Raw genomic sequence first — 57671 nt, forward strand, 5'->3', positions numbered from 1 at the left:
ACCTGTTGTTGAAACCACGGTTGTTACCACACCGTTAGTTGAAACAACGATCGTTGAAACGACCACGGTTGATACACCGGTAGCTGAAAAGCCAGCAGTTGAAACTACTGTTGTAGCAACAACTACGGTTGAGACAACAGTGGTTGAGACAACAGTGGTTGAAACAAGCAAAGCAGAAGTTCAACAAGATTTACCTTTTGATGAACCTCAAGTTGCAGAGCAAGAAGTTGAAACTGCAGTTGAAAAGCCAAAGCGCGTTATTTCAAGAAAACCAAGCCCTAAAGTGAGCTCAAAGGCAGGGAAAGTTTCTAGTAAAGGTAGTAAGCCAGGTAAATCATCTGCGCCAATGACTAAAACAGAATCAATTACCACCATGAATGAAGTTCCTACGGACTTCATTGCTAGTGAAGATCGTGTCAAGCATGCTTCATCGGGTAAAATGGCAAGAGTATCTAACGCAGTAAGTCGTAGTGGTGCAGGTCCAACTAAACCATAGGCCTATATAGCGTATATATTTACCACTAGGTAAAATTAAAAAAACCAGTCACTAGACTGGTTTTTTATTGTCTACGATAGAGTAAAACACCCTTTACAAAGCGGTAAAGGGTCGTTTGTTGAGATAAAAAACGCCTAAGGGAAATTTAAATTGACCTTAATGGAGATGTCTACAGCGATCATAAAATTTTAAATATCATCAAACATCACATAGTTAGCGCTAAAGTCCCTCTTACTTATAAAACAAGGTTGCAAACAAAGGGTTTTAATTCCTAAAACATATAACCCTTCCGCTGAGATACTCTAAACTTAAACTGAGCTTAATGGGGTAAGATCATCGTCTCATACCATTAATCACCGTTAGATTGGCTTATGAATAAAGGAGCATAAAGTTATTTAAGTTTCAGAGGTAATGTATATGAGTGTTATTTGGAAGAATCATGCAAGTCGACTGGTGGACTTCGTTAATAATAATAACGAAGTTCAAGCACATCTTTATCTTGAACAGCTAATGCTGTTTCCTTTAGATATTCAAGATAAAATAATCAATGACATTAGCCACTTGCCATATTGCAATTGTGAGTCCGTCTCAAACATCATCAGCCAATATATGATGTTTGAGCTTAAGTGATGACAAATCTATTTAACGAGATAGCTGCTGTTCTCTTAATTTTGCCACTTCATCACGTAAATTAGCAGCTTGTTCAAACTCTAGATTTTGAGCATGGTTAAGCATTTCACTTTCAAGCTGCTTAATTTTTTTATCAATATCTTTAATTGATAATATTTTATAATCTGAAGCTTGCTCAGCTACATTTAATAAGGTGTTACTTGAAGATACCGTACCATTATGAAGTGCATCACTAATTTTGCTAATGACTCCCCGAGGCGTAATGTTATTATCAAGGTTGTATTGATGTTGCATCTCACGTCTTCGTTCAGTTTCATCAATCGCTTTTTTCATAGAGCCAGTGATCTTCGCCGCATATAAAATAGCCCGACCATTAATATTACGGGCAGCACGTCCAATCGTTTGAATAAGTGAACGCTCTGAGCGTAAAAATCCCTCTTTATCTGCATCTAAAATCGCCACTAAGGAGACTTCTGGCATATCTAAACCTTCACGTAATAAGTTAATACCAACGAGCACATCAAACTTACCTAAACGAAAGTCACGAATAATTTCAACACGCTCGACGGTATCAATGTCAGAATGTAAATAACGGGCTTTTACATTATGTTCATCTAAGTAATCAGTAAGATCTTCTGCCATTCGCTTGGTTAGCGTTGTCGCTAAAACACGCTCTTGTATCACGACACGTTTTCGAATTTCTGATAATAAGTCATCAACTTGTGTTTCGACTGGACGAACTTCGATGATAGGATCAAGTAATCCTGTTGGACGAACTAATTGCTGAGCAATTTCATTACCTGACTTTTCAATCTCGTAATTACTCGGTGTCGCTGAAACATAAATAGTTTGTGGCGCTAACGCTTCAAACTCATCAAACTTCATTGGACGGTTATCCAATGCAGATGGCAAACGAAAGCCATAGTTCACTAGGTTTTCTTTACGAGAACGATCGCCTTTATACATAGCACCTATTTGCGGCACGGTTACATGCGATTCATCAATAATTAATAAACCATCGTCAGGTAAATAATCAAATAAAGTCGGTGGTGCTTCCCCTTCCCCACGCCCTGATAAGTAACGAGAATAATTTTCAATACCCGAGCAATAACCCAGCTCTGTCATCATTTCAATATCGAATTGAGTACGTTGCACGATGCGTTGCTCTTCAATTAAGCGGTTATTATCCTTTAAAAAAGTTGCTCGCTCTTTTAACTCGATTTTAATTTTATCTATTGCTGATAAAATTTTATCTCTTGGGGTCGCGTAATGTGTTTTAGGGTATACGGTTACTCGATCTAGCGTGCGGTCAACTTGTCCAGTCAGCGGATCGAACATCGACAAACGTTCTATTTCTTCGTCGAACAATTCAACACGTAACGCCAAACGATCTGATTCAGCAGGAAATATGTCAATAACATCACCGCGCACCCGATAAGTTGCTCGTTGAAAAGCGACATCGTTACGCTTGTACTGTAATTCAGCTAAGCGTCGTAAAATATCGCGCTGGTTGATAATATCGCCAACACTAATGTGTAGCATCATCTTTAAATACGAGTCGGGGTCACCCAAACCATAAATAGCAGACACTGAAGCGATAATGATAACATCTCTACGCTCTAGCAAGGCCTTAGTAGCCGACAAGCGCATTTGTTCGATATGTTCGTTTACAGAGGCGTCCTTCTCTATAAAAGTATCTGTTGTTGGCACGTAAGCTTCTGGTTGATAATAATCATAATAAGAAACAAAGTATTCGACCGCATTATTTGGAAAGAACTCTTTCATCTCACTATAAAGTTGTGCAGCAAGGGTTTTATTGGGGGCAATCATCATTGTCGGACGATTTAAGGTCGCAACAACATTGGCAATAGTAAAGGTTTTTCCTGAGCCAGTAACGCCTAATAGCGTTTGATGCGCTAAGCCATCTTCAATACCATCAACTAACTGTTTAATCGCTGCTGGTTGGTCACCATTAGGGGTGTAATCTGACTTTAAATCCATTGATTTCATTAAGAAAAATCCTTTGCTTGGGTAAGTTCATGCGGAAATTGTTTATCAAATAAACGGTATGAGATCATCGCCATAATAAAATTGCCAAAGACTCCACCAATGAAAAACCCTTCAAGACCATAATAAACACTGCCTAAATAGGCTAAAGGAACATAACAGACAAAAAGTCGAATAGCGCTAAGCACTAATGCCACTAACGGCTTATGAAGTGCATTAAAAGAAGAATTAGTTAAAATAATGACGCCTTGAAAACCATAACCTAAGGGAAGTATCCAAATAAAAAGTACAATAATATCTGCTACCGCTTGTTCTTTAGAGAAAACATCGGCGATAAATGGCGCAATTAACACCAGTAGCAAATAAATAAGTAATTGTAATACCATGATAAACTTTGTTGATGCTTTATAGCTTGTCTCAACCCTATGCATATTACCAGCACCAAAATTTTGGCTAATAAAAGGAGGTAAAGTCATCGACATAGCCAGCACAACTAAACAAGCTATAGATTCAATACGAGAGCCAACACCAAAGGCTGCAACAGCCGACTCACCATAATTTGCTACAATAGCGGTTAAAATAGCAGCGGCTATTGGCGTAAGCATATTAGCCCCCGCTGCTGGTAAACCGATATGTAAAATACCTCGACTCGACGCAATAAATGTTTTCAAAGGTAACAGCGTAGTGTGAATTAATTGTCGCTTGATACCAACAATATATAAAACCAATAAGAGTCCAAAAACCCAAGAGATTAGCGTCGCAATAGCCGCACCTTGTATTCCCATGGCCGGTATAGGACCTAATCCAAAAATAAAAATAGGATCTAATATCGCATTAATTAAACCGGCACTGCCCATAATTATGCTTGGCGTTTTGGTATCACCGGATGCTCTTAAAATAGCGTTACCTATCATAGGTCCAATTAAACAAATACTGCCAATAAACCAGATATCCATGTATTGATGAATAAGCGGTAATAAACTTTCACTCGCTCCCAGTAATAAAAAGGTTTCATCAATAAAATAATAACCAACACAAGATATAATACCGACAATTATTGCCGCTAAATATATCGCTGCTGTGCCTGAGTTTTTTGCAGAATCATCATTACCTTTACCTAAGGCTTTGGCAATAACAGCTGATGTGCCAATACCCAAACCTATGGTTAAACTGATCACGGTAAAGGTAATAGGAAAGGTAAAGCTGATTGCTGCGAGAGGTTGTGTACCGAGTAAACCAACGAAAAAAGTATCGACCAAGTTAAAAGTCATTAACAAAACCATACCGTATATCATAGGTATAGTCATACGTTTAATGGTTTCTGCAACAGGGTCTTCGAGTAAATTGATTTTTTTCTTTTTATTTATTTCGGTCATTTAAAGGTAGCTTTTGCTTGTCTTTGCAGGAGAATAGCAAAGTATTGTAAAAGATAGTGATAAGACTCGCTATGTATATATTTTATTTCAACTTCATTTTAATTTTTTATATAAATTTAATGTTAAAAAGAAATAAATAATAACGTTGAAATATCTTTACTTTTGTATAACTCACTGCAAATGGGTATAAAAACTGACGTTGAACAAAAATCACACTAAGATAGTAAAGTAGACAACAAAACTAACTAAGTCACTGTTATAAATATAAAAAGATAAATCATCTTTATATAGCCATTTAGCTGTAACGTGCATTCTTCACCCAAGTTACGCTTTTTTACACTTTAACTCACAAAGTTATCCACAGATTCAGTGGATAACTTTGTGTAATAGTAACTTATATAGCCCAAGTGTAAAAAAAGCACTGAACTTGAAGATAAAGCAGACTGAGTGTCGACAAAATAAGCAAACAAACAAAATAATGATTTATTTCTACATTTTGTGTTGACAGTTCCGCCACGGACATTTAATATCTCGCCCCGTTAGCCAAGACCCTTGGCAAACAAAACAATTCCTCAATAGCTCAGTTGGTAGAGCAACGGACTGTTAATCCGTTTGTCCCTGGTTCAAGTCCAGGTTGAGGAGCCAAATTAAGATGAGTGGCTTTGAATTTTAAAGCGGCTTTAGAAAAGAACAATTCCTCAATAGCTCAGTTGGTAGAGCAACGGACTGTTAATCCGTTTGTCCCTGGTTCAAGTCCAGGTTGAGGAGCCATATAAGATAAGCCTGCAATTATTTGCAGGCTTTTTTTTATTTGAATGACTACTTCAATTAATTGATAGTAGTGAATAAAAATAGTCGCTTTTCATTATTAAAGGCAACTACATAAAGAACAATTCCTCAATAGCTCAGTTGGTAGAGCAACGGACTGTTAATCCGTTTGTCCCTGGTTCAAGTCCAGGTTGAGGAGCCACATAAGATAAGCCTGCAATTATTTGCAGGCTTTTTTTTATTTGAATGACTACTTCAATTAATTGATAGTAGTGAATAAAAATAGTCGTTTTTCATTTTTAAAGGCAACTACATAAAGAACAATTCCTCAATAGCTCAGTTGGTAGAGCAACGGACTGTGCTTATATAAAGTCAGCGTTTCTCCCCGGTTCAAGTCCAGGTTGAGGAGCCACATAAGATAAGCCTGCAAATATTTGCAGGCTTTTTTTTACACTAAATTTAATGATCTAAGAAAGCTCAATAGCTTAATAGCTCAGTTGGTAGAGCAACGGACTGTGCTTATATAAAGTCAGCGTTTGTCCCTGGTTCAAGTCCATAGCTAAAGAAAGAGCTAAGGAGCCACATAAGATAAGCCTGCAATTATTTACAGACTTTTTTTTACACTAAATTTAATGATCTTAGAAAGCTCAATAGCTCAGTTGGCAGAGCAACGGACTATGCTTATATAAAGTCAGCGTTTGTCCCTGGTTCAAGTCCATAGCTAAAGAAAGAGCTAAAGAAAGAGTCAAAGAAAGAGCTAAGGAGCCACATAAGATAAGCCTGCAGTTATATGCAGGCTTTTTTTACGCTAAATTTAAGACGTTAAATATACTAATACATTTTTTGGCTATCTTAATTGTCAGACGGCTAGCAAGTTAACTTGTTAATCATCTAGACGAGCGATCAAGCTAGATGTATCCCAACGGCTACCGCCTTTGTTCTGTACCTCTTCATAATAACCGTCTAATTGTTTAGTAATGGTTAAGTCAGCGCCGATTTTTTCTGCTTCACTGAACGCCATAGCTAAATCTTTTCTCACCCAATCGACGGCAAAGCCAAAATCAAATTCTCGGGCACACATCGTTTTACCACGATTATCCATTTGCCATGAACCTGCTGCACCTTTAGAAATGGTCTCTATTAGCTTATCAGTATCAAGACCTGCCTTCTGGGCAAAGTTAAGGCCCTCTGCTAAGCCTTGTACGGTGTTTACAAAACATATTTGATTAACCATCTTAGCTAACTGACCCGAGCCTACCTGCCCCATTAATTGACTAAAGCGGGCATAAGCATCCATGACTGGCTTTACCTGTTCAAAAATAGTCAAGTCACCACCGGCCATAACCGTTAATACACCATTCTCTGCGCCGGCTTGGCCACCGGATACGGGTGCATCAATAAAGTGCTTTTTTTGCAATTTTGCTAGTGCATCAAGATCTCTTGCCAGCTCTGCTGAAGCGGTAGTGTGATCGACCAAAATAGCGCCAACAGCTAAGCCAGCGAATATACCGTCATCCCCCAAAACAACTTGCCTAACATCATTGTCATTACCAACACAGGAAAAGACGATCTCGCAACCTTGGGCGGCTTCTCTTGGACTTTGAGCTAAACAGCCACCAAACTCTTGCACCCATTGTTCTGCCTTCGCAGTCGTACGGTTATAAACGCAAACATCAAAGCCTGCCTTTTGTAAATGTCCGGCCATTGGATAGCCCATAACGCCTAAACCAACAAATGCTACTTTTTTCATATTATCTCCACGATAAATCAGCTCATAAAACCTATATTCTTCATTCATTAAATACTACGAAAAGTTGATAACAATTAATAGTAATCGTTTTATAAACATCATTTTTCTTTGTTATTGACACGATTGGAATTATTCATACTTTGTTGTAGATAACAAAAACTCCGTCATCCTGAACTGGTTTCAGGATCTGGTCATTTAGATACTGAAATAAATTCAGCATGACGACTTTAAGATCTCGTCACTTAGATACTGACATAAATATTATTCTAAACCTGATCTCTCTGACATTAACACTGAATTACTGCTTTTTTGTAGACAACAAAAACTCCGTCATGCTGAACTTGTTTCAGGATCTAGTCACTTAGATACTGAAAAAAGTTCAGCATGACGACCTTAAGATATCGTCACTTAGATACTGAAATAAATTCAGTATGACGACATTAAGATCTCGTTACTTAGATACTGACATAAATATTATTCTAAACCTGAGCTCTCTCACCTTAATACTGAAGTACTGCTTTTTTGTAGACAACAAAAACTCCGTCATCCTGAACTGGTTTCAGGATCTGGTCACTTAGATACTGAAATAAATTCAGCATGACGACCTTGGGATCTGGTCACTTAGATACTGAAATAAATTCAGCATGACGACCTTAGGATCGGGTCACTTAGATACTGAAACAAGTTCAGCATGACGACCTTGGGAACTGGTCACTTAGATGCTGAGATTCTGAGATACTAAAATAACAGGGCTTAACATAAAAAAGCCCATTATTTTCATAATGGGCTTGGTCTCTTGTAACTGGGTTTACTCTAGCTGTATATTAAATATATTCGACTGAAACAATCTCATATTCAACAACGCCACCAGGTATGGTGATTTCAACTTCAGAATCAACTTCTTTACCAATTAAACCACGAGCAATCGGTGAGTTTAATGAAATACGACCGGTTTTAAAGTCTGCTTCATCATCACCAACAATTTTATAAGTGACTTCAACTTCGGTTTCAATGTTTAATAAGGTAACTGTTGTACCAAAAAGCACTTTGCCATGATTGGGTATCTTAGTGATATCGATAACTTGAGCATTACACAGTCGACCTTCAATATCTTGAATTCGGCCTTCACAAAAGCCCTGCTCTTCTTTAGCCGCATGGTATTCTGCATTTTCTTTTAAATCACCATGTTCACGGGCAACAGCGATATCTTTAACAATACGTGGGCGTTTTTCTGTTTTTAAAACTCTAAGCTCTTCTTTCAGCTGTTCAGCACCAAGAAGTGTCATTGGATATTTTGTCATTTCTCTCTTCTTTTTAAATGATAAAGGTGGCTTACTTAAAAAGTATAACCACCCTTATATAACAATTTTTTATAAAGCATTTATCTCATAATAAATAAATGCCTTACATACTTCAATATTAATTACATTGCTTATGCAATTCTTGTATTGATGTTACCGTATTTCTATCATCAGCTGCATGAGATTGGCATGTTGCAAATGCTGCGTTCAAAGTAGTCGTGTATGCCACTTTATAGCGCAATGCTCCTCCACGCAAGACTTTAGAATCTTCAATCGCTTTACGACCTTCTGTGGTGTTAATAATATAGCTATATTCACCATTTTTGATTCTATCAAGAATATGCGGACGACCTTCTTGTACCTTATTAACTAAGCGACATGGAATATTAGCTTCACCTAGGATAATCGCTGTGCCATGAGTAGCATCGACGTCATAACCTAAAGCGACCAACTGTTTCGCTAAATCAACCACACGTACTTTATCACTGTTACGAACAGAGATTAACGCACGACCTGATTTAGGCACAGATACACCGGCACCTAAACAAGCTTTTGCGTATGCTTCTTCAAATGTCTTGCCAACGCCCATCACTTCACCCGTAGAGCGCATTTCAGGACCAACCAAAGGATCACTACCGTGAAACTTGTTAAACGGAATAACCACTTCTTTCACTGAAAAGTATGGAGGAATAATTTCTTTCGTTATCCCTTGTTCTCTTAGTGACTTGCCAGCCATGACACGTGCGCCAATTTTAGCTAGTGGCACAGATGTCGCTTTAGAAACAAACGGTATGGTACGTGCAGCACGAGGGTTTACTTCAATAATGTAAACTTCGTTATCTTTAACCGCCATTTGTGTGTTCATTAAGCCAATAACGCCTAACTCAAATGCTAAGTCGGTAACCTGCTTACGCATAACATCTTGGACTTCTTGGCTTAAGCTATAAGCTGGCAATGAACATGCTGAGTCACCTGAGTGAACACCCGCTTGTTCAATGTGTTGCATAATGCCGCCAACAACAACGTCAGTTCCATCACAAACAACGTCGATATCGACTTCAATCGCATCATCAAGAAAATGATCAAGCAAGACTGGTGAATCATTTGAAACACTAACAGCTTCTGTCATGTATCGACGTAAATCATCTAGGTCATAAACAATTTCCATCGCACGACCACCTAAAACATAAGATGGACGAACAACTAACGGAAAGCCAATACCTTCAGCTTTAGCCATTGCTTCTTCTAATGAAGTCACCGTCGCATTTTCTGGTTGTAATAAACCTAAGCGTTCAACGGCTTGTTGAAAACGCTCTCTATCTTCTGCTCTATCGATTGCATCAGGAGAGGTACCAATAATAGGCACTCCGGCTGCTTCTAAAGCACGCGCTAATTTAAGCGGTGTTTGACCACCGTATTGCACAATAACGCCTTTAGGTTTTTCGATACGAACAATTTCAAGAACATCTTCAAAAGTGATAGATTCAAAATATAAACGGTCTGATGTGTCGTAATCAGTTGAAACAGTTTCAGGGTTACAATTGACCATGATAGTTTCATAACCGTCTTCGCGTAACGCTAATGCCGCATGTACACAACAGTAATCAAATTCAATACCTTGACCGATACGGTTTGGACCGCCACCTAAAATCATAATTGATTCTTTATCGGTTGGGTTTGCTTCACACTCTTCATCGTAGGTTGAATACATGTAAGCTGTATCTGAACTAAATTCAGCCGCACAGGTATCAACACGTTTGTATACTGGGAAAATATTAGCTTTATGACGTTTTTTACGCACTTCAGCTTCGGCTATACCAATTAAATCGGCAAGGCGAGAATCAGCAAAACCTTTACGTTTAAGTTTACGCAAATAGTCGGCGGTTAATATTTTTAAACCGCCGGCAGCAACTTTAGCTTCTTCTAAAACGATATCTTCGATTTGAATAAGGAACCAACGGTCGACCATAGTTAAGCGATAAATATCGTCAACTGATAAACCTAAGCGAAACGCATCAGCGATATACCAAATACGGTCAGCGCCAGCTTCTTGAAGTTCGTGCATAATTTTAGTTTTAGCGCCCGGCTGAGTAACATCAACCATAGAGTCAAAACCATTTACGCCAACTTCTAAGCCACGTAACGCTTTTTGTAATGATTCTTGTTGGTTACGGCCAATGGCCATTACTTCGCCAACTGATTTCATTTGCGTGGTTAGACGGTCTTCACAGCCAGCAAATTTTTCAAAATTAAAACGTGGAATCTTAGTAACAACATAATCAATAGTCGGTTCAAATGACGCTGGAGTTGCGCCGCCGGTAATATCGTTAGTTAATTCGTCAAGCGTATAACCGACCGCTAATTTTGCAGCAATCTTAGCTATTGGGAAACCTGTTGCTTTTGAAGCAAGTGCTGATGAACGTGAAACACGTGGGTTCATCTCGATAATAACCATGCGGCCAGTGTTAGGACAAATACCAAACTGTACGTTAGATCCGCCTGTTTCTACGCCAATTTCACGTAAAACCGCAATCGATGCATTACGCATGATTTGGTATTCTTTATCAGTTAACGTCTGTGCTGGAGCAACCGTAATAGAATCACCGGTATGAATACCCATAGGGTCAAAGTTTTCAATCGAACAAATAATAATACAGTTATCATTTTTGTCGCGAACCACTTCCATCTCATACTCTTTCCAACCAATTAATGATTCATCAATCAATAATTCAGAGGTTGGCGAGAGATCTAATCCACGAGTACAAATTTCATGGAACTCTTCGCGGTTATAAGCGATACCACCACCGGTACCCCCCATAGTAAATGAAGGTCGAATGATACAAGGAAAGCCTAAGATTTTACTAGCGGCGTGCGCTTCTTCAATCGTATGAACAATTTCAGCATTTGGCGTATCTAAGCCGATTGCTTTCATGGCTTTATCGAAACGAGAACGATCTTCAGCTTTATCAATCGCATCAGCTGTTGCGCCGATCATTTCAACATTAAATTCTTTTAATACGCCTTTTGCTTCAAGTTCTAAAGCACAGTTTAAAGCCGTTTGACCACCCATAGTCGGTAAAACCGCACAAGGACGTTCTTTTTCAATGATCTTGCGCACAACTTCCCAGTGAATAGGCTCAATGTAAGTTGCGTCGGCCATTTCAGGGTCTGTCATGATAGTTGCAGGGTTTGAGTTAACTAAAATAACTCGGTAGCCTTCTTCACGAAGTGCTTTACAGGCTTGTGCGCCTGAATAATCGAATTCACATGCTTGACCAATAACAATTGGGCCAGCGCCTAAGATCAAGATACTTTTTAAATCGGTACGTTTTGGCATTTTTCAGTTCTCTCTATATCTTGTTTAAGGGCTAAGCTTTGGCTTCGTTCATTAAATCGATAAAATGATCAAATAATGGTGCCGCATCTGCAGGACCAGGACTTGCTTCAGGATGACCTTGAAAACTAAATGCAGGCTTATCGGTGCGATGTACACCTTGAATTGATTGGTCAAATAATGACACATGCGTTACTTTCAAATTCGCGGGCATTTTATTTTCATCAATCGCAAAACCATGGTTCTGCGCAGTTATCATCACGACATTACGTTCAAAGTCTTTCACGGGGTGATTGCCACCGTGATGACCAAATTTCATTTTAATGGTACCCGCTCCACTGGCTAAGCCAAGAAGTTGATGACCTAAACAAATACCAAAGATTGGCGTTTGTGTTTCTAAAAATGATTGAATAGCAGAAATCGCATAATCACAAGGCTCTGGATCGCCTGGGCCATTTGATAAGAATATGCCATCTGGATTCATTGCTAAAACATCAGCGGGTGGTGTTTGTGCTGGCACTACTGTTACCTTACAACCACGGTCGACTAACATACGCAAAATATTGCGTTTGGCACCAAAATCGTAAGCAACTACATGAAACTTCGAGTTTTCAGGGGTAATATGACCTTTTCCTAATTCCCAGCTACCTTCTGTCCATTGATATTGTTCTTTGGTTGAAACAACTTTGGCTAAATCCATGCCTTTAAGACCTGGAAATGCTTTTGCTTGAGCTAAAGCGTCTGTTTCTGCAGCCTCAGACATTGTATCTAGGGTCATGATACAACCGTTTTGAGCGCCTTTCTCCCGAAGAATACGTGTTAGTTTACGCGTATCAATATCAGCAATACCTAAAACATTACGTGCCTTTAGGTAGTCGCTTAAATTCTGTTCATTTCGAAAATTACTCGCTAATAGCGGTAAGTCACGAATAACTAAACCTTTTGCCCAAATAGTGTTTGATTCTTCATCTTCACTGTTGGTACCTGTATTACCTATATGCGGGTAAGTTAGGGTAATAATTTGCTCTGCATATGATGGGTCGGTAAGAATTTCTTGGTAACCGGTCATTGAAGTATTGAATACTACTTCACCAACAGCCGCTCCGTCTGCACCAATAGCGGTGCCTTTAAATACAGTGCCGTCTTCAAGCACTAAAATGGCAGATTTAGTCAATTTAACCTCCGTAAAGAAGAAAGAAGCTTAACGATGCAACTAAAAAACATCATTAAGTACAAATTACGTGTCGGCTGTTTCCTAATGAAACACCCATAAAAAATGCCAAAAATTTCGTTATTACTAACAGAACTACTAAATTTTTGACAAAATCCACTTATTTTACGCTTGTATCACATGTTCGTCTAGCGATAATTGTAAAAACTAAGCGTTTAATTGAATATTCAGTTAAAACAGCCAAAAGTAACTGTTTTCTCTAAAAATAAATTACTTCAAGCCTAAAACATCTTGCATATCATAAAAACCATTATCTGCTTCACTTAACCAGAATGCGGCTCTCATAGCACCTAATGCGAAAGTCATTCTTGAACTTGCGCGATGGGTGATTTCTAACCGTTCACCAATATCAGCAAAAAAAGCGGTGTGCTCTCCAACGATATCTCCAGCTCTTACTGTCGCAAAACCTATGGTTTCTTTATCACGTTCTCCTGTGATACCTTCGCGACCATAAACAGCCACTTTATTTAAGTCTCTACCTAAAGTGTCTGCTATAACTTGCCCCATTTTTACTGCTGTACCTGATGGAGCATCTTTCTTAAATCTGTGGTGTGCTTCAAATATTTCTATATCAGTATAGTCACCAATTGCTTTTGCGGTAACTTCTAGTAGCTTAAACATTAAATTAACACCGACACTAGTATTTGGCGCTAAAATCACCGGCATAAGTTCGCCTGCTTTTTCAATAATACTCACTTGCTCGTCACTGAAGCCCGTGGTACCAATAACGAGAGCTTTATGATGTTGTTGACACCATTTTAGGTTGTCTAAAGTGGTTTGAATAGCCGTAAAGTCAATAAAAACATCAGCATCGAGTAAGTCGTTTAAGTTAGTTGCTGTTTTTTGGCCAATAGCACCAATACCGGCGAGTTCGCCTAAGTCAAAATTAACAAACGATGAAGACGCTCGAACCGTACCACCAACAAGTTCAATAGACTTATGCTCAACGGCTGCTTGAATTAAGTTACGGCCCATACGGCCGCTGCATCCTAAAATGGCTACTTTTACTTTCATTTTAATCTCTATAAAATTATTTTATCTACTAGATTACTTTAGCGTACTAACGCTAATGGCAATGCTAATTCAATACTATTGGATAAGTCGTGTGAAACCACACTCATTATTTTAAACTGCTCATCTATCTTAACTACATGGAAAAATGCGGTAAAATCAGCAAAAACTTGATCTTTGTCATCAAAGAAAGCCCAATCAACACATATATCGATAGACGAATTATCTGCATAATTATAACTTGCTGTAGTTGGTATTATCTTTCGGGTTTTTGCATGCGTTAAAACAGTAAAAATATCTTTAAACTCTTGATTGAAACTTTCACTATTCACTAAATAAGCAATTTTATCTGGGGTATGTAATGTACAAGGTAAATGATAACAAGCGCGGGCTGCCTCTAAATCACAATGTTCAAAGGCAGTAATATAATCTTTAAATAATTTGATCAGTGCTTGCTCTAACATACATCCCTACTTGATTGCTTTGTTATGGTTAATCACTATGGGTTTATATTTTATTATTTTAGCGTATTCGTCGTTCTTTGCCATCTATGGCATCACGACATACAGGCATAAAAAAGCCCTCAACGGAGGGCTTTAAAAACTAATTAGCTAACAATTGCTAATAATTCAACGTCAAATACTAACGTTGAATAAGGTGGTATAGCACCTTGTGAGCCTTGCTCACCGTATGCCAAATGGTAAGGAACGTATAAACGCCACTTAGAACCTTCGGTCATTAACTGTAATGCTTCAGTCCAACCTGGGATAACACCACCAATTGGGAATTCAGCAGGTTGACCGCGATCTACAGAACTATCAAAAATGTCGCCATTGATGAAAGTACCATGATAATGAGTACGAACTGTGCTTGCTGCTGTTGGCTTCTCGCCATCGCCTGTTGCTAAAACTTCATATTGAAGGCCAGATTCAGTAACAGTTACTTCATCACGCTTAGCATTTTCAGCTAAGAATTTTTCGCCTTCAGCTGACATTTCTTTAGCTGCGGCTTGCTCTAACTCTTGCATTTTTTTAGAAACAACAGAAAACGCGGCATTTAAATCTTCGTCTGATACTTGGCTTGCTGAATTAGCAATAGCATCGGCCAAACCTGCTTGTACAGCAGATACGTCAAACTCTTTAAAAGGGTTATTACGTAATTGATCACCTAATTGACGACCTACGCCGTAACTTACACGTTGCTCAATTGTTTCAAATGTATTCTCTGACATGATATTCCTTATGTTTTCGCCGACACAGTTATTGTGTAAAAATGGCAATTAGATAAAAATTCGCGATAGGATAACATAAACAGCTACTGGTCTGTAGCTTGAACTTAAGACATTTGGTTATTTTATATAATTTCCGGTTATGGCTATGCTTTCGTTATTATTTTGCTATCGATTTAGTTTACGATAGACTAGCGTTAACTTAATGTTAAAGATAAATTTTATGAATAAAGATATCGTTATTTCTTCTCCAGAGAAGCGTTTACTTAGCCTGTTACCTTTTGGGGTTTTTCTTGGTTTATTTCTGGGCACCGGTATTGTCCTTACCCTACAAGGCGTTGAGTTTGCTTTTTATCAACTCCCCGCCAGCATCGCTATTATTCCAGCCATCTTAGTGGCTATATATTTAGGTAAAGACAGTATTAATGATCAAGTAAGCCAATTTATTTCTGGAGCTGGCCATGCAAACATTATTACTATGTGTGTTATTTATCTACTCGCCGGTGCTTTTGCAACAGTTGCCAAAACAACTGGGAGTGTTGATGCGAGCGTTCAGCTAGGTTTATCTTTTTTCCCTGATTACTTATTACTGCCAGGCTTATTTTTAGTTGCGGCTTTTATTGCTACCGCCATGGGTACTTCAATGGGCACCATCGCTGCGATTGCGCCGGTGGCATTAGGCTTTATAGAGTCTGCTGATTTAGACGCTTCAATTGTTGCTGGCTGTATTATTTCAGGCGCTATTTTTGGCGATAATTTATCAATAATATCTGACACCACCATAGCATCGACGCGCAGTCAGGGTGCGCACATGAAAGACAAATTTAAAGTCAATTTTAAATTTGCCGTACCTGCGGCAATTTTATGTCTCATTATTTATGCTTCAATGGGAATTAGTATTCCGCATGAACAAACCCAAGATATTAACGTACTTGGCTTATTACCCTATTTGGTCATACTAACGTTAGCGTTAATGGGTCTTAATGTGTTTGTCGTATTAATTGTTGGTATTATCCTCGCGGCTGCAATAGGCATGTACGACAATGGCTATCAATTATCGGCATGGGTCAGTGATATCAATGCTGGCTTTGCTAGTATGCAAGACATTTTCATTCTTTCGCTGTTTATTGGTGGTTTAAGCGAACTGATCAAACGCCAAGGAGGCTTAGCCGCGCTAACCCATGCAATTGAGCACTTTGCGCGAAAGCTCAACCCCAACAATAAAAAACGTGCCGCCGGTTTAGGTATCGCTTCGTTAGCATTTACTTGTAACTTTTTTACCGCAAATAATACCGTATCAATTATTGTTACTGGTGAAACAGCGAAAGAGTTAGCAGAAGATGGACAAGTCAGCCCAGCACACTCGGCAAGTTTATTAGATATTTACGCTTGTATTAACCAAGGTTTACTGCCTTATGGTGCGCAAGCTTTACTGCTAGGAGCAACCTTGAAAATATCACCTATTGAAGTGGTATCAAGTGCTTTTTATCCGATGATCTTGCTAGTTGTCGCCAGCATAGCTTTTTGGCGCATCACTAAGTAGCTTACCAATATTAGGCTTTCGTTACTCTATTCTAGATTCTTGCGTGATTGACTCGTTTAGGAGGTGATGAATTTACCATTATATTAAAAGACGTTGTTTGTATTAGTGAAATTAATGAGGTAACCGAGCGTATTTTAGCTAAAATGAACGAACCCTATATTATTGATAAGTTATCTTTATATTGCCACGCAAGTGTTGGAATGGCATGGAATAAAGATAAAACTAGCTCACCGGAATTACTGATGCAACAAGCTGATTCGGCTATGTACCAAGCGAAGGAAAAAGGTAAGCAGAGTTGTCATACTTTTAATTACACAACTCACTAAATATTAGCTAACTGCTAATATAACAGCCCTTTAAGCATTACGGGTTATTGAGCAATAATTCAAGTTTGTTGGCAACAATAAAAATGCCAAGTTAACGACATAGCGCTATCGGCACTAAACAACAGTAAATAAGACGTTATAACGTGATTATCGATAAGTGAAACACCAAAGTAGCGAAGTGCTCTACATGCCGCTAGACAGCGATTTATCTGCCTTGATGATCAACATGGAAATTCTGAAACTAACGCTTCAAATAATACCTCTTTCAAAGATTTCGTCTGTAAGTCATCTATTTTCATCGACTTGGCTACTTTAGAGACCACTTTCCTTCGGTCTTCTTCAAGAGGAATGCAAAACTCATGTTCACCGCCTTTCTCTGTCAATGATGACCTCGCTGTAACACGAGTATTGTAGGCTCTTTTGACAAAATCACTGACTGGCGCTCGAGGATTATCAATTAACGCCTCTGGTTTTACTACCGCACTTTCTGAAAGTAAAGATGAATCGATAAACCCATCGATATAAAGTTTGCATGGATTAATTTCACTACGGTCTATACCCTGTTGGTATGCTTTACACGATTTAATAATATCAGACTTAAAGTCGGCAAATACTGAGCCACTTGCTAATAAAAAACCAACGAAAATAAATTTAGCTATAAAATTTTTAGTGAACTTCATTGTTAAAATCCCTTAATTCAATTAATTTTCCAGATAACCACTCGTATTAATATTCTGCAAGTAATGGCAAAAACTACAATAATAGCCAACTTTAGTGCTTAACCATCCTAACCTAAGCAGTTTTATCTTTCTAGATATTTTACAATCCGAAAGTAAAACAATAAAAGCTGTTTGTTGTTACTTCTTTATTAGAAAAAAGTTGACAAAAAATCTAAGGATTATTATTTTTAATAGCTATAGGTAAATCATTAAGAGAACATTATGGCCAAACTAAACTATCACCACCTACAGTATTTTAATGCGATAGTAAAACATGGCAGTATTGCCCAAGCATCAAAAATTATTCATATAACTCCGCAAACGTTGAGTGCCCAACTCAGTACTTTTGAAGATCAATTAGGCTACCTGTTATTTGAACGAAAAGGGAAACGTTTAGTGCTGAACGAAATGGGACGCTTGACATATAGTTATAGCGAAGAAATCTTTAGTTTAGGAGACGAATTACTTTATTCACTTAAAAATCACTCAGCAGATTTTGCTTCCCGCTTTTCAATAGGTGTTACAGATGTGATAGCAAAAGTATTTTCTTTTCATTTCCTAAAGCAAATTTATACCATGGATAGTTCGATAAAATTAATCTGTAAGGAAACGAGTTTAGAGGTATTACTTGGAGAGTTGGCGATAAATAAATTAGACGCGATATTAACTGATACTCCCCTGCCTACGACTTCCCCGTTAAAGGCATATAGCCATGCTATCGGAAAAAGCGGTTTTAGCTTTTTTGCTCACCATAATTTGGCTGATAAATTACAGGCTAACTTTCCTTACTCACTCGATGGACAATCATTTTTCATTGCTGGTGAAGGTACAAATCAACGTTTAAGTGTACTTTCTTGGTTTAATCAATTGAGTATCTCGCCATTAATTATTGGAGAGTTTGATGATTCGATATTAACTAAGTATTTTGGTCAGGCGGGTTATGGTGTTTTTTGTGCCCCAACAATTATTGAAGATCACGTTATGGAACAGTTTAACGTGAGCATTATCGGAAAAACCAATGATATAACCGAACATTACTACTTGATCTCACCCGAACGTAAAGTCAAACATCCAGCGGTTCAACATTTATTAACCGAAGGCAAAAAACTATTTAAACAACCAATGGCTTAAACTTATTAAATAGTTAGCAAAATAAAGCCCCTAGATGGGGCCTGGGTAAACGTCTTTATTTTTCAATATTTATACTATGCTAAAGCCGTCATTCATTTAGTTAATTATTATTCAGCAGTTTTTGGAAAATTAAGGGTTAATTTAGCACCACCAGTATAGGTTTTATCTAGAGAGAGATAACCTTGCTGCTTGCGGGCAAAATCACCACATAAACTTAATCCTAAGCCATGACCTGATTCACCTTGAGTACCGCACTGACTAGCAACACAATCACTAAATAGTTGGTCTTGTATATTTTGAGGAACACCTTCACCAGTATCTGTTATAACCAGTTTAACCTGGCCATCACTAGATTTAGCTTCAATGTCGATACTGCCATGCTCTGGCGTATATTTAATGGCGTTTGCTAATAAATTACGAATAATAGTTTTTGTTAAATTAACGTCCGCCATCACAGTAGTATTTTCATTGATGTTGTGTTTAATACTGATTTTTTTTAAATTGAAACTTTCTGTCATCAAGTCGAGCGTTTCTATTAACAGTGGCTTTAAAGCTATCGTTTTTAATTCCGCATGAACGGCGCCTAATTGATTACGCGACCATTGCAAAATTTCGTCTAGTAGCTGATAAAAAGTCAGTGACGACTCTAAAATTCCATCGGCCATTTCAGCAATAAGCTCAGGCTCAAGAGTGTCTGCATTTTCATGCAAAATTTTTGATAACCCTAAAATACCATTAAAAGGAGAGCGTAAATCATGAGACAAAATAGCAAATATTTTTTCTTGATCTGCTTGCATCCGCTCTAACTGACGGTTACGTAGTCTTAGTTCTAATTGGCTAACCACTTGTTTTGCTAAAGTGTTTAATGCTAGTTGTTGTTTTTCATCCAGTTTATGGGGAACTGTATCAATAACACATAAGGTGCCGATAGGCATGCCGTTTGTACTGACCAGTGGTGCTCCCGCATAAAAACGAATATCTGGAGCACCTGTTACCAATGGATTATCGACAAAGCGTTCATCCGCTAAGGTATCAGGTACTTCAAAAACGTCATCTTGTAAAATAGCATGTGAACAAAAAGCGATATTCCTTGGCGTTTCCTGAGCATTAAGACCTACTCGAGATTTAAACCACTGGCGGTCTTTGTCGACAAGAGAGATCAGAGAAATAGAAGTACCACAAATGGCGCTAGCCAACTGAGTAAGTTCATCGAGCATCTTTTCATCTTCAGTGTCTAATACTTCGTATCTGAGTAATTCATCAATACGTTGTAATTCTTCGGGGTGCAGCTCAGCACTTATCATAATACGCAAATCCTTAGGTTGCATTAACTACGTTTATAGGAAAAACAGAAGATTACATTAAACTATATTCCAATGACTATAGCGTATTTTACCATGTTAAGTTCTGATATTTAACTGTTTAAACAAAAATCAATAACATTTGTAGCAGTGTTACTAAAGCCAGCCATCAATATAATTATAATACGTTTCTCAATTAGAGGTAAAAGAATCAATTACTGCTGTATTTGAGCGTAAAGACTCTATATAAGTCTTTAAATATTCTTTGGCTTTTTACAACTGGGTGCGTTACTGGCCTTATAATAAGCTTGGGATTTCGGCAAATGTTCTGTTAACTGAGTAATACGGGTTTCATTTGATGGATGTGTTGACATAAATTCTGGTGGTGAACCATTTGAAAGTTTAGCCATGTTCTGCCACAAACTAATAGCTGCCGATGGTTCAAATCCTGATTTTGCCATTAAGTCTTGCCCAACTATATCAGCTTCACTTTCATGGGTACGTCCATAGGGCATTAATATACCGTATTGTAACCCTAAGCCTAAACCAGACATCCACAAGTTGCGGTTTTCAACATTTCCAACTGATAGGGCCGTATCGACAACAGCCATACCTGTTTGAGAAATTTTACTAGATGACATCCTCTCATTAGAGTGACTTTCAATAACATGCCCTACTTCATGACCAATAATTGCCCCAAGTTGATTTTGATTTTCGGCAACTTTTAAAATACCCGTATAAACGCCAATTTTCCCGCCGGGTAAAGCGAATGCATTGACTTGTTCAGAGTCAAAAACAACAACTTCCCACTCTCCTTTATGAGCAGATTTAGGCACGTTTTTAGTGATGGCTTTCGCGACACATTGTACGTAATTATTTACTGCAATATCGGTACTGATTTTTTCTTTTTCTTTCATTTGTTCAAACGAACTGGCACCCATTTTATTGAGATCTGAACTTGAGAAAAGCGTTATTTGATTACGTCCAGTCGAAGATTTTGCACAACTTGCTAAAACGATAAGCGCAGCAAGTGTTAATAAGAGGGTAGCTTTGTTATTCACGATATTTCCTTAGGTGAAATTTTTTAAATGAAATCCTAATAGGTATTCTAAGGAATGTTGCCAAACAATTCGACTGTTAAAATTCAATTTATAACGAAACTTTACTTAAATTAATAGAAAATGTTGTCCCTTCGCCTAACGTACTCGTTACTTTTATATCAGATTTTAATAATTCCAATAGTTTTTTAGTGATAGCAAGCCCAAGTCCAGTATGCTTCTGCTTGTCTTGCACTGCATTACTTGCACGATAACGCGTATCAAAAATATAGGGCAGCTCATCTTCTTTAATACCTGTGCCCGTATCCGTAATATTTAATTGACAGTGGTTTTTATCCACCTCAGAAATAGATAAGGTGATTTTTCCTAACTCAGCAGTATGACGAATAGCATTTTCTAGTAAATTACTTAATACCCGCTCTAATTTTCCAATATCACTATGAACTTGGGTGTAAGAACACTCAGGTACGATATTAATTTCTATATGCTTTGCTGAGGTTTGCAAACTAAATTTAGCAACAACATCATATAAAAGTTCAGCTAAATTAAACGCTTCAAGATTCAAAGAAACTTGACCACTTTCAAGATGGGCTAACTCAAATATTTGATCAATAAGCCCTTTCAATTGTTGAGCGTTTTTCAATGCTATTTCGATATATTTTTGTCGTTGTTCTTTAGTGACCTGATCATTTTTTAATTCAAGGGTTTCAATATAACCTTGCAGAGACGACAGTGGTGTTCGTAAATCATGAGATATATCAGCCAACAGCTCTCGTCGATGCTCATCATTTTTTTGTAACATGCCAAACTGTTGATTAATTTGTTTAACCATTTGCTCAAACGCTTCGCCCAGTTGGTGTACTTCATTACGACTGTTAGGCATCCATTTAGCGAGATTCACTTTACTTTTGTCAAAACCAACCGCTCTTAGTGCTTTAATATCTCTACTCAAGCGTCTTAATGGGCGAGTAAAATAAGCAAATATTCCTAACATTACTACAAAAAAGAATAGCATAGCACCAAACATTGCCAGAATAGAAAGTTCGGCTTGCCTGCTTGGCTGCAATCGCTTAAAAGCAGATTCATAACGTTCTCCTGTAACAATGACATATAAGTAACCTTGCAAACTACTGCCATTAAAAACAGGCGCGGCAGAAAATATTTTTTTACGAGAAATGTGTTGCGGATCATCGCCATAAATAGGTAACGAAGCTTGATTTTGTGTTAATTGAATAAGTGGGAGTAAATCAATTTTTGTACGTTTAATTAATGTTGGAGTAATCGAATGGGTTATAATTTTACCTGCGGGGTCAACAAAATAAAATTCAAAGGCGGGGCCTAAAACCATTAAGGTATGAAATAAATTTTTCAACGCTTGGTGATCATAAACACCTTGTTGTAATAATGGGTTGTCTCTGGCTAGATTAGCCGCTAAAGATAAGTGTAAATTTTGCTCTGATTCATATCTTGTTTTTTGCTCAAGCTGTTGCGCCCAAATATAAAAAACACTAATAATTGCAATAAATACCACCAATAAAGAAAGAGACAAACGGTGATATAAAGACAGTTTCATGCGGCAACACCTTTTTTATTAAATTTATAACCCACCCCCCAAACTGTTTGCACAATTTCAGGTTTAGTGGCATTTCTTTCAACTTTGTTACGTAAGCGATTGATATGAGAATTTACAGTATGCTCATAACCGCTATGGTGGTATCCCCAGACATTACTAAGTAGCTGTTCTCGAGAAAACACTTGCTCAGGATGAGAAGCCAAAAATAAGAGTAAGTCAAATTCAGTGGAGGTTAGCTCTAGTTCTTTTCCAGCCAATAGCGTTCGATGAGTGGTATTATTAATTTGCAATTCACCTATTGTTAAATGCTGTTCTGGTTGCTGTTGTTGTGAGTGTTGTTGCTCTCTCTGAGCCGCTAAGTGTAACCGTCGCAGCTGACTTCTTACCCTAGCTTGTAATTCACGCACACTAAAAGGCTTACTCATATAATCGTCTGCGCCCAATTCAAGCCCTAATACACGATCAATTTCACTATCACGAGAGGTTATCATTAAGATCACTTGTTCTGGTTTTTGTTCACGTAGTTGTCGGCACACATCTAAACCTGAAATTCCTGGTAGCATCACATCCAGTAAAACGAGAGCATAGTTATTATCAACAAGTTTCTGCAACGCTAGCTCTCCGGTTAAGCAGTGTTCAACCGTTAATGACAGTTCTTGTAAATTTAAAATCATTAAATCTGCAATATCTTGATCATCTTCAACCACTAAAATAGTGTCCATGCTTTGCTCCGTTTTATTCTATTTATTATTAAGAATTACAGCACAAAGAAAAAAAGTTCATCAACTATTGATTGAATATACTTTATTGGACAATTTTAATGCTCATCAATATTATTAGGTAGCCAAGCAGGAGTTATAAACCTCATCGATTCAAGTTAAGCTATTATTAAGCTAACTCTCCATCGATACACCTAAGCCAATACCAACAACATCAATATGTTCTGCATTATTTTTCTTTATGCCTGAGCATAAGAACTTGCTCGGGCATAAATACTTTCGAAACATTTATTATTTTATTTTTTATCAACTCTTTGACTTTATTATCTATCACTAGCAATGTAGAAATAGCGACGCCTGTAAGGACGCCAGCCAATTTATCGAGTTCGAGTTACTATGATACGTGACGTTGGATTATCCCAGCGATCCGCTTCTGTTAATACCGACGTGCTTAAACCTTCCTTACTCTCGTCATTAGCATTGGCATTAGTGACAACACCGCGATGGAAATGAACTAAGTCAAAAAGATCATCACGTGCTGCATCAAAACCAGCACTTGCTCCACCGCCACCTGCAGCACCTGCTGCTGGACCAGGCATAGTCGTTGCCGTTTCAGTATTAGCTTCAGTGCCAGAGTCCCATGTAGGAGCCATAAAGCTCATTGATTGTCCGACTGTCATATTACTTATGTCTGCCGCATTAAGACCGGTAAACGCATCATTAGTGTCAACTAACATTGTTGTGAAACTAAGTCTTAAATCATCTACGTCAAGTAATGGAACAACGAGTGTCGACATTGTACCAACAGAGCGAGGTCCCGTTGCACCATCTGTAGTGGTAGCATCTAAATACTGCGTTGCAGCTAAAGCTTCAGCAAGAAGTTCAGTAGGGTCACCACCTTCAGCGAGCTGCTCTAAACCAAGGCTGGCGGCTTCACCATCGATAAAGGCATGGTAGCCAGGTTCATGTAGAATAATCGCCGCAGGTGAAAATGGCTGACTGTAGGTTAAATTAGTTAACTGAACAGTGAAAACAGCTAGATTACCATTAGTACCATCAGCACCGTTAGTACCATCAGTTCCATCAGCTCCATCAACACCCGCAGTACCGGCAGCACCGGCTTGACCAGCTGTACCATTACTTCCATCATCTCCGCCACAACCCGTTGCTAATACAGTAATAAGAGGCAATAACACTAAACTTATTTTATTAATATTCATGTTCTATTCTCCCTAAATTAAGATGCTGGGATAGTAATGGTTACTCGGGCAACAGGGTTCAACCAACGATGCTCTGTCGATTGCAAATCACTTGCTCCATCGGTAAGACTGGTATCACCTAGAATATTTCTATGAATATGTACGGGACCATCGGTACCATCAACAACTTCATTAGCACCAATTGCACTACCATCTTCAGCAAAACCAACTTTTACTGCAACACCTGTTCCGCCAACACCTAATGGCACTGGAGAAGCACCTGCACCTGCAACACCTGGAACACCGTAACCACCAAGTGCAGCACCACCTTGTTCAACAATATCAGTACGCATACTGTTTAATTCATCATTTAATTCTGTACCTGCATCATATGCGTGCAACATATAAGTATAAGTACCTGGCGTAGTTGGAATTTTAATACTGTCTAAGCCAACAAATGCATCATTCGTTGGGATCAACATAGATAAAATTGAAAGATAAGGCTTATCCATCGTATCAAAGGCATAGCTTAAAGATGTTGATGGCGCGACTAAACCATCAAAACGGTGCCATGTATTCGTTGTATTATCGGTATCTGTAGGGCCTAAAAGTGCTTCAAAGTTTTGACCTGCTGATGCAGCATTTTGCGCATCATCAATGACACCCGCTTCTGCAAGCCATGCTAATGCTGATGTAGCTTCAACACCGGGTTCAAAAGCATCAACAGAATTATCATGGGCTATAACTAAGCGTGGCGTAAAATGTTGTGCATGGGTGAGGTTAGTAATTTGAATATCAATGGTTTGTGCCATTAATGCTGAACTTGAACAAGCTAATGCGATAGCTGATGCGACTTTAAAAAATTTCATAACTTTCCTTTGATGACTAAATGATTTCACATTCAGTATGCGCAGCAAATATTACGAAGGTTTCACGAAGTTATCACGAATTCATCACAAGAGTTAATTATAAAAGTAATGAAATTTATTTAGATAAAGAGGTTCTATGTATTGATAATATTTATTAAATCTTGCAAGTCCCGCAGCAAGCGTGACAAAATTATTAATCATTATCATCTTTTAGAATTTATATGAAATATCGGTTAACACCAGCACTATTCAATAATATCGCCATTACTTGTTCTTCATATCGCTGGAAACTATTAGCGTGGAGCTGTTTCTCGTTTGCACTATTTTTTATGTTAAGTAAGCAAATTGAACAAAGCACCCCTATTGTCTTGGTGTGGTTCGCTATATTTATTTTATTTGCGGCTTTACAGACCTTAGTGGTAGCAAGTTTTATTTTCTTCTTTGTGACTTTACAATCAAATAAACAAGAGAATAAACCGTGGCGAAAGTTTTATTCAACAATCGAATGGTGTGAGGCCATTATTTTTACCGTTATATTACCTTTACCTATGCTTTTGTTTGTTTACGCACTGATCGTTATTTAACCGGTTGTTTATTGTTTAACCGGCTATTTATTATTTAACACCTAGGGATCAGTAATAACCTTATTTATGTTTTGCAAGTAAGGTTACCAGCTCATCTTCGGTCAATATATCTACCCCTAGGTCTTGCGCTTTTGTTAGCTTTGACCCAGCCTTTTCACCAGCGACCAAAAAGTCAGTTTTTACTGAGATACTGCCTGAGACTTTAGCGCCCAGTGCTTGTAATTCTGCTTTAGCTTCGTTGCGCCCCATTTGTGTCAAGGTGCCTGTTAAGACAAATATTTTATCTTTTAAGGGCTGTTGTTCTGCAGATTTCACTTCAATATCTGACCACGACATTATGCTTTCAAGCTCACTGACCACTTCAATGTTATGGTCTTGCTGAAAAAATTGTATAATATTTTTAGCAACAACCGCCCCAACATCAGGCACTTTTTGCAAAGTCTCTTCATTCGCTACTTTGATTGCAGGGAAGTTAAGAAAATAATTGGCTAAATTGGTTGCCGTGGTTTCACCTACTTCGCGAATACCGAGTGCATAAATAAATTTAGGCAATGTAGTACTTCTTGCTTTTACTAGACCTGAAATTAAATTATCTGCCGATTTTTTACCCATACGAGCCATGGTACTCACGTCTAGTTCTGTTAACTTAAATAAGTCAGCAGGGGTTTTAATCAAGTTTTCGTCGACTAATTGCTCAACTAATTTATCGCCTAAACCATCTATATCGAGGGCTTTTCGTGACGAAAAATGTTTAATCGCTTCTTTACGTTGTGCGCCACAATATAAGCCCCCCGTACAACGTAGCACGGCTTCGCCTTCAGCCTTAACCACAGCAGAATCACATACTGGACAAGTTGTCGGAAAAACGATGTCACGAGAATTTTCAGGACGCTTTTGCAATTGAACACTGACAATTTGTGGAATGACATCACCCGCTCTTCTTATCGTAACAAAATCATTAATTTTGATACCTAAACGCTCAATCTCATCCTGATTATGTAAGGTCGCATTGCTGACGGTTACACCACCAACAAAAATAGGATTTAAACGCGCAACCGGAGTAATAGCCCCTGTTCGGCCAACTTGAAAATCAACATCAAGTAATTGTGTTGTCTCTTCCTGTGCCGGAAATTTATAAGCGGTTGCCCAGCGCGGCGCTCGAGCAACAAAGCCTAATTTTTTTTGCAGGGCTATATCATCAACTTTAAAAACCGTGCCATCTATTTCATAGCTTAAATTGTCACGTTCTTGCATGATATATTGATAAAAACTGGCGACTTCTGACGAATCACTCAGCAACTTAACTTCTGGGCACATAGGTAAACCCAATGTTTTTAACTGACAAAGACGTTGATAGTGTGAATTTTCTAACCACTCTTCACCTAATGTTTGACTTGATGCTTGTTCAACATAACCAATACCATAGACATAAAAAGCTAAGTTGCGTTTAGCGGCTATTTTTGAGTCTAATTGGCGTAAACTACCTGCAGCTGCATTTCTTGGGTTTGCGAAAATCTTTTCCCCTTTTTTTAGCGCACTAGCATTTAACGCATTAAAGCTGGCTTTGGGCATAAAAACTTCGCCGCGAACCTCTAATATGTCAGGGTAGTTATCACCGGTTAATTTTAAAGGTATCGATTTGATCGTGCGAACATTTACCGTGATATTTTCACCAACAGCCCCATCCCCGCGCGTAGCTGCTTGTACTAAAACACCATTTTCGTAGCGTAAACTCACCGCTAAACCATCAAGTTTTGGCTCAGCACAGTATTTAATAGTTTCTTTTGAAAGCAAACGGTCTTTTACACGCTTAGCAAAAGCTTGCCATTCATCCCCAGAAAACACGTTATCAAGCGATAACATCGGTACTTGGTGTGTCACTTGACTGAAAGATTTTAACGCTTGCCCACCGACTTTTTGACTCGGTGAATCAAGTAATTTTAATTCTGGCTCTGCTGTTTCAATTGAAATAAGTTCTCGCATTAAGCGATCATATTCTGCATCAGGAACACTGGGTTCATCTAGGTCGTAATATTGATGATTTAATTGATTGATAAGTTGATGAAGCTCTTGTACTCGAGTCGCATTAGCAGGTGATGACATAAGAATGAATTACTTTTGAAAGAGTTTAAATTACAGGTTAATCAATAAATTAACCTGTCAGAGTTTGCTTGATTTTAAGATGAGGCGATTAAATTTCTTCGCGTAAATTCGCGAATTTTACCCACATAATGTTGTTCTGTTTGTTTGGTCATAACATTACGTTTGTCATCTAATAATTGACCATTAAATTCTAAAGCGAGTTGCTTTGCTGCGTTGAGCATTTGCTCAAAGACGACGGAAGCATCACCCGCATTAGGTAACATCATAAAAAGGCTAATACCTTGTGTAGTAAAGCTTTCCATATTGTCGAGGTCAAATGTTCCTGGTTTCATGATGTTTGCTAAACTAAAGGTAACTTTACCATTTCCAGCATTATCTTGATGGCGGTGAAAGATGTTCATCTCTCCGTATTTCATACCCAAGGTTAATAATGTCGGTAAAAGTGCGGCACCTGACATTTGCTGTTTTTCAGGCATAACCACTGAAATAACCAGTACTTCAGGTTCAACTTCCACTTTTTTATGCTGAGGGATTATCGATTCTTTTTTGGCCGCGCTTTTACTTTCCTTGCTTTCGCTGCCAAAATTTATCTCTATTTGGTCTCGCTTAACAGGCGCTTTTTCAGTAAAACGCGCCGACGTTTTCAATGGTTGTTTAGCTGATGTTATCGGTGTTTGATAGACAGGTGTTTCAATTCTCTCAATAACAGCCGCTTCTTTGGCGGTAACCGAGCCAAATAATGATGCATCATGATCACGTAAATCAGCACTGTTGTTATCTTTTTTAGCAGAAGTTTCATCAAAAGAAGACATGTCCCCCAAACTTGGTTCATCATCTTCGGCACTAAATTCGCGATATGAGGTAGCTTGTTCTTCATATTCAGCTGTCGATGGCATAGGCATCTCTTCATCATATGATTGAGCACCAAGTGAGTTTTCAACGACTCTTGGTTTACTAACACCATCTTGATCAAAGCCTGAGCCATCAAAACCTCGGTTATTAGGCTCAACTTTTTCAGCTTTTGCTTTAAGCTTATAAGGGTTTTTATTTTTTCTTATGGTCCAAAAACCATGAACAAATATTGCCGTGATAACCACAGCACTGATAACAATCAATGCAGTTCTGAAATTATATTCCATCGGATAGCCTTTTATTATTCTATTTTCAGCTTTGTTTAGCTTTACTTAATTTTGTACTTATTCTAATTCAGCCATAGCGATTGCTTCATCAATATCTACAGCTACCATTTTTGATACGCCCGGTTCAAACATAGTAACACCGGTTAACTGACTCGCCATTTCCATCGCTATTTTATTATGGCTGATATAAATAAACTGTACAGTTTGCGACATCTCTCGCACCAAGTTACAAAAACGACTAACGTTAGCATCATCAAGAGGCGCATCGACTTCATCAAGCATACAAAATGGTGCAGGATTTAACCTAAAAATTGCGAACACTAATGATAATGCGGTCAGCGCTTTTTCGCCACCAGATAATAAGTGAATAGTGCTATTTTTTTTACCTGGCGGTCTAGCCATAATAGTAACACCCGTTTCAAGCATATCATCATCTGTTAAGGCTAAATAGGCACTACCACCACCAAAAACCTTAGGAAATAATGCTTTAAGATCACTATTAATTTTTTCAAAGGTATTTTTAAATTTGTGACGGCTTTCTTTATCTATCTTAGCAATGGCTAATTCTAACGTATTAATCGCTTGGGTTAAATCTTCATCTTGTTGATCAAGATAGGTCTTTCGCTCAAATTGTATTTGATATTCATTAATAGCTGCAAGATTTATTGCCCCTAAACGATTAATATCTTTACCTAAGTTAACAATATGAGCCTGCCATAAAGGCTCTTTTGCTTGATCTGGCATAGCGGTTTGCACCGCCAATAAACTCTGTTGCATTTCATTAAGTTGCTCGAGTGCCGCATCAGCACGTAAACGATAACTTTCTGCGGTTAAATGAACAGCATTAATTTGCTCTTTCTTACTATTAATATTTCTAGTTAGTTGCTGAACTTTTAATTCTGCATCACTAATCAGTGTTTTAGAGTCTGTTGTATCATGCTGTATCTTTGCTATTTTTCCATCAAGTTCCGCAACGTCTATTAACCATGCTTGTAACTTTTGTTCATCAACTTGCAACGGCGATGCACACTCTTCAACGATTTCTTGATGCATGCGTTGTTGTTTGGTGAGTTGTTGAATACTTTCTTGCGCACGAACTAAGGATAATTGGCCTTGAGTTTGCTCATGATTCAATTTTTCAATAATTAACGCTTGCTGATGTTTTTGTTGATGGAACCTTTGGCTACTTTCTTGACTGTCTTGAATTTTTCTTTGTAAACTCTCTTGTGCACTGCTGATATGCATAAGCTGTTCGGCATCATGCTTTGGTAATTTTGTAAGCGCATCTTCTTGTACTGATAATAATTTTTTGTTTTGGCTCAGTAAACTTTCTAGCGTTGTTAGCTCTTGTTGATAAAGGGTACTTTGTTTATCGCGTTGCTCTGCCGCTTGTTTAGCCAAAGCAATTTTTTGCTGTAAAGCCTGAACTTGATAAGTAGATTGTTCGATTGCCGTTTTAAGTGCCTTAGCGTCACTAACAAATTGTTCTTTGCTTTTTATCAGCTGACTTTCTTTATCTTGGCATTCTTGAATACTGAGTGTTAGCTCAGTCACTTTTTTTGAGGTCTGGCTAATATTATCCGTTAACTGTAGCAAGGCATCAAAATTTTCAGCGCTTCCTTTTCGCAGAAAATATCGACTTAACCAAGTACCATCTTTACAAATAACTGACTGATGATCAGCAAGCGTTAACATTATCTGTTGTGCTTGTTGGTAATCTTGGGCAATAAAAATATTATTTAGCAAGGCCGTTATTGCCGGTAAGCCTTTAACTTGTTCGGCCAATGTGCCGCTTGTTACTTTCACTGAACGAGTCGCGCTAGTCTTGTTTATTTGTTGATCAAGTACTAAAAATAGTGGTTCAATGGTGACTTCTGTGGGGAAATATTCAACCAACTCGCCTTGTAACCAATGATGTAGCACTAATTCGACACTTGCCTGCCAGGCTGTTTCTACGGTTAATAATTGAAAAACAGCGCCAAGAACTTTTTGCCCGCGCACACTTAACCATTCTTTTTGCTTAATGCGCCAACCTGCTTGTTGATTTTGTTGTGTCAGTAACTGCTGTAAATAAAGCTTTAATGCTGCTATTTCACCACTGTACTGTGCTTGCTGCTTCGAGGCTAGGCTGATTTGGGTAACGAGTACGAGTTGGTTTGATTCATTATCTTTATATTGTTTTAGTAAAGATTGCTGGTGTTTTTCTTGCTTAAGTAGCTTATTTCCAAGCTCAGCAGTACTCTCGACATTTTCGCTGAAGCTCTCTTTGGTTAAATTCGCTAATAAATGTGTTAATGATTGTTGGCGCTGCTGCTGCTGACTTATCTGCTCGCTTAACTGAGAGATTCGCTGATTAACACTCAGCTGTTGATCATTTGTATCTTGATGTTGGCGTTGTAAAGCTTGCCATTGCTGATGCTCATTTCGCTGCTGTTCAATATAGCCTTCTAACTGAATTTGACTCTCAAGCAGTTGCTGCTCTATGAGTTCAAGTTCAGGTACGTGTTCGGTAATTTTTAAAGTGCTTTTTTGGAGCTGTTCTTGCTCGGCTAGCACCAATTGTTGCGCATTAATCAGCTGTTGCTGGGTAACACTGTTATCGTGTTGGGCTTTCTGTTTTTGTTGCTTTAAATGTTTGATGTTTTGTTCTGCACGAGCAATATCATTACTTAATAGTAATTTTTGTTGATGTAGCTCACCGCTAGACTCTCCGCCTATGGTCACTTTTTGTTTAGCATCAAACAACTGGATATCGATTTTTTTCTGTTCAACAATCAAAGCTTCTATTTCTGTTTGATATTGACTTACTTGTTGTTTTTGCTCGTTAGCTTGCTGATCAAATTTTTGCCATTTTAAAACAGTCAACTCAGCTCTATATTTACGCTCTCTAGTTTTTAACGTTTTAAAACGCTTAGCGGCTTCTGCCTGTTGATGCAGTTTGTCGATTTGTAAACCAAGCTCAACACGTATATCGTTTAAACGTTCAAGGTTTTCTCGCGTATGTCTGATTCTATTTTCAGTGTCTCTGCGGCGTTCTTTATATTTAGAAATACCCGCGGCTTCTTCAATAAAAACACGTAACTCTTGCGGCTTAGATTCAATAAGTTTTGAGATAGTACCTTGCTCAATAATCGCATAACTGCGAGGACCAAGACCGGTACCCAGGAAAATATCGGTGATATCTCGACGGCGGCATTTACTACCGTTTAAATAATATGTATTTTGACTATCTCGATTTATAACGCGTCGAATAGAAACTTGATTACGATCGGCCATATTGCCTTGTATGCGACCATCAATATTATCGAATAACAATTCAACAGATGCTTGTCCGACCGGCTTGCGTGTTGCTGCGCCATTAAAAATCACATCGGTCATGGCATCACCACGCAAATTTTTCGCTGAACTTTCACCAAGTACCCAACGAACAGCGTCAATGATATTCGATTTTCCACAACCGTTTGGCCCAACAATAGCTGTCATTCTTTGTTCAAATGGCACTTTAGTCGGGTCAACAAATGATTTAAAACCAGCAAGTTTTATATGCTTTAAACGCATAAAACACAGAAACCTTTTATTGTTATACTTTGATAATACTCAGCAATAAAATTTTACCAGAGTTATCTATATTTTGTAACATGAAACATCTGTTCAATTTATCAATTTATTTTATAATCACAGTTAAAGAAAGCATGTAAGGATAAAAATCAGCCAATGAATACAATTATTAATCAACCGTTAGCTAACAGTGGTGCCGGATATTTTATTAAGGGCTTTGAATTAATCAGAGAAAAAGGTATTCGCCGTTTTGTGTTTATACCCCTACTGGTTAATTTAGTATTATTTAGTGTCGCCTTTTATGGTCTATTTTTAGAACTTGATACCTATATGACTATGCTCGATAACTGGCTTCCTGATTGGCTATCTTGGTTAAGTGCTTTCTTATGGCCAGTCGCTTTATTATTTTTGTTAGTGATGTTTTCTTTTATATTTAGCTCAGTCGCCAACTGGATTGCCGCACCTTTTAATGGTTTGCTATCAGAAAAGATGGAATTATTGCTCTGTGGTAAAACAATACCACCCGCTTCGACCCTCGATGTTATAAAAGATGTACCACGAACGTTATCAAGAGAATGGTGTAAATTACGTTACTATTTACCGCGCGCTATTGGTTTTTTTATTCTTTATTGGATACTGCCGGTTATAGGACAAATATTTTGGTTTTTATTTTTAGCTTGGATGATGGCCGTTCAATATAAAGACTATCCTTTTGATAATCATAAAATTGACTTTAATGAAATGCGTTACGCACTCAAACAAAAGCAAGGATTAAGTTATAGCTTTGGTATCACAACGGCTATATTTTCAATGATCCCTATTATTAATCTAGTGGTCATGCCTGTCGCTATATGTGGTGCAACCGCGCTATGGGTTGATCATTACAGAAATGACTTTGTTGATACCGAATGAACTTTCGAGATGATTTTGTTGACCGTTCATGTTAATTAATTATTAATCAGTTAGTTAGCGTTATTTATACGATTAGGTACTTATTACCGCTATTATTATTTGTTATTTAAACAATGCCTTATATAGCGGTAATGATTAGATTATTAACAATATTCTTGATAATTACCTAGCAACACACTAGATTTAGCTAAGCCCGTTAAAGGATCAAATATTATGTTTAACCTAAGTACCGTAAATTTATCAAGTCGATTAACTTGTTCCTTGAAAACACTATTAGTCGCTTTTATGTTGATAAACGTCAACCTTGCTATCGCAGAAGAAACAGCAATGGTGACCATACCGGCCATGAGTGATGCGCGAGTTTTTGCTGAATTTACCGATGAGACACCTGCGGTTATAAACTATTTTACAAAAAGTACCGAAGAGGAAGTTATCCAGTTTTATCAAAAAGAATATGGGCAAGCGTTAAACCAAGAAAGGAAACGTGGCCGTTTAACGCTAAACTTTAACCAAAAACAACATAGCATCCGAGTTGTTATTTCACAGCAAAACAAGCTACGACAAGTTGATGTGATCGTTGAAGAAAACAGCAATAATTAATATATACATCACAAAATCACATAAAAAAACGCCACGTTAATAAATGTTAACGTGGCGTTTTTATTTTATCATTTTAGTTGAATGTTATTTAGCTTTTAAGACACCGTCAATAGTGCCTTGCGCTAAACCATGATAACCAGGGCGCGCTTTTTTATAGACATTAAGTGCCCAAGCTTTACCTGCAGGTGTCTCAGCTAACGCTTTATAAAGCGGTACAATTAACTTACGACGACCGATAGCAATTAGATATTTTGACATCGCAGGGTAAACAGTATCGTAACCGGTTCTTAATGCTAATAAGTACCAAGCATGTGCAATTTCAGCATTAGTACTGGCGGTAAGGTTAAACGCTTTATCGAGTGCACTCATCCGCTCAGTCGGTAATGTTACCGGTAGGTTATTAATAAAATGCAGCCATTCATGCAAGGTCCATGCTTTAGTTGGTAATTGCGCTAACGTTATTTTATCACTTAACAGACTATTAATTTGACCGTCGATAGTGGTAAATGCACTTGATGTAGGCTGCGGCGCATAACTAGGTAGTCCTTGTTCATAAATCCATTCATTAACTTCTTTATCGCTGACAATATTTGGATATTTATCAGTAAGATTTTTTTTCAAATAAATAACAAAATTGGCAGTACCTAAACTTTCAAAGGCATGGCTGTTGAAGTAATCTAAAATAAAAGTATCAAATTTATCTCGACCAAATTTAGCCTCTAAAAACATTAAAAACAACTGACCTTTCACATACGGAACACCTGAGAATGCGTCATCAGGATCACGTCCTTTAAGGTCGATATAAAGTTGAGTATCACCCGGCGCTAATTCAGCAATTTCATAATTTAAACTTTGTGCACCAAGCGCTTGTTCCATAACAGCTCGGTCTTCACCAAATACCGCTTCCATAATACGATTTTCAACATAACTGGTAAAACCTTCGTTTAACCATAAGTCACGCCAACTTTCATTAGTCACTAAGTTACCCGACCAAGAATGAGCGAGTTCATGAGCAATTAAATTGACTAAGCTTTTATCACCAGCAATAACTGTTGGGGTAATAAAAGACAAACGTGGGTTTTCCATACCACCAAAAGGAAAACTAGGCGGTAATATCAGTAAGTCATAACGTCCCCAACGATAAGGACCAAAGATTTTTTCTGACTCATCAATCATAGCTTGTGTATCGTCAAACTCACTAACCGCTGCATCTAAAATGCTGGCTTCAGCATAAATACCCGTTTGCTTGCTCATCGCTTTAAATTCTAAATCGCCGACACTAATTGCAATTAAATATGGAGGGATTGCTTGCGGCATACTAAAAAAGTAATCGCCGTCACGAGCGGTATTAGGTTCGTTATTTGCACTCATTACCGCTAATAAATTATCAGGCGTAGTAATACGAGCGGTATAAGTTACGCGAACACTAGGTGTGTCTTGCACAGGTATCCATGAACGTGCGTGAATCGCTTGATTTTGACTAAATAGGAAAGGATACTTTTTCCCTGCCGTTTGTTCAGCTGACAACCATTGCAAACCTGATGCTTTTTCAGTTGATTGGTAATAAACACGAATTTTTTGTGCTTTAAAAGTATTGTTTATGGTGAGTTTTGAACCTAACACGTTATCACGATTAGCCAGTGTGAAACTTACCCCACGCCATTGTCCTGCTTCAGTTTGAGCCATTACACGGTCAATGATTAAATCTCGGGTATCGAGAATAATCGGCTGCGAAGTTTTACTTAACCACTCTAACGATAATTCTGCAAAACCAGCGAGTGATTTTTCATCAAAATTAACCGCTAGATCTAAATAGATGTGGGTTGTTTTTACTTGGTCGTAATTAGCATAGGTGTATGCGTCATTGGTTTTTGCCAAACTTGTAAAGCTCGATAAAACCAATAGTGCAAATAAAGACTTAAACAATGGTCGCATTATGGAAGATCCAATAAAAAAATAGGCTGATAGATTAAGATAACCTACCAGCCTATTCAACTGATTCTTTATAAAATAATTTTTTTGCAGTACATTCGTCTTTACGGTTGTTCCATTCTAATAACAACACGTCTGTTTTGTGCACGACCAATAACGGTATTGTTAGCAGCAATGTGGCGCTTTTCGCCATAACCTTTTGCTTCAATTCGACTAGGGTCAATACCACTCTTAACAAAATGCTCTCGAATCGTGTTTGCTCGGCGGTTTGATATTTTCAAGTTATCGTTTCTGCCACCATAACTGTCAGTATAACCGTCAATAAGCACCAACTCTAAGTTTTGATCTAAAGAAAGGTACTCTGCGATCATCGTTAAACGCTTTTTAGATGATTTGGTTAAACTATCACCACCAAATTGATAATTTAATACCGTATAAGAAATATCATCAAAATTGTAATTAAGTAAGTTACTGACACAACCAATAAATTCTTGGTAGGCACGGTTAAACTTAGCCGTTGATATACCAACAGAAATAAGATCGTTGTCGCTATACCAATCGTTATAGTAAAACGTGGGGTTCATGCCCTGCTCTAATTCATTAAGCATATTCCAAGCAACCTTTTTCGGTAGACTTGGCGCAAACTGCTTATGAAGTTTCATATTGGCAAGAGTTCGACCATTTTTTCCAGGGCGCCAATTAGGGGCAACAGAACGAACTTCTGCTAATGAATAAGTATCAGGTAAACGCATCATATCGAGTTCAAATTCCATATTCATTTTACGGTTTGCCGTACTGTAGAATTTTGCTTCACCATAATTAGGTATTTGGTGTGATAAGGTGCACTCTAGCCTTGAGTTATTAGTTAACTGCCAATTAGCGTGTTCTAAGTCAGCACCATACTGACGAATACCAGCATTAGCTTGGCTAACAAATACGCATAATAATAATGTGATGATAGTTTTTTTCATAAAATATTTATCTTTTATCCTGCCACGTATCTGTTATCGACCCAATATTCTATAACTTTAGCAGTTATCAGCAATATTTTCATAACTTTAAAGCTTCATCATAGCGTTCGCATAGAGTTTACATTTTTTTTCTGCGATAATTTACTCCTTGAAATTGAATGCTAACTTAAAAAAGATGTAAACATGAGTATAAATCCTGATACTAAAAATAAGAGTTCTGCTGATAAAAATATTAAAAGTGCTTTTGCACAGCGCTTTAGAGGTTATTTCCCAGTAGTCATCGATGTTGAAACAGCAGGTTTCAATTCACAAACTGATGCTTTACTGGAAATAGCAGCGACAACTTTATCGCTAGATGAAAGTACAGGTCAATTCTCTCTTGATGAAACAATTCACTTTAACGTAGAACCTTTTGAAGGCGCCAATTTAGAGCAAGCAGCATTAGAGTTCACCGGCATAGACCCAACAAACCCATTACGTGGTGCTGTTGATGAACACAAAGCGTTAACAGAGATTTTTAAGTTAATTAGAAAAAAGATGAAAATTGCCGGCTGTCAGCGTGCCGTTATGGTTGCTCATAATTCCGCTTTTGATTTGGGATTTGTCAATGCAGCCGTAGAACGTTGTTTGATAAAGCGATCACCCTTTCATCCTTTTGTTAGCTTTGATACCACAACATTATCTGGTTTAGCGCTTGGACAAACTGTTCTTGCAAAAGCGTGTTTAGCGGCAGGGTTAGACTTCAATAATAGTGAAGCTCATTCGGCATTATACGATACCGAAAAAACCGCTGAACTTTTTTGTTTTATCGTTAATAAATGGCAAAAAATGGGTGGTTGGCCCCTAGCAATAGTCGATGAAGAACAACAAGAGAGTGATACACCGGCAAGCGATTAAAATAATTTAGCTGAGCTACTGCGGTTATTATGTCGGCACAATAGATTTCTAACCGCTAAAACTATCAAAGTGAATGCAAAAAATTGAAAGAGTGAATTTTTGGTGACCATCAGAGTAAATACCCCAATAGCGTTGTAAATATAGGGTAAATATTCATAGAAGAGTTCAGGTATTTTATTTTTTATACCGAGTTTTTTTTGTTTATCGAGTCTTCGACAAGCCGAACGAGTAACTAATGTAACACAAGCAGCACTATAAAATAGCGCCGCAGAAATAAGCATAGGCCATGTCATATTAAAGGTAAGTAAATAACCACTTACAATAAAATACGCGAACGGTAAGTTCTCATAAAGCGTCTTAGGTACAAACAAAACGATTCCAGAAATCAATAAGGTGATAAATTAAGTGTAGGTTGATTTTCAACTTTTGATTGGCTTAATTTTAAACACTGTCACTTTCTATTATTTACCCTCTCAATGAAGCCACCGTTAGCCTGATATTGAAATAAACTCGAAGAGACACCCTCGGCTTTATACTGAAATACAACACGAAGAGACGCCGTCATCCTGATACTGAAATAAATTTGCAAAATAAGCCGTCATCCTGAACTTGTTTCAGGATCTCGTTGTTGACAAAACAAAAAACAGATACTGAAATAAATTCAGCATGACGAACTTAAGAGCCAATATCTATATATTTATATACAACTAACAAAAGACACCGTCATCCTGAACTTGTTTCAGGATCTAGTGCTTTAGATACTGAAATAAATTCAGCATGACGAACTCAAGAGCCAGTACTTATATACGTAAATACTGAAATACTTAAATACAACTCACAAAGACACCGTCATCCTGAACTTGTTTCAGGATCTCGTTCTTTAGATACTGAAATAAATTCAGCATGACGACCTCAAGAGCCAGTACTTTATATACCTAAATACTGAAATACTTAAATACAACTCACAAAGACACCGTCATCCTGAACTTGTTTCAGGATCTAGTGCTTTAGATACTGAAATAAATTCAGCATGACGACCTCAAGAGTCAGTACTTATATACTTAAATACAACTCGCAAAGACACTGTCATCCTGAACTTGTTTCAGGATCTCGTTGTTGACAAAACAAAAAGAGATACTGAAATAAATTCAGCATGACGATCTTAAGAGCCAGTACTTTATATACCTAAATACTGAAATACTGAAATACTTAAATACAACTCACAAAGACACCGTCATCCTGAACTTGTTTCAGGATCTCGTCGTTGTTGACAAAACAAAAACAGATACTGAAATAAATTCAGCATGACGACCTCAAGAGTCAGTACTTATATACTTAAATACAACTCGCAAAGACACTGTCATCCTGAACTTGTTTCAGGATCTCGTTGTTGACAAAACAAAAACAGATACTGAAATAAATTCAGTATGACGATCTTAAGGGCCAGTACTTTATATACCTAAATACTGAAATACTTAAATACAACTCACAAAGATACCGTCATCCTGAACTTGTTTCAGGATCTCGTTGTTGACAAACAAAAACAGATACTGAAATACAACTCGCAAATACACTGTCATCCTGAACTTGTTTCAGGATCTCGTTGTTGACAAAACAAAAACAGATACTGAAATAAATTCAGCATGACGGGATTGAACATCGTCACTCTTTGTCATCCTTGGCACCGTGACATACCGTTCTTCCTGAACATCGTCACTCTTTGCCATCCTTGGCACCGTGACATACCGTTCTTCCTGAACATCGTCACTCTTTGCCATCCTTGGCACCGTGACATACCGTTCTTCCTGAACATAAAAAAACCGCAATTAAGCGGTTTTTTATTACTTTTAATAATTACATCGGCTAACTAAAGCCTAAGTTATTATCTTAAAGCTTGTCAGCATTGTTAGCTAAGTAAGATGCAACGCCTTCAGGAGAAGCAGTCATACCTTTATCACCTTTGTTCCAGCCAGCTGGACAAACTTCGCCGTGCTCTTGGTGGAATTGTAATGCGTCAACCATACGGATCATTTCGTCAACGTCACGACCTAATGGTAAATCATTAATTACTTGATGACGTACATTGCCTTCTTCATCAATTAAGAAAGAACCACGAAATGCAACACCCGCTTCAGGATGTTCAACGTCGTACGCTTTACAGATTTCATGCTTTGTATCAGCAACTAAAGTATATTGTACTGGGCCAATACCGCCTTCGTTTACTGGAGTGTTACGCCATGCGTTATGAGAAAATTGTGAATCGATAGAAACACCAATAACTTCAACACCACGGCTTTTGAATTCTTCCATACGGTGATCAAAAGCTAATAACTCAGACGGACAAACAAAAGTAAAATCTAGAGGGTAGAAAAACACTACGGCTTTTTTACCTTTAATTGCTGTCGATAACGTAAAGCTATCAACAATTTCGCCACTACCTAAAACTGCTGCTGCAGTAAAATCTGGTGCTGCACGGCCAACTAATACACTCATTCTATTCTCCAATATTTTTATTAAATTGATTTAAATCATAAAACTGACGTACATCTATTATTGAGACGATAAGGTGATTTTCAACTTATTTTCATCTTTTTTAATAAAAAATTTAACTAACGTCAGTTTCAAAAATGATACTAAGCTTTTTCTTCAGAATTATTTTTTTCTGCAGCTTCTTTGATCAAGGTTTGTAATTCACCTTGTTGGAACATTTCCATAATAATGTCACAACCACCGACTAATTCACCGTCAACCCATAATTGTGGGAATGTTGGCCAATCAGCATACTTTGGTAATTCGGCACGAATATCAGGATTTTGTAAAATATCAACATAAGCAAATTTTTCACCACACTGCATTAGTGCTTGTGATGCTTGTGAAGAAAAGCCACAGCTAGGCAATTTAGGAGAACCTTTCATATAAAGCAAAATAGTGTTTTCAGAAAGTTGTTCTTTGATACGTTCAATAGTTTCCATGGGATACCTCTAATTACGACCGAAAAAACCTCGATCTTTACAATATAAAATTTAATGTTTATTACTTTGATTAATGGAGTCTGACACTAAAATAATCAAGGTAATAAAGACTAAAAAGCACTTATTTAGTAGAATAAACAATAACAGGCTTGATATTTACACTGGCAAAACCTATATAAATGGGTACACTAGTCAGGCTTTAATAATACTTGACTAGTTTACTAGGTTTTAACTGGTTTTTAAATAAAAGCACACAACTTCTTTATTTTTGCGCAAAAATAAATTTGTATAACCCATTTCTGGAGAAACTAATGGCTATTGAATTACCCGCATTACCCTATGCACAAGATGCACTTGTACCACATATTTCAGCTGAAACACTTGAGTTTCACTACGGTAAGCATCACAACACTTATGTTGTAAAGCTTAATGGATTAATTGAAGGTACTGATTTTGAAGGCAAGTCTTTAGAAGACATCGTGAAGACTTCATCAGCAGGCATTTTCAATAATGCAGCACAAATTTGGAATCACACATTCTACTGGAACAGCTTAAGCCCTAACGGCGGCGGTGAACCAACAGGCGCTTTAGCTGATGCGATCAATGCAAGCTTTGGTTCTTTCGCTGAATTTAAAACAAAATTTACTGAAAGTGCAATCAACAACTTTGGTTCAAGCTGGACATGGTTAGTGAAAAAAGCAGATGGTAGCCTTGCTATCGTTAACACTTCAAATGCTGCAACACCATTAACTGATGAGAGCGTTACACCGTTATTAACAGTAGATTTATGGGAACATGCTTACTACATTGATTACCGTAATCTTCGTCCAAGCTACATGGCTGGTTTTTGGGCATTAGCTAACTGGGATTTTGCTGCGGCAAACTTCGCTTAATTTATATTCATTAAAGATTAATTTATTAACCTTTAAGTAAGAATTTTATTGAAAACCAGAGTACCTACTCTGGTTTTTTTATGCTTAAAATTCAATAAAAGTGTCCTTTTTCTTTTTAATTCAATATAAAAGATTTTTATATTTTCCTCTTTGCTTACAAAAAAAATCTCTAATTATTCTCAACCTTAAAAAATACCGTCTAGACTTAATGGTAGACATACTCGTTTCAATGCAAAGTTTAGTGTCTTGTTGGGGCGAATATCGATAGTTTCTCGGTCTTATTTGAATGAGTTAAACAATATCGACTTTGTACTACGGTAAGTTTTTACTCATCTGCAAATTTTTTCCTTATGGAGGCAGTTATGAGTATTTTTCAGCATTATCAATCACGTTACGATGAAGCTAAAGAAGAGAACTTTAGTATTCAAGCATTTTTAGCTATTTGTCAAAAAGACAAACTTGCTTACGCCACCGCTTCTGAGCGCTTATTGAAGGCCATTGGCGAGCCTGAAATGATAGACACCTCAAATGAACCTACCTTAAGCCGTATATTTTCTAATCGGGTAATTGCTCGCTATCCTGCCTTTAAGGAATTTTATGGCATGGAAGAAGCTATAGAGCAGATTGTTGCCTACCTTAAGCATGCTTCACAAGGACTGGAAGAACAGAAACAAATACTCTATTTATTAGGGCCTGTGGGTGGAGGAAAATCATCATTAGCTGAAAAATTAAAAGCATTGATGCAGCAAGAGCCTATCTATGTGCTCAGTGCTAATGGCATAAGAAGCCCGGTAAATGACCACCCTTTTTGTTTATTCGACGCAAATGCAGATGGTAAGATATTAAAAAAAGAATATAAAATACCAGAACGTTATTTAAAGACCATTATGTCGCCTTGGGTGGCTAAAAGGCTGCATGAATATCAAGGTGATATTGCAAAATTTGAGGTGGTTAAGTTATATCCTTCAATTCTTGATCAAATAGCCATTGCAAAAACAGAGCCTGGCGACGATAACAATCAAGATATTTCAGCCCTGGTTGGTAAAGTTGATATTCGACAGTTAGAGCACTTTTCACAAAATGATCCTGATGCCTATAGCTATTCAGGCGCATTGTGTCGAGCGAATCAAGGCATGATGGAATTTGTCGAAATGTTCAAAGCCCCCATTAAAGTATTGCATCCGTTGTTAACAGCAACACAAGAAGGTAACTATAATCCAACAGAAGGATTATCAGCCCTGCCCTTTAATGGCATATTGCTTGCGCATTCTAATGAGTCAGAATGGCAAACCTTTAGAAATAACAAAAACAACGAAGCCTTTTTGGACCGCGTTTATATGGTCAAAGTCCCTTACTGTATGCGTATTTCTGAAGAAGTAAAAATTTATAAAAAATTACTCGAAAACAGTGAATTAAAAAATGCACATTGTGCGCCAGATACGTTAGAAACCTTAGCGCAGTTTTCTGTACTATCACGTTTAAAAGATCCCGAGAACTCTAGTATTTATTCTAAAATGCGCGTTTATGACGGCGAAAGCTTAAAAGACACCGACCCAAAAGCTAAGTCGTATCAAGAATACCGTGATTATGCGGGCATGGATGAAGGTATGTCTGGGCTATCAACACGTTTTGCTTTTAAAATATTATCACGCGTTTTTAATTTTGATCATTTAGAAGTTGCCGCAAATCCAGTACATTTATTTTATGTACTCGAGCAACAAATTGAACGAGAGCAATTACCCCAAGAAACAGCCGAGCGATATTTAGAGTTCATTAAAGGTTACTTGTCAGCTCAATACATAGAATTTATTGGCAAGGAAATTCAAACGGCTTATTTAGAGTCTTATTCTGAATATGGACAAAACATCTTTGATCGCTATGTCACTTATGCTGATTTTTGGATACAAGACCAAGAGTATCGCGATGCTGAAACTGGACAGCTTTTCGACCGAGAAGCCTTAAATAATGAATTAGAAAAAGTAGAAAAGCCTGCTGGCATTAGTAACCCTAAAGATTTTCGTAATGAAATTGTCAATTTTGTATTACGTGCTAAAGCCAATAACAACGGTAAGAACCCCAACTGGACAAGTTACGAAAAACTGCGCACGGTTATTGAGAAAAAAATGTTCTCGAATACTGAAGATTTATTACCCGTTATTTCCTTTAACACTAAAACATCAAATGACGACCAGCAAAAACATGACGATTTTATAGAACGCATGATGAGTAAAGGTTATACAAAAAAACAAGTGCGGTTACTGTCAGAGTGGTATTTACGGGTAAGAAAGTCTTCTTAACTTGTACTTTATTGTTTTAAAAAGCCAATAAAGTAGGAGGATAATATGGCGAATTTTATTGATAGACGCTTAAATAGCAAAAACAAAAGCACGGTTAATCGCCAGCGCTTTATTAAACGCTATAAAAGCCAAATAAAGAAATCCGTTGAACAAGCGATTAATAAACGCAGTGTTACTGATGTTGATCGTGGTGAGGACATTACCATCACCAAAAAAGATTTATCTGAACCTGTTTTTCATCAGGGCAAAGGGGGTGTTAAAGATAGAGTTCACCCGGGTAATGACCAATTTTCAACCGGCGATCAAATCAAACGCCCTCCACAACAGCAAGGACAAGGTAGCGGTAAAGGTGATGCCAGTAACACTGGTGAGGGAGATGATGATTTTATTTTTTCTATTTCTAAAGATGAATATTTGAACTTACTTTTTGAAGATCTTGAATTGCCAAATTTAGAAAAGAACCAATTAGATACGTTAATTGATTATAAAACTGTTCGATCGGGTTATTGTGCTGAAGGCGTCCCCTCAAATATAGATATTGTAAAATCCCTACAGGGATCAATAGCAAGACGTATTGCCATGACATCAACCAAGCGTAAAGAGTTAAAAGTCCTTGAACTCGCCTTAGCGGCATTAATGGCTGATAAACATGATCATGTCCAAAAAATTAAAGACCTAAACAATCAGATCGACATGCTTAAAGGTAAAATCAGTAAAGTCCCTTTTATTGACACCTTTGATTTACGTTTTAGAAACTATGCAAAACAAGCCCTACCTACATCAAAGGCGGTGATGTTCTGTTTAATGGATGTTTCAGGCTCTATGGACCAAGCCACTAAAGATATTGCCAAACGATTTTATCTCTTATTGTATTTGTTTCTCACCCGCACCTATAAAACGATTGATGTGGTCTATATTCGACACCACACGCAAGCAAAAGAGGTTGATGAAGAAGAGTTTTTTTATTCGCAAGAAACTGGCGGCACTATTGCTTCAAGTGCATTAGATTTAATGATTAAAATAATGGATGAGCGTTATAAGGAAAGCGAATGGAATATTTACGCCGCGCAGGCCTCTGATGGAGATAACTGGGCCGATGACTCTCCTCGTTGTCAAAAATTACTCACTGAGCATATTCTACCTAAAGCACGCTACTTTAGTTACATTGAAATATCACAACGACCTCATCAAACACTTTGGCAGCAATATCAAGAAATTGCAGCATATACAGAACATTTTGCAATACAACATATTAAAAGCGTTGAAGATATTTATCCTGTTTTTAGAAAGCTTTTCAAGAAAAATCACAGTAAAGCAGCCTAAGTTAATAATGGCAAAGGAGGCAAATAATGGACAAACGTAACCCCTTAAGTGACCAGTGTGACTGGAACTTTGATTTACTTGATCAATATCAAACTGAAATTGCACGGGTTGCAAAGCATTATCGATTGGAGACTTACGCCAACCAAATTGAAGTGATCACCGCAGAGCAAATGATGGATGCATACGCTAGTGTCGGTATGCCTATTGGATATAACCATTGGACATTTGGTAAAAAATTTATTCAAACAGAGCAAAACTATAAACGTGGTCAAATGGGATTAGCCTACGAAATTGTTATCAATTCTGATCCTTGTATTTCATATTTAATGGAAGAGAATTCTATGACCATGCAAGCACTCGTTATGGCACATGCTTGTTACGGACATAATTCTTTTTTTAAAGGTAATTATTTATTCCAAACCTGGACTGATGCGAGCTCAATAATTGACTACTTATTGTTTGCTAAAAACTACATTAGCGAATGTGAACAAAAATTTGGCATTAGTGAGGTTGAATCATGCTTAGATGCTTGTCATGCATTAATGAATCACGGTGTTGACCGCTATAAACGTCCACAAAAGATATCATTAGAGGAAGAGTTACAACGTCAAAAGGACCGTGAAGCATATTTACAATCGCAGGTGAATACATTATGGCGAACATTACCCAAAAACAAAGATAATGCTAAAGATAAGAAACCGACATTTCCAAATGAACCGCAAGAAAACATTTTATATTTCATTGAAAAATATGCGCCCTTACTAAAACCATGGCAAAGAGAAATTGTACGCATTGTTCGAAAAATCTCGCAATACTTTTATCCGCAAAAACAAACACAAGTCATGAACGAGGGCTGGGCCTGCTTTTGGCATTACACACTGCTAAACCATTTATATGATGAAGGCTTAGTTACCGATAAGTTCATGATGGAATTTTTACATAACCATACCAATGTTGTCGCTCAACCCAATTACAACAGTCCTCATTATTCTGGTATTAATCCTTATGCGTTAGGCTTTAATATGTTTATAGATATTAGAAGAATATGTGAACACCCAACAGAAGAAGATAAACGATGGTTTCCAGAAATAGCCAATAGTAATTGGTTAGATACTTTACATTTTGCCATGAAAAATTTCAAAGATGAAAGCTTTATTAGTCAATATTTATCACCAAAACTAATGCGCGATTTCAAGTTATTTTATTTACACGATGATGAAAAAGAAAATTTTATTGACGTGGCGGCTATTCACAATGAAAGTGGCTACAAAAAAGTAAGAAGCGCGTTATCTGAACAGTATAATTTGAGTAATCTGGAGGTTAATATTCAGGTAACAAATGCTGATGTTGATGGTGACCGATCGCTAACATTGAAATATACACCACACCAAAATGTTCCGCTAGACGATTCAAAAGATGAAGTGATGAAACATTTATATACCTTATGGCAATTTGACGTGCGGTTAGTACAGAACAATGAAGAGGGGGATGAAGAAGTTATTGCACAATATCCAGAATGAGAGAGCAGTGAAGATAATTAAAAGGCAAGTTAACTCTTGCCTTTTAATCACTATAGATAATTTATTCAGATAGCTCTTTTAATACGTCATCTTTAAGTTCTAGCCAAAGCTTACCTGACTCGATACCATATTTACGTACGGCAAATATAGATTCATCAAACTTATCTTCGCTAGCTAATTCAATTAATTTCTTATAATAGACTCGAGATATCTCACGACCTTTAGGATGAGAAAAATATAAAGTACCTAGACGAGAATATAAGCCTCTAAAGCCATTTAAGATTAATAAATAGATAGAATTTCCAGAGGCAACCACCAACTCTTTATTTAATCGATAATCAAACTCGGCAAAGGCTTCTCCGTTATCTTCTACATCTTCATAAGCTTTAATGAGCTCAATCACTTTTTCAGCATTATTTTTAATCGCGCCACGAATATAAATGGCGCTAATATTTGTCCGAGCTGACATTAAATTGTCAACCAGATCAGGTATGCCTTCTTGATCGAGTTGAGCCAAGGTTTCAAGAATATTTAAACTAGAGGTTTCCCAAAAGTTATTCACTTTGGTGGGTTTACCGTGCTTAATAGTCAACCAGCCATCTCGTGCTAAGCGCTGTAAAACTTCACGTAATGTTGTACGCGTAACGCCAATGAGTTCAGATAACTCTCGTTCAGCCGGAAGTATAGAACCGGGGGGGAAACCACCGTTCCAAATAGACTCAACAATATATTGCTCTGCAAACCCTGCTGGGCTATGTGCTTTGATAACCATACTGCTCCACACAATATCTTAATCTTAAAATTTTAACTGATTGTACCAGAACATCTATTTGGCACAAGCGGATAAATTCGACGTTACTGTCAACGTTGGTCACTTATGTGGATACTCAGTGGCAACCTCACACTATATTTTGTGAAAAACAACAGAGTTAACCCCTGTTTATTAGCGGCTGTAGAGAGATAAGCCTTTAATTTATGAATAATAAATAATTTTATGTGTAGATAAAGTCAGTAAGTCAAAATGAAATTTACTATTTTATTTTTAAGTCAATACTGAACTAGCGTCTAAAAAACTATTAATATTTAAAGCTAATGCCTGATAAGAAGCGATGAGTTAAGTCACGAAAGCACCCCCTAATAAATTTTTATCTTATTAAAGTACTTATTATGCATAAACATCGATTAACTCAATAATTTAGCAATATTAACATGCTATATTCTGCGAAATAGCATGACAAATCTAGAATTAGCTTACTCATTGTGAATTTATAGCTCAATCGATGGTGTTTAACGCGGGGCTAAAGTGTGTATTTATAAAGGCAATATTTAATTTAATACTGCAGAGTCGAAGCATTTCAAGCAAAACGGCAATTCAATAAATATCACTGCGGCTAAGTTATTAAATAATATAAAGGACTCATGCCTGATATTCTCAGAAGAAAAGGCCACGATTACGCTATAAAGATAGATTATTTACAAGCTTTTCAATGGTACTTAAACTACTATGCATTTTTTATCAAAATAACAGAAACAAGATCCATTCAAGGCGAGACACAATTCGTCATATACTTAAAATAAACAGGTCAATTATGCAACAACCCTTCATGAGTGCATTTTATAAAAACTTTCTTGGCAACTCGCCTGAGTGGTACAAGCTGGCAATTATCTCATTCTTAGTGATTAACCCTATCCTCTTTTTCTATGTTGACCCCTATATTGCAGGTTGGGCATTAGTCATAGAGTTTATATTCACTTTAGCAATGGCATTAAAATGTTACCCGCTGCAACCCGGCGGTTTATTAACGATTGAAGCTATTGCCATAGGGATGACTTCACCCGCTCATGTAAAACATGAATTAATGATTAACTTCGAAGTACTTCTGCTGCTGATTTTTATGGTTGCTGGAATATATTTCATGAAGAGTTTGTTGCTCTTTTTGTTCACGAAAATAGTCACTAAGATCCGTTCAAAAATAGTGGTGTCATTATTATTCTGTTTTTCAGGGGCATTTTTATCAGCCTTTTTAGATGCATTAACCGTCATTGCGGTAATAATCAGCGTTGGCTTAGGTTTTTATTCTGTCTATCATAAAGCTGCCTCTATAGGTGAAGACCATCCCCATGACAATCCCGATGATGATGATATAAAAAGCGATTTACAAAGCTTTAGAGGATATTTACGTAACCTATTGATGCACGCGGGTGTTGGTACAGCTTTAGGTGGTGTATGTACTATCGTGGGCGAACCACAAAATTTGATTATTGGTCAGCAAGCCGGTTGGGATTTCATTGAATTCACCATTCGGATGTCACCCGTTACTATTCCTGTATTTGTTTCAGGTTTAATCACATGTGCTTTATTAGAAAAGTTCAAATGGTTTGGTTATGGTTTTGCCCTGCCAGAAAATGTTTATCAAATATTACGTGACTTCGACATTGAAGAAAGTAAAAAACGCAATAAAAGTGATAATGTAAAATTAGTCGTGCAAGGATTAATCGCCGTTTGGTTGATTGTTGGTTTAGCATTACATTTAGCGCCAGTTGGCTTAATTGGTTTATCCGTTATTATACTTGCAACCGTTTTCACAGGTGTAACTGAAGAACATCAAATTGGTCATGCTTTTGAAGAAGCATTACCTTTTACCGCGCTATTAGTGGTGTTTTTGTCCATCGTTGCCGTTATTGTTGACCAACAATTATTTACGCCCGTCATCACTTGGGTATTAACTTTTGAAGGTAACATGCAATTAGTCATGTTTTATTTAGCTAATGGCCTATTATCTATGGTCAGTGACAACGTATTTGTTGGCACGGTATACATTACTGAAATTGAAAAAGCACTTTCTTCAGGAATAATAAGCCGTGACCAATTTGATTTACTTGCTGTTGCTATTAACACAGGAACTAACTTGCCGAGTGTTGCTACGCCAAATGGCCAAGCTGCGTTTTTATTCCTATTAACTTCAGCGCTTGCTCCATTAGTTAGATTGTCATATGGCCGTATGGTTATTATGGCTTTCCCTTATACTATCGTATTGACCATTATTGGTTTACTTGCTATTTCTTCAGGTCATTTGGAGCAATCGACACAAGATTTTTATGACTCGGGTTTAATTCAGCATCACATGACTGAAGGTGGGGTTTCATCTTCACAAGAACACTAAAGTTAACATATAGTAGTTTTACTGTTAACTTGTATCAATAAAGCGCCCTTATGGCGCTTTATTGATACTAATGATAAAAGTCATTTTTGTGCAAAAAACTAAGTGCTAGCAACTATCACGCTAATGTCACTATCACATCAATTTAAGTGTCAATATGTGATGATGCCTATAGTTAACTAGATAACAATCTAAAATAACAATCTAAAATAACAACATTGAACATGATTAAGGAAAACTTTTGAAATTTTTAAGTGATTTATCAGTAAACACTCGCGCTTGGCAATTACTTAGCCTAACCATCTTTGGTTTAGAATTATCGGCTCTTTATTTTCAATACGTAATGGGCTTAGCTCCTTGCATTATGTGTATTTACCAACGTACAGCACTATGGGGAATATTCTTTGCTGGCATAGTTGGCAGCATGGGCAATAAAAATACTCTCTTACGCTCAGTCGCATTGACACTCTGGGGTGTTAGCGCTATATGGGGGTTATTGATTGCCATTGAGCACGTTGAAATTCAATCAGCTACATTATCATTTCTCTATAGTTGTGAGTTTGTACCTAACTTCCCAAGTTGGGCCCCTTTACACAAATGGTTACCTTCTTTGTTTGAAGCAACAGGAGATTGTGGTGACATAAATTGGCAATTCTTCGGTTATACTATGCCACAAATGATGATTGTTGTTTTTGGTGGTTTTACTGCTGCGCTAGTGGTAATTGTATTAGCTCAACTGATCAATAAAAAATCACTGTGATCATTTAAAATGTCGATTTACTCGCTGCTTTTAATAAAGGGTCACAGAACACAGTAGTCAAATTATAAGGCCTTTAATGGCCTAACTAATATCATTGTATTAAACAATAGCCTCACAATGGGGCACTTACTGCTTAAGTGATAAAATCATGTCTATATTACTCACTGTTATCGTATCAACATTTCTTGCTGGTTTGGCTATGCCACTTGGTGCTGCCCTTGCCTGCTTCGAAAAAATTGGCAATGACTGGCTTGAACAAGAGCTCAGACATAGCGTTATGGCTTTTGGTGGCGGAGCGCTGTTGTCGGCAGTTGCCTTAGTATTAGTACCTGAAGGAATGGGAAATCTTGATATATTACCCGCATGCATTTGGTTTATTGTTGGCGGGCTTAGCTTTATGGCACTAGATATTTATCTTAAAAAAATAGATACACCTGCCAGTCAACTAGCAGCAATGCTTGCTGATTTCATTCCAGAATCAATAGCACTTGGAGCAGCATTCGCAACAGGAAGTAGTAGTGCATATTTGCTAGCTGGTTTAATTGCCTTACAAAACTTACCTGAAGGATTTAGCGCTTATCGTGAGTTAAGTGCATCTTCAAGTTATAAACCGCAAAAAATTATCATGGTCTTTGCTTTAATGGCAATACTTGGGCCTATCGCCGCAGTTTCTGGCTATTTATGGCTATCTGAGTCCCCCAAGATTATTGGCGCGGTTATGCTTTTCGCTTCAGGCGGAATTCTTTATTCAATATTTCAAGATTTGGCACCACAAGTAAAATTAGAAAATCATTGGGCTCCACCGATGGGCGCTGTGTTAGGCTTTACTCTTGGCATGTTGGGGCTAATGTTAACGGCAGCATAAATCATAATGGCGTTATAATAGAAGCATAATTTGCCATTACATTTATGCTAGGTAATTAAGATAAAGGGGCTAAAATTTAGCCCCTTATTTTTGTTATAACAAAAATAAATAGCAAACAATTGCTATTAAACAAGACAAGATAAAACTTAATATTGCCCCTTCTTTCACCATATCTTTAATTTCAAGTTCACCAGTACCATAAGCAATTGCATTAGGCGCAGTAGCAACAGGCAGCATAAAAGCGCAACTCGCGCACATAGCGGCGGGCACCATTAATACCATAGGATCGTAACCAGCAGAGGTGGCAACGACAGCCAAAATAGGCATAAGTAAGGTTGCTGTCGCGGTGTTACTGGTAATTTCTGTGAGGTAAGTAACCACTAAACAAATTGTCAGTATCATCACAATTACCGGTAAATTAGCCAACGAAGACAGCCATTCGCCTAGTATCTGGCTTAAACCTGATTCAACAAACCCTTTAGCAATGGCAATACCGCCAGCAAATAACAGCAACATTCCCCAGGGTATTGATTTAGCAGTGTCCCAATCAAGCAGGCGCGAGCCCTTACCATTAGGGATTAAAAACATTAACACCACGGCAAATAAAGCGACGGTGCTGTCACCCGCAATTTGAACATTTAATAGGTCACTCCAGCCACCAAAGGGCTCTGAGCGAGTGATCCATGCGAGTGCTGTAAGGCCAAAAACCCACAGTGTTCTTTTTTCTTCACTTCGCCATTCGCCTTGCGCGGGTAACTTTATTTCATGGTCGAGTTTTACCTTTCTTGTTAGCCAGAATGCCATAATAGGTAAAGCGATTAACACTATCGGGACGCCTATTTTCATCCATGATAAAAACCCAAATTCTCGGCCAGTATTTTCTTCATATATGCCCATAAAAATAACATTGGGTGGTGTACCAATAGGGGTACCAATACCGCCAACCGACGCAGCATAGGCAATACCTAAAATTAAAGCGACTTTAAGTTCTTTGTTATCTACATGAGTAAGTATAGCTAATGCAATCGGCAGCATAATTAAAGTCGTTGCGGTATTTGAAATCCACATACTTAATAAAGCAGACGCTAACATAATACCAAAGACTAATCGCCGCCCACTTGATACGCCAACTAACTTAACCATGTAAACAGCAAGTCTTTGGTGTGCTCCACTTTTCTCTATCGCTTTAGAGAGCATAAATGCCCCCATTAACAATAAAATAACGTGACTACCTAATGATGAAGCTACTGTTTTATGATCAACAACCCCCAGTAGTGGCAGCAAAGCAAAAGGGACTAAAGATGTTGCAGGAATGGGGATCGCTTCACTAACCCACCAAATAACGGTGAGTAATGTTATTGCCGCCGCAGTTGCGGGTTTTTCTGCTAAGCCTAACCAAAGTAGCAAAAAGTAAAAACCAAAGGCTAGTGCGGGTGCTAAGACAATAAAACTTTGTTTAGTTAACTTCATTTAACTCTCTATTTTTATTATTTTTAAGAGGACGATAAAATTATTTTATAAGTATTCGGCTAATGCTTGTCGAGCATGTTGCCAATGAGTATTCGCCTTTAACTCACTGAGCCCACTCGTAGACGTTTTCAATAAACGTAATAAGCGCTGATTACTTTTTTCATCAATAGTGATATTGGCATGGTCAATGACATCTATACAGCTATCTCGGTTATTACACAGTAATAGCATGTCGCAACCTGCTTGTTGAGCTGCTTCAGCACGTTCAACATAACCACCAACACATGCAGCACCTTCCATCGATAAATCATCACTGAAAATAACGCCACTAAAACCAAGTTGCTTACGCAAAATATCTTTGAGCCAGTAAGGAGAAAAACCGACAGCTTCGCGGTCAACGTCAGGGAAAATAACGTGGGCAGGCATTAATGCATCGACCTTATTGCTATTAATTAACGTTTTAAAAGGTAACATATCAACAGCGAATATTTCATCACGTGAACGAGAGTCAATAGGTAAAGCAAGGTGAGAATCAGCTTCAACACTGCCATGACCAGGAAAATGCTTACCCGTAGCTTTCATACCAACCAAATGTAAGCCATCGACAAAAGCACTAGCGAGTTGACAAACAATTTCTGGATTTTTATGAAAAGCTCTATCGCCAATAACAGCACTAATATCGTTAATATCAAGAATAGGTGCAAAACTGATATCAATACCGACGGCTTGAACTTCTAATGCCATTAATATTGCACTTTGTTTAGCCAACTCTTGCGCCACACTAATATTTTCTTCGGCAAAGTGCCAAATCTTACCCATTGCCGGAATAAGAGAGAAGCCATCACGAAATCGCTGAACTCGACCACCTTCATGGTCAACGGCAATAATCAATGGCTTTTTAGCGGCACGGCGGATATCAGCAGTCAATTCTGCTATTTGTTCAGGGGATTCATAATTACGAGTAAATAAAATTAACCCGCCAACAAGAGGATGTTGCAGAAGCTCTTTGTCTTCTGCCGTTAAAGATGTGCCAAGCACATCTAGCATAATAGGACCCATATACACACTTTGAAGATGATAAGTTTTTGATGTTGCTACTTTACCTAAATCAATAGTAATTACAAAGGCTGATATTGATATATAACGGTGATACCTGAAAATTATCGCTGACAGATCGAAGTATCACGGATATATCATATCAAAATGATAAAAGAGTAAGATTAAAGTAAAGGAGCAGCAACACCTGCGGCGACATAAGGGATAACTTGTTTAATCACGCCGGCAATGTCCATATTACGATCAAAATCACTTTTAGCGATATCAATTAAAGCATCACTCGAAGACATGGTAAAAACCACTGTGCCCATAGTGAAGTGCAAACGCCAAAACATTTCTTCAGCAGTAAGCTCTGGATAAGCTTTTTGCACCGCTTTAACAAAGTTATTAATAACGCCGGGGTATTGTGTAGTTAAGAACCAACGCAAAAAGCCTTGGCTATCGCTATAACCCCGTCCTAATAATTGTAAAAAATTACTGGTACCATTTTCTTTAAATTCATTTAATGATAACAAGGGTTCAATAAAAGCTGAAAACACTTCAAGTAAGGTTAAATCATCTTGTTCGCATATATTCACTAGCGATAATTCTAAACGAGGTGAAAGCTCGTTCATATAACGAGACATTACTGATTTTATTAACTCTTTTTTAGAGCCAAAATGGTAATTTACTGCGGCTAAATTAACTTCTGCTTGGCTAGTAATTTCTCTTAATGATGTACCATTAAAACCTTGCGTTGCGAATAATTTTTCTGCTGCATCTAAAATTTTGTTTTTTGTACTCATGTGCCAACGGTACCTCTTACCTGCGCCCTAAATGAAAATATTCATCATTAATTAAGACTAGTTTAAACAAGCGTTTGAAATAACGCAACAATGAATATACAAATCAATAAATTTACATTGAAATTCAACAAGATAACCTTTGTTTTGGTATAACCACCTCCTCTATTACCTATTCACAGCCAGATGAATATGGCAACGATCACAATACAGACCAAACGTTGTTATATTCGTAAAAAACGCAACGTAGACCTTTACGTTTTATTGAAGAGGATATTGAAGCGTACAAAGTACTGGAGATGACGATCAGTTCAGTCCAAGAATAAAAGTTAAGCCCTAGCATTAAATTCTACGTTTATAAGCCTAATTTAACCTTAATCACATTCGCTAAGGTTAAGTTTTACACACTGAAACTAAAGAGCATAATATGGCGATATAAAGCACTCAACGTAAAAGTGTTTAGTGCTTTTTATCGAAACAACTAAAACGTTTAGATACGTTGATACTTCCCTACTGGTTTATCTTATTTAATCTACATAGGTTATCTTTAATCTCGACTTTTATTTAACGTTAATCGCGTTAACGTTTGCCCGTTAATTACCTAGTAAGATAATGGTCAAACTTACTTAATCACAGAGTATTGTAAAAGTTTGATCAGTTTTTGCGGTCAAAGCTTTAAGCTGACTAGACAATTTTATATACTGGCGATTCATTATCTATTAATAATAAAAATATAAGACTGTTATGATAAAACTATTCAAACAAACAAGCGTAGCCTTGTGTGTATTGGCCTCACTTACTGCATGTAATGATGAAAATTCTACACAAACTGAACAAGCACAAACGCAAGTAGCTCCAGCATTAACAGCAAAAGATGCGAATGTATTTCTTAACGCTACCGAAAAAGAATTAATCGCTCTAGGTATTGAGGGGAGCCGCGCCGAATGGATTTATTCAAATTTTATTACCGATGATACAGCCGCCCTATCTGCGGCAGCAAACCAAAAATCAACAGAAGCTGGCGTTCGTTTCGCTATGGCAGCGGCTAAATTTGACGATGTCGATGTTACAGAGACACAACGTAGAAAATTAAATACCTTAAAACAAAGCTTAGTTATGCCAGCGCCACAAGATTCTGAAAAGTCAGCTGAACTGGCAAAAATTGGCTCTGAACTTGGCGGCATGTACGGTAAAGGAACATACACGACCCAAGCTGGAAAAAAATTAAGCTTGGGTGAAATGACTTCGACGATGGCAACATCACGTGATTACGACGAATTGCTAGAAATGTGGCAAGGCTGGCGAACAATTAGTCCAGAGATGAAACCTTTATTTGTTCGTCAATCTGAATTAGGCAATGAGGGTGCACAAGGGCTAGGCTACAAAGACTTAGGCGCCATGTGGCGTTCAAACTACGATATGCCTGCTGACGATTTCGCTAAAGAACTTGACCGTTTATGGGGACAAGTAAAGCCCTTGTACGATGACCTTCACTGCTATGTTCGCAGCGAACTAGGCAAAACCTATGGAGAAGATAAGGTAGCACAAGACCAACCTATTCCCGCTCATTTGTTGGGTAATATGTGGGCACAATCATGGGGGAATATCTATGAGTTAGTTGCTCCTGAAAATGCAGATCCAGGTTATGATGTTACCGAGCAGTTAGCTGCAAATAACTATGACGAAATTAAAATGGTTGCAGGGGCTGAAACCTTTTTTACATCTTTAGGGTTCGAAGCATTACCTGAAACATTCTGGACGCGATCATTATTTACTAAACCAGCAGACCGCGATGTTGTTTGTCATGCTTCCGCTTGGGATCTTGATGCAAAAGATGATATTCGCATTAAAATGTGTATTCAAAAAACCGGCGAAGAGTTCAACGTTATTCACCACGAACTTGGTCATAATTTCTATCAGCGCGCTTACCAAGATCAACCCGTTTATTTTCAAAATAGTGCCAACGATGGTTTTCATGAAGCGATTGGTGACACCATTGCACTTTCAGTAACACCTAAATACTTGAAAGAAATTGGCTTAATCGACACTATCCCTGACGAATCAAAAGATATTGGTTTATTAATGAAAATGGCGTTAGAGAAAATAGCCTTTATCCCCTTTGGCTTAATGGTTGATCAATGGCGTTGGAAAGTCTATTCAGGAGAAATTACACCAGAGAATTACAATACAGCTTGGTGGGAATTACGTCAAAAGTATCAAGGTATTGCTGCACCCGTAGCTCGTGAAGTTGATGCATTTGACCCCGGTGCGAAATACCATGTGCCTGGTGGCGTACCTTACAGTCG

43 protein-coding genes, 4 tRNA genes and 1 pseudogene (1 of these 48 running past the window's edge) are annotated in these 57671 nt (G+C 37.6%); 20 read left to right on the forward strand and 28 right to left on the reverse strand.

Annotated elements, in window-relative coordinates:
- Positions 1-496, forward strand: a pseudogene (locus tag H4J75_RS12730) (hypothetical protein); the annotation flags it as partial.
- A 642-nt stretch (positions 497-1138) separates the two neighbouring features.
- Here the strand turns inward: H4J75_RS12730 and uvrB are convergent.
- Complete coding sequence (gene uvrB, locus H4J75_RS12735; RefSeq protein ID WP_182222351.1) at positions 1139-3136, reverse strand: excinuclease ABC subunit UvrB; 1998 nt, start codon at positions 3134-3136, stop codon at positions 1139-1141.
- Positions 3136-4509 (reverse strand): MATE family efflux transporter, encoded by a 1374-nt coding sequence (locus H4J75_RS12740; protein ID WP_182222352.1) that lies wholly within the window; start codon positions 4507-4509, stop codon positions 3136-3138. The genes uvrB and H4J75_RS12740 overlap by 1 nt, the downstream gene beginning before the upstream one ends.
- A 569-nt stretch (positions 4510-5078) precedes the next feature.
- On the opposite strand from H4J75_RS12740, the gene H4J75_RS12745 reads away from it, so the two are divergent.
- From H4J75_RS12745 to H4J75_RS12760, 4 genes are all read left to right on the forward strand, one after another.
- Positions 5079-5154, forward strand: a tRNA-Asn gene (locus H4J75_RS12745).
- Positions 5155-5204: 50 nt separating this feature from the next.
- Positions 5205-5280, forward strand: a tRNA-Asn gene (locus tag H4J75_RS12750).
- A 123-nt stretch (positions 5281-5403) separates the two neighbouring features.
- A tRNA-Asn gene (locus H4J75_RS12755) sits at positions 5404-5479 on the forward strand.
- 123 nt (positions 5480-5602) lie between these two features.
- Positions 5603-5689: transfer RNA gene (locus H4J75_RS12760), tRNA-Ile, on the forward strand.
- 471 nt (positions 5690-6160) lie between these two features.
- On the opposite strand, the gene H4J75_RS12765 is transcribed toward H4J75_RS12760, so the two are convergent.
- From H4J75_RS12765 to H4J75_RS12795, 7 genes are all read right to left on the reverse strand, one after another.
- On the reverse strand, positions 6161-7027 hold the full coding sequence (locus tag H4J75_RS12765) for an NAD(P)-dependent oxidoreductase (RefSeq protein ID WP_182216280.1): 867 nt from the start codon (positions 7025-7027) through the stop codon (positions 6161-6163).
- An 824-nt stretch (positions 7028-7851) separates the two neighbouring features.
- The gene (gene greA / locus H4J75_RS12770) at positions 7852-8328 is read right to left on the reverse strand and encodes a transcription elongation factor GreA (RefSeq protein ID WP_070376488.1); all 477 of its coding nucleotides are present in this window, start codon (positions 8326-8328) and stop codon (positions 7852-7854) included.
- 118 nt (positions 8329-8446) lie between these two features.
- Positions 8447-11665 carry a carbamoyl-phosphate synthase large subunit gene (gene carB / locus H4J75_RS12775; RefSeq protein ID WP_070376487.1) on the reverse strand — a complete coding sequence of 1073 codons (3219 nt, stop codon included), beginning with the start codon at positions 11663-11665 and terminating at the stop codon, positions 8447-8449.
- Between the two features lie 31 nt (positions 11666-11696).
- A complete protein-coding gene (carA, locus tag H4J75_RS12780; RefSeq protein WP_182222353.1) occupies positions 11697-12836 on the reverse strand; it encodes a glutamine-hydrolyzing carbamoyl-phosphate synthase small subunit in 1140 nt (379 codons plus the stop codon).
- A 267-nt stretch (positions 12837-13103) separates the two neighbouring features.
- The gene (gene dapB / locus H4J75_RS12785) at positions 13104-13907 is read right to left on the reverse strand and encodes a 4-hydroxy-tetrahydrodipicolinate reductase (RefSeq protein WP_182216282.1); all 804 of its coding nucleotides are present in this window, start codon (positions 13905-13907) and stop codon (positions 13104-13106) included.
- 38 nt (positions 13908-13945) lie between these two features.
- A complete protein-coding gene (locus H4J75_RS12790; protein WP_182222354.1) occupies positions 13946-14368 on the reverse strand; it encodes a hypothetical protein in 423 nt (140 codons plus the stop codon).
- A gap of 143 nt (positions 14369-14511) precedes the next feature.
- Complete coding sequence (locus H4J75_RS12795; protein WP_182216286.1) at positions 14512-15135, reverse strand: FKBP-type peptidyl-prolyl cis-trans isomerase; 624 nt, start codon at positions 15133-15135, stop codon at positions 14512-14514.
- A gap of 220 nt (positions 15136-15355) precedes the next feature.
- On the opposite strand from H4J75_RS12795, the gene H4J75_RS12800 reads away from it, so the two are divergent.
- Both H4J75_RS12800 and H4J75_RS12805 read left to right on the forward strand, forming a co-directional pair.
- Positions 15356-16675, forward strand: coding sequence for a Na+/H+ antiporter NhaC family protein (locus H4J75_RS12800; protein ID WP_182222355.1), 1320 nt, complete (start codon positions 15356-15358; stop codon positions 16673-16675).
- Between the two features lie 47 nt (positions 16676-16722).
- On the forward strand, positions 16723-17001 hold the full coding sequence (locus H4J75_RS12805; RefSeq protein ID WP_182222356.1) for a diguanylate cyclase domain-containing protein: 279 nt from the start codon (positions 16723-16725) through the stop codon (positions 16999-17001).
- A gap of 221 nt (positions 17002-17222) precedes the next feature.
- Here the strand turns inward: H4J75_RS12805 and H4J75_RS12810 are convergent, their stop codons facing one another.
- The gene (locus tag H4J75_RS12810; protein ID WP_182216292.1) at positions 17223-17681 is read right to left on the reverse strand and encodes a Rap1a/Tai family immunity protein; all 459 of its coding nucleotides are present in this window, start codon (positions 17679-17681) and stop codon (positions 17223-17225) included.
- A gap of 261 nt (positions 17682-17942) precedes the next feature.
- On the opposite strand from H4J75_RS12810, the gene nhaR reads away from it, so the two are divergent.
- Positions 17943-18851 (forward strand): transcriptional activator NhaR, encoded by a 909-nt coding sequence (gene nhaR / locus H4J75_RS12815; RefSeq protein ID WP_182216294.1) that lies wholly within the window; start codon positions 17943-17945, stop codon positions 18849-18851.
- Between the two features lie 107 nt (positions 18852-18958).
- On the opposite strand, the gene H4J75_RS12820 is transcribed toward nhaR, so the two are convergent.
- The 6 genes from H4J75_RS12820 to H4J75_RS12845 all read right to left on the reverse strand — a co-directional run bounded on the left by H4J75_RS12820 (position 18959) and on the right by H4J75_RS12845 (position 25570).
- Positions 18959-20155, reverse strand: a complete 1197-nt coding sequence (locus H4J75_RS12820) for a GAF domain-containing sensor histidine kinase (RefSeq protein WP_182222357.1) — start codon at positions 20153-20155, stop codon at positions 18959-18961.
- Between the two features lie 251 nt (positions 20156-20406).
- Positions 20407-21213, reverse strand: coding sequence for a M48 family metallopeptidase (locus H4J75_RS12825; RefSeq protein ID WP_310733599.1), 807 nt, complete (start codon positions 21211-21213; stop codon positions 20407-20409).
- Positions 21214-21301: 88 nt separating this feature from the next.
- The gene (locus H4J75_RS12830; RefSeq protein WP_182222358.1) at positions 21302-22783 is read right to left on the reverse strand and encodes a cell wall metabolism sensor histidine kinase WalK; all 1482 of its coding nucleotides are present in this window, start codon (positions 22781-22783) and stop codon (positions 21302-21304) included.
- Entirely contained in the window at positions 22780-23505 is a 726-nt protein-coding gene (locus H4J75_RS12835; RefSeq protein ID WP_182216299.1) for a response regulator transcription factor, read from the reverse strand. Before H4J75_RS12835 ends, H4J75_RS12830 begins: the two co-directional genes overlap by 4 nt.
- A gap of 374 nt (positions 23506-23879) precedes the next feature.
- Positions 23880-24722, reverse strand: a complete 843-nt coding sequence (locus tag H4J75_RS12840; protein WP_182222359.1) for a spondin domain-containing protein — start codon at positions 24720-24722, stop codon at positions 23880-23882.
- 17 nt (positions 24723-24739) lie between these two features.
- Positions 24740-25570: a spondin domain-containing protein gene (locus H4J75_RS12845; RefSeq protein WP_182222360.1), complete on the reverse strand. Its 831-nt coding sequence runs from the start codon at positions 25568-25570 to the stop codon at positions 24740-24742.
- A gap of 221 nt (positions 25571-25791) precedes the next feature.
- Between H4J75_RS12845 and H4J75_RS12850 the strand changes: the two genes are divergently transcribed.
- Positions 25792-26154, forward strand: coding sequence for a hypothetical protein (locus H4J75_RS12850; RefSeq protein WP_182222361.1), 363 nt, complete (start codon positions 25792-25794; stop codon positions 26152-26154).
- 60 nt (positions 26155-26214) lie between these two features.
- Here H4J75_RS12850 and ligA read toward each other — a convergent pair whose 3' ends face one another.
- The 3 genes from ligA to smc form a co-directional block, all read right to left on the reverse strand.
- Positions 26215-28257 (reverse strand): NAD-dependent DNA ligase LigA, encoded by a 2043-nt coding sequence (gene ligA, locus H4J75_RS12855; protein ID WP_182222362.1) that lies wholly within the window; start codon positions 28255-28257, stop codon positions 26215-26217.
- A gap of 74 nt (positions 28258-28331) precedes the next feature.
- A complete protein-coding gene (gene zipA / locus H4J75_RS12860; RefSeq protein ID WP_182216306.1) occupies positions 28332-29396 on the reverse strand; it encodes a cell division protein ZipA in 1065 nt (354 codons plus the stop codon).
- Positions 29397-29453: 57 nt separating this feature from the next.
- Positions 29454-32954, reverse strand: coding sequence for a chromosome segregation protein SMC (gene smc / locus H4J75_RS12865; RefSeq protein WP_182222363.1), 3501 nt, complete (start codon positions 32952-32954; stop codon positions 29454-29456).
- A gap of 156 nt (positions 32955-33110) precedes the next feature.
- Between smc and cysZ the strand changes: the two genes are divergently transcribed.
- Positions 33111-33866, forward strand: a complete 756-nt coding sequence (cysZ, locus tag H4J75_RS12870; RefSeq protein WP_182222364.1) for a sulfate transporter CysZ — start codon at positions 33111-33113, stop codon at positions 33864-33866.
- Positions 33867-34079: 213 nt separating this feature from the next.
- Complete coding sequence (locus H4J75_RS12875; protein ID WP_182222365.1) at positions 34080-34466, forward strand: hypothetical protein; 387 nt, start codon at positions 34080-34082, stop codon at positions 34464-34466.
- Positions 34467-34550: 84 nt separating this feature from the next.
- Here the strand turns inward: H4J75_RS12875 and H4J75_RS12880 are convergent, their stop codons facing one another.
- Both H4J75_RS12880 and H4J75_RS12885 read right to left on the reverse strand, forming a co-directional pair.
- Positions 34551-36401, reverse strand: coding sequence for a M1 family metallopeptidase (locus H4J75_RS12880; RefSeq protein ID WP_182222366.1), 1851 nt, complete (start codon positions 36399-36401; stop codon positions 34551-34553).
- 101 nt (positions 36402-36502) lie between these two features.
- Complete coding sequence (locus H4J75_RS12885; RefSeq protein WP_182222367.1) at positions 36503-37369, reverse strand: OmpA family protein; 867 nt, start codon at positions 37367-37369, stop codon at positions 36503-36505.
- Positions 37370-37552: 183 nt separating this feature from the next.
- Between H4J75_RS12885 and rnt the strand changes: the two genes are divergently transcribed.
- On the forward strand, positions 37553-38266 hold the full coding sequence (gene rnt / locus H4J75_RS12890) for a ribonuclease T (RefSeq protein WP_182216316.1): 714 nt from the start codon (positions 37553-37555) through the stop codon (positions 38264-38266).
- Here the strand turns inward: rnt and H4J75_RS12895 are convergent.
- From H4J75_RS12895 to H4J75_RS12905, 3 genes are all read right to left on the reverse strand, one after another.
- The gene (locus H4J75_RS12895; protein ID WP_070376461.1) at positions 38263-38637 is read right to left on the reverse strand and encodes a hypothetical protein; all 375 of its coding nucleotides are present in this window, start codon (positions 38635-38637) and stop codon (positions 38263-38265) included. The genes rnt and H4J75_RS12895 overlap by 4 nt on opposite strands.
- Positions 38638-40153: 1516 nt before the next feature.
- Positions 40154-40759, reverse strand: a complete 606-nt coding sequence (locus H4J75_RS12900) for a peroxiredoxin (RefSeq protein WP_070376460.1) — start codon at positions 40757-40759, stop codon at positions 40154-40156.
- Between the two features lie 140 nt (positions 40760-40899).
- The gene (locus H4J75_RS12905) at positions 40900-41238 is read right to left on the reverse strand and encodes a Grx4 family monothiol glutaredoxin (RefSeq protein WP_070376459.1); all 339 of its coding nucleotides are present in this window, start codon (positions 41236-41238) and stop codon (positions 40900-40902) included.
- 311 nt (positions 41239-41549) lie between these two features.
- Between H4J75_RS12905 and sodB the strand changes: the two genes are divergently transcribed.
- The 4 genes from sodB to H4J75_RS12925 all read left to right on the forward strand — a co-directional run bounded on the left by sodB (position 41550) and on the right by H4J75_RS12925 (position 47271).
- Positions 41550-42131, forward strand: a complete 582-nt coding sequence (gene sodB, locus H4J75_RS12910) for a superoxide dismutase [Fe] (protein ID WP_070376458.1) — start codon at positions 41550-41552, stop codon at positions 42129-42131.
- A gap of 362 nt (positions 42132-42493) precedes the next feature.
- Complete coding sequence (locus H4J75_RS12915; RefSeq protein ID WP_182222368.1) at positions 42494-44428, forward strand: PrkA family serine protein kinase; 1935 nt, start codon at positions 42494-42496, stop codon at positions 44426-44428.
- Between the two features lie 45 nt (positions 44429-44473).
- Positions 44474-45751, forward strand: coding sequence for a YeaH/YhbH family protein (locus tag H4J75_RS12920; protein ID WP_182222369.1), 1278 nt, complete (start codon positions 44474-44476; stop codon positions 45749-45751).
- A 26-nt stretch (positions 45752-45777) separates the two neighbouring features.
- The gene (locus H4J75_RS12925; RefSeq protein ID WP_182222370.1) at positions 45778-47271 is read left to right on the forward strand and encodes a SpoVR family protein; all 1494 of its coding nucleotides are present in this window, start codon (positions 45778-45780) and stop codon (positions 47269-47271) included.
- A 61-nt stretch (positions 47272-47332) separates the two neighbouring features.
- Here H4J75_RS12925 and fadR read toward each other — a convergent pair whose 3' ends face one another.
- Positions 47333-48043, reverse strand: coding sequence for a fatty acid metabolism transcriptional regulator FadR (gene fadR / locus H4J75_RS12930; RefSeq protein ID WP_182216326.1), 711 nt, complete (start codon positions 48041-48043; stop codon positions 47333-47335).
- 817 nt (positions 48044-48860) lie between these two features.
- On the opposite strand from fadR, the gene nhaB reads away from it, so the two are divergent.
- The 3 genes from nhaB (at position 48861) to H4J75_RS12945 (ending at position 52057) form a co-directional block, all read left to right on the forward strand.
- Entirely contained in the window at positions 48861-50435 is a 1575-nt protein-coding gene (gene nhaB / locus H4J75_RS12935) for a sodium/proton antiporter NhaB (protein WP_182222371.1), read from the forward strand.
- A gap of 238 nt (positions 50436-50673) precedes the next feature.
- Positions 50674-51192 (forward strand): disulfide bond formation protein DsbB, encoded by a 519-nt coding sequence (dsbB, locus tag H4J75_RS12940; RefSeq protein ID WP_182222372.1) that lies wholly within the window; start codon positions 50674-50676, stop codon positions 51190-51192.
- Between the two features lie 148 nt (positions 51193-51340).
- Positions 51341-52057, forward strand: coding sequence for a ZIP family metal transporter (locus H4J75_RS12945; RefSeq protein WP_182216331.1), 717 nt, complete (start codon positions 51341-51343; stop codon positions 52055-52057).
- A 93-nt stretch (positions 52058-52150) separates the two neighbouring features.
- On the opposite strand, the gene H4J75_RS12950 is transcribed toward H4J75_RS12945, so the two are convergent.
- The 3 genes from H4J75_RS12950 to H4J75_RS12960 form a co-directional block, all read right to left on the reverse strand.
- Positions 52151-53527, reverse strand: a complete 1377-nt coding sequence (locus tag H4J75_RS12950; protein ID WP_182222373.1) for a DASS family sodium-coupled anion symporter — start codon at positions 53525-53527, stop codon at positions 52151-52153.
- A gap of 45 nt (positions 53528-53572) precedes the next feature.
- On the reverse strand, positions 53573-54586 hold the full coding sequence (nagZ, locus tag H4J75_RS12955; RefSeq protein WP_182216335.1) for a beta-N-acetylhexosaminidase: 1014 nt from the start codon (positions 54584-54586) through the stop codon (positions 53573-53575).
- Between the two features lie 161 nt (positions 54587-54747).
- Positions 54748-55368, reverse strand: a complete 621-nt coding sequence (locus H4J75_RS12960) for a TetR/AcrR family transcriptional regulator (protein WP_070376448.1) — start codon at positions 55366-55368, stop codon at positions 54748-54750.
- 741 nt (positions 55369-56109) lie between these two features.
- On the opposite strand from H4J75_RS12960, the gene H4J75_RS12965 reads away from it, so the two are divergent.
- Positions 56110-57671: the 5' portion of a M2 family metallopeptidase gene (locus H4J75_RS12965; RefSeq protein WP_182216336.1), read on the forward strand. It continues 280 nt past the right edge of the window; 1562 of the gene's 1842 nt are visible here — the first part of the coding sequence; the start codon lies at positions 56110-56112; its stop codon lies beyond the right edge, outside the window.

It is taken from the genome of Colwellia sp. BRX10-1 (assembly GCF_014077545.1).
Lineage (GTDB): Bacteria > Pseudomonadota > Gammaproteobacteria > Enterobacterales > Alteromonadaceae > Colwellia_A.

Coding starts and splice junctions, on each gene's coding strand:
- nagZ (WP_182216335.1), bottom strand. CDS start 54,586: ATGGGTCCTATTATGCTAGATGTGCTTGGCACATCTTTAACGGCAGAA.
- fadR (WP_182216326.1), bottom strand. CDS start 48,043: ATGGTTATCAAAGCACATAGCCCAGCAGGGTTTGCAGAGCAATATATT.
- dapB (WP_182216282.1), bottom strand. CDS start 13,907: ATGAAAGTAAAAGTAGCCATTTTAGGATGCAGCGGCCGTATGGGCCGT.
- zipA (WP_182216306.1), bottom strand. CDS start 29,396: ATGGAATATAATTTCAGAACTGCATTGATTGTTATCAGTGCTGTGGTT.
- ligA (WP_182222362.1), bottom strand. CDS start 28,257: ATGTCATCACCTGCTAATGCGACTCGAGTACAAGAGCTTCATCAACTT.
- H4J75_RS12960 (WP_070376448.1), bottom strand. CDS start 55,368: ATGAGTACAAAAAACAAAATTTTAGATGCAGCAGAAAAATTATTCGCA.
- H4J75_RS12915 (WP_182222368.1), top strand. CDS start 42,494: ATGAGTATTTTTCAGCATTATCAATCACGTTACGATGAAGCTAAAGAA.
- H4J75_RS12810 (WP_182216292.1), bottom strand. CDS start 17,681: ATGAAGTTCACTAAAAATTTTATAGCTAAATTTATTTTCGTTGGTTTT.
- H4J75_RS12880 (WP_182222366.1), bottom strand. CDS start 36,401: ATGCGACCATTGTTTAAGTCTTTATTTGCACTATTGGTTTTATCGAGC.
- H4J75_RS12835 (WP_182216299.1), bottom strand. CDS start 23,505: ATGGACACTATTTTAGTGGTTGAAGATGATCAAGATATTGCAGATTTA.
- carB (WP_070376487.1), bottom strand. CDS start 11,665: ATGCCAAAACGTACCGATTTAAAAAGTATCTTGATCTTAGGCGCTGGC.
- rnt (WP_182216316.1), top strand. CDS start 37,553: ATGAGTATAAATCCTGATACTAAAAATAAGAGTTCTGCTGATAAAAAT.
- H4J75_RS12945 (WP_182216331.1), top strand. CDS start 51,341: ATGTCTATATTACTCACTGTTATCGTATCAACATTTCTTGCTGGTTTG.
- H4J75_RS12820 (WP_182222357.1), bottom strand. CDS start 20,155: ATGATAAGTGCTGAGCTGCACCCCGAAGAATTACAACGTATTGATGAA.
- greA (WP_070376488.1), bottom strand. CDS start 8,328: ATGACAAAATATCCAATGACACTTCTTGGTGCTGAACAGCTGAAAGAA.
- cysZ (WP_182222364.1), top strand. CDS start 33,111: ATGAATACAATTATTAATCAACCGTTAGCTAACAGTGGTGCCGGATAT.
- H4J75_RS12875 (WP_182222365.1), top strand. CDS start 34,080: ATGTTTAACCTAAGTACCGTAAATTTATCAAGTCGATTAACTTGTTCC.
- H4J75_RS12900 (WP_070376460.1), bottom strand. CDS start 40,759: ATGAGTGTATTAGTTGGCCGTGCAGCACCAGATTTTACTGCAGCAGCA.
- H4J75_RS12905 (WP_070376459.1), bottom strand. CDS start 41,238: ATGGAAACTATTGAACGTATCAAAGAACAACTTTCTGAAAACACTATT.
- H4J75_RS12845 (WP_182222360.1), bottom strand. CDS start 25,570: ATGAAATTTTTTAAAGTCGCATCAGCTATCGCATTAGCTTGTTCAAGT.
- H4J75_RS12830 (WP_182222358.1), bottom strand. CDS start 22,783: ATGAAACTGTCTTTATATCACCGTTTGTCTCTTTCTTTATTGGTGGTA.
- H4J75_RS12920 (WP_182222369.1), top strand. CDS start 44,474: ATGGCGAATTTTATTGATAGACGCTTAAATAGCAAAAACAAAAGCACG.
- nhaR (WP_182216294.1), top strand. CDS start 17,943: ATGGCCAAACTAAACTATCACCACCTACAGTATTTTAATGCGATAGTA.
- H4J75_RS12795 (WP_182216286.1), bottom strand. CDS start 15,135: ATGTCAGAGAATACATTTGAAACAATTGAGCAACGTGTAAGTTACGGC.
- uvrB (WP_182222351.1), bottom strand. CDS start 3,136: ATGAAATCAATGGATTTAAAGTCAGATTACACCCCTAATGGTGACCAA.
- H4J75_RS12925 (WP_182222370.1), top strand. CDS start 45,778: ATGGACAAACGTAACCCCTTAAGTGACCAGTGTGACTGGAACTTTGAT.
- H4J75_RS12840 (WP_182222359.1), bottom strand. CDS start 24,722: ATGAATATTAATAAAATAAGTTTAGTGTTATTGCCTCTTATTACTGTA.
- sodB (WP_070376458.1), top strand. CDS start 41,550: ATGGCTATTGAATTACCCGCATTACCCTATGCACAAGATGCACTTGTA.
- H4J75_RS12800 (WP_182222355.1), top strand. CDS start 15,356: ATGAATAAAGATATCGTTATTTCTTCTCCAGAGAAGCGTTTACTTAGC.
- H4J75_RS12850 (WP_182222361.1), top strand. CDS start 25,792: ATGAAATATCGGTTAACACCAGCACTATTCAATAATATCGCCATTACT.
- H4J75_RS12950 (WP_182222373.1), bottom strand. CDS start 53,527: ATGAAGTTAACTAAACAAAGTTTTATTGTCTTAGCACCCGCACTAGCC.
- H4J75_RS12885 (WP_182222367.1), bottom strand. CDS start 37,369: ATGAAAAAAACTATCATCACATTATTATTATGCGTATTTGTTAGCCAA.
- H4J75_RS12740 (WP_182222352.1), bottom strand. CDS start 4,509: ATGACCGAAATAAATAAAAAGAAAAAAATCAATTTACTCGAAGACCCT.
- H4J75_RS12790 (WP_182222354.1), bottom strand. CDS start 14,368: ATGTTAGAGCAAGCACTGATCAAATTATTTAAAGATTATATTACTGCC.
- nhaB (WP_182222371.1), top strand. CDS start 48,861: ATGCAACAACCCTTCATGAGTGCATTTTATAAAAACTTTCTTGGCAAC.
- H4J75_RS12765 (WP_182216280.1), bottom strand. CDS start 7,027: ATGAAAAAAGTAGCATTTGTTGGTTTAGGCGTTATGGGCTATCCAATG.
- smc (WP_182222363.1), bottom strand. CDS start 32,954: ATGCGTTTAAAGCATATAAAACTTGCTGGTTTTAAATCATTTGTTGAC.